This window comes from Bradyrhizobium canariense, assembly GCF_019402665.1.
In the GTDB taxonomy this organism is placed as follows: Bacteria; Pseudomonadota; Alphaproteobacteria; order Rhizobiales; family Xanthobacteraceae; genus Bradyrhizobium; species Bradyrhizobium canariense.
Map to the genome: position 1 here is coordinate 1 of NZ_VSST01000052.1, position 52578 is coordinate 52578.

The 52578-nt window shown below is 64.1% G+C and carries 68 protein-coding genes (1 of these 68 only partly in view); 36 read left to right on the plus strand and 32 right to left on the minus strand.

What is annotated here, in order from left to right; genetic code table 11:
- Positions 1–31: 31 nt before the first annotated feature.
- On the minus strand, positions 32–565 hold the full coding sequence (locus tag FXB41_RS26915) for an REP-associated tyrosine transposase (RefSeq protein ID WP_219683892.1): 534 nt from the start codon (positions 563–565) through the stop codon (positions 32–34).
- 132 nt (positions 566–697) lie between these two features.
- On the opposite strand from FXB41_RS26915, the gene FXB41_RS26920 reads away from it, so the two are divergent.
- On the plus strand, positions 698–1573 hold the full coding sequence (locus FXB41_RS26920) for an MBL fold metallo-hydrolase (RefSeq protein WP_219683893.1): 876 nt from the start codon (positions 698–700) through the stop codon (positions 1571–1573).
- Between the two features lie 21 nt (positions 1574–1594).
- On the opposite strand, the gene FXB41_RS26925 is transcribed toward FXB41_RS26920, so the two are convergent.
- Positions 1595–2686 (minus strand): type II asparaginase, encoded by a 1092-nt coding sequence (locus tag FXB41_RS26925; protein ID WP_219683894.1) that lies wholly within the window; start codon positions 2684–2686, stop codon positions 1595–1597.
- 219 nt (positions 2687–2905) lie between these two features.
- Complete coding sequence (locus FXB41_RS26930; protein WP_007591786.1) at positions 2906–3154, minus strand: hypothetical protein; 249 nt, start codon at positions 3152–3154, stop codon at positions 2906–2908.
- 203 nt (positions 3155–3357) lie between these two features.
- On the opposite strand from FXB41_RS26930, the gene FXB41_RS26935 reads away from it, so the two are divergent.
- Positions 3358–3828, plus strand: coding sequence for a cupin domain-containing protein (locus FXB41_RS26935; RefSeq protein ID WP_007591784.1), 471 nt, complete (start codon positions 3358–3360; stop codon positions 3826–3828).
- Positions 3829–3843: 15 nt separating this feature from the next.
- On the opposite strand, the gene FXB41_RS26940 is transcribed toward FXB41_RS26935, so the two are convergent.
- Positions 3844–4407: a TetR/AcrR family transcriptional regulator gene (locus tag FXB41_RS26940; protein WP_007591783.1), complete on the minus strand. Its 564-nt coding sequence runs from the start codon at positions 4405–4407 to the stop codon at positions 3844–3846.
- 102 nt (positions 4408–4509) lie between these two features.
- Here FXB41_RS26940 and FXB41_RS26945 point away from each other — a divergent pair, with 102 nt between their 5' ends.
- Entirely contained in the window at positions 4510–4881 is a 372-nt protein-coding gene (locus FXB41_RS26945; protein ID WP_219683895.1) for a nuclear transport factor 2 family protein, read from the plus strand.
- A gap of 46 nt (positions 4882–4927) precedes the next feature.
- Here FXB41_RS26945 and FXB41_RS26950 read toward each other — a convergent pair whose 3' ends face one another.
- A complete protein-coding gene (locus tag FXB41_RS26950; RefSeq protein WP_219683896.1) occupies positions 4928–5890 on the minus strand; it encodes an alpha/beta hydrolase in 963 nt (320 codons plus the stop codon).
- Positions 5891–6023: 133 nt separating this feature from the next.
- Here FXB41_RS26950 and FXB41_RS26955 point away from each other — a divergent pair, with 133 nt between their 5' ends.
- Together FXB41_RS26955 and FXB41_RS26960 are read left to right on the plus strand one after the other, a co-directional pair.
- Entirely contained in the window at positions 6024–6701 is a 678-nt protein-coding gene (locus FXB41_RS26955) for a nitroreductase (protein ID WP_219683897.1), read from the plus strand.
- A gap of 133 nt (positions 6702–6834) precedes the next feature.
- Positions 6835–7038 carry a hypothetical protein gene (locus tag FXB41_RS26960; protein WP_007591770.1) on the plus strand — a complete coding sequence of 68 codons (204 nt, stop codon included), beginning with the start codon at positions 6835–6837 and terminating at the stop codon, positions 7036–7038.
- A gap of 26 nt (positions 7039–7064) precedes the next feature.
- Here FXB41_RS26960 and FXB41_RS26965 read toward each other — a convergent pair whose 3' ends face one another.
- From FXB41_RS26965 to FXB41_RS26975, 3 genes are read right to left on the minus strand one after another with little or no spacing between them, the layout of a single operon-like run.
- A complete protein-coding gene (locus FXB41_RS26965) occupies positions 7065–8186 on the minus strand; it encodes an HD-GYP domain-containing protein (RefSeq protein WP_219683898.1) in 1122 nt (373 codons plus the stop codon).
- Positions 8187–8234: 48 nt separating this feature from the next.
- Positions 8235–8555: a PilZ domain-containing protein gene (locus tag FXB41_RS26970; protein ID WP_007591767.1), complete on the minus strand. Its 321-nt coding sequence runs from the start codon at positions 8553–8555 to the stop codon at positions 8235–8237.
- Positions 8552–9658 (minus strand): DUF2336 domain-containing protein, encoded by a 1107-nt coding sequence (locus tag FXB41_RS26975; protein ID WP_007591766.1) that lies wholly within the window; start codon positions 9656–9658, stop codon positions 8552–8554. The genes FXB41_RS26970 and FXB41_RS26975 overlap by 4 nt, the downstream gene beginning before the upstream one ends.
- Before the next feature lie 302 nt (positions 9659–9960).
- Between FXB41_RS26975 and FXB41_RS26980 the strand changes: the two genes are divergently transcribed.
- Both FXB41_RS26980 and FXB41_RS26985 read left to right on the plus strand, forming a co-directional pair.
- Positions 9961–10908: an AraC family transcriptional regulator gene (locus FXB41_RS26980; RefSeq protein ID WP_219683899.1), complete on the plus strand. Its 948-nt coding sequence runs from the start codon at positions 9961–9963 to the stop codon at positions 10906–10908.
- A 50-nt stretch (positions 10909–10958) separates the two neighbouring features.
- Entirely contained in the window at positions 10959–11549 is a 591-nt protein-coding gene (locus tag FXB41_RS26985; RefSeq protein ID WP_007591764.1) for an NADPH-dependent FMN reductase, read from the plus strand.
- A gap of 103 nt (positions 11550–11652) precedes the next feature.
- Here FXB41_RS26985 and FXB41_RS26990 read toward each other — a convergent pair whose 3' ends face one another.
- Together FXB41_RS26990 and FXB41_RS26995 are read right to left on the minus strand one after the other, a co-directional pair.
- Entirely contained in the window at positions 11653–13734 is a 2082-nt protein-coding gene (locus FXB41_RS26990) for a methyl-accepting chemotaxis protein (RefSeq protein ID WP_219683900.1), read from the minus strand.
- A gap of 87 nt (positions 13735–13821) precedes the next feature.
- The gene (locus FXB41_RS26995; protein WP_007591762.1) at positions 13822–14262 is read right to left on the minus strand and encodes a DUF1810 domain-containing protein; all 441 of its coding nucleotides are present in this window, start codon (positions 14260–14262) and stop codon (positions 13822–13824) included.
- A gap of 222 nt (positions 14263–14484) precedes the next feature.
- Between FXB41_RS26995 and FXB41_RS27000 the strand changes: the two genes are divergently transcribed.
- From FXB41_RS27000 to FXB41_RS27010, 3 genes are all read left to right on the plus strand, one after another.
- Complete coding sequence (locus FXB41_RS27000; RefSeq protein ID WP_219683901.1) at positions 14485–15435, plus strand: DUF2778 domain-containing protein; 951 nt, start codon at positions 14485–14487, stop codon at positions 15433–15435.
- A gap of 95 nt (positions 15436–15530) precedes the next feature.
- Positions 15531–15788 (plus strand): hypothetical protein, encoded by a 258-nt coding sequence (locus FXB41_RS27005; protein ID WP_007609546.1) that lies wholly within the window; start codon positions 15531–15533, stop codon positions 15786–15788.
- A 154-nt stretch (positions 15789–15942) separates the two neighbouring features.
- Positions 15943–17034 carry a TRAP transporter substrate-binding protein gene (locus tag FXB41_RS27010; RefSeq protein WP_219683902.1) on the plus strand — a complete coding sequence of 364 codons (1092 nt, stop codon included), beginning with the start codon at positions 15943–15945 and terminating at the stop codon, positions 17032–17034.
- 122 nt (positions 17035–17156) lie between these two features.
- Here the strand turns inward: FXB41_RS27010 and FXB41_RS27015 are convergent, their stop codons facing one another.
- From FXB41_RS27015 to FXB41_RS27040, 6 genes are all read right to left on the minus strand, one after another.
- Complete coding sequence (locus FXB41_RS27015) at positions 17157–17939, minus strand: ABC transporter ATP-binding protein (RefSeq protein ID WP_219683903.1); 783 nt, start codon at positions 17937–17939, stop codon at positions 17157–17159.
- Entirely contained in the window at positions 17927–18982 is a 1056-nt protein-coding gene (locus FXB41_RS27020; RefSeq protein ID WP_219683904.1) for a dihydrodipicolinate synthase family protein, read from the minus strand. The genes FXB41_RS27015 and FXB41_RS27020 overlap by 13 nt, the downstream gene beginning before the upstream one ends.
- A 6-nt stretch (positions 18983–18988) precedes the next feature.
- On the minus strand, positions 18989–19810 hold the full coding sequence (locus tag FXB41_RS27025) for a GNAT family N-acetyltransferase (RefSeq protein ID WP_007591748.1): 822 nt from the start codon (positions 19808–19810) through the stop codon (positions 18989–18991).
- On the minus strand, positions 19797–20834 hold the full coding sequence (locus FXB41_RS27030) for an NAD-dependent epimerase/dehydratase family protein (protein ID WP_007591746.1): 1038 nt from the start codon (positions 20832–20834) through the stop codon (positions 19797–19799). The genes FXB41_RS27025 and FXB41_RS27030 overlap by 14 nt, the downstream gene beginning before the upstream one ends.
- 31 nt (positions 20835–20865) lie before the next feature.
- A complete protein-coding gene (locus FXB41_RS27035) occupies positions 20866–21636 on the minus strand; it encodes an ABC transporter permease (RefSeq protein ID WP_035994923.1) in 771 nt (256 codons plus the stop codon).
- 84 nt (positions 21637–21720) lie between these two features.
- Positions 21721–22368, minus strand: a complete 648-nt coding sequence (locus FXB41_RS27040; RefSeq protein ID WP_007591743.1) for a TetR/AcrR family transcriptional regulator — start codon at positions 22366–22368, stop codon at positions 21721–21723.
- A 101-nt stretch (positions 22369–22469) separates the two neighbouring features.
- Here FXB41_RS27040 and FXB41_RS27045 point away from each other — a divergent pair, with 101 nt between their 5' ends.
- The 5 genes from FXB41_RS27045 (at position 22470) to FXB41_RS27065 (ending at position 25893) form a co-directional block, all read left to right on the plus strand.
- Complete coding sequence (locus tag FXB41_RS27045) at positions 22470–23486, plus strand: ABC transporter substrate-binding protein (RefSeq protein ID WP_007591742.1); 1017 nt, start codon at positions 22470–22472, stop codon at positions 23484–23486.
- Positions 23487–23721: 235 nt separating this feature from the next.
- On the plus strand, positions 23722–24420 hold the full coding sequence (gene minC, locus FXB41_RS27050) for a septum site-determining protein MinC (RefSeq protein ID WP_007591741.1): 699 nt from the start codon (positions 23722–23724) through the stop codon (positions 24418–24420).
- A gap of 19 nt (positions 24421–24439) precedes the next feature.
- A complete protein-coding gene (minD, locus tag FXB41_RS27055) occupies positions 24440–25255 on the plus strand; it encodes a septum site-determining protein MinD (RefSeq protein WP_007591740.1) in 816 nt (271 codons plus the stop codon).
- Positions 25252–25533: a cell division topological specificity factor MinE gene (gene minE, locus FXB41_RS27060; RefSeq protein ID WP_007591739.1), complete on the plus strand. Its 282-nt coding sequence runs from the start codon at positions 25252–25254 to the stop codon at positions 25531–25533. The genes minD and minE overlap by 4 nt, the downstream gene beginning before the upstream one ends.
- 174 nt (positions 25534–25707) lie before the next feature.
- Positions 25708–25893 (plus strand): hypothetical protein, encoded by a 186-nt coding sequence (locus tag FXB41_RS27065; RefSeq protein ID WP_219683905.1) that lies wholly within the window; start codon positions 25708–25710, stop codon positions 25891–25893.
- A gap of 28 nt (positions 25894–25921) precedes the next feature.
- Here the strand turns inward: FXB41_RS27065 and FXB41_RS27070 are convergent, their stop codons facing one another.
- The 4 genes from FXB41_RS27070 to FXB41_RS27085 all read right to left on the minus strand — a co-directional run bounded on the left by FXB41_RS27070 (position 25922) and on the right by FXB41_RS27085 (position 28395).
- Positions 25922–26173 (minus strand): hypothetical protein, encoded by a 252-nt coding sequence (locus tag FXB41_RS27070; RefSeq protein WP_007591737.1) that lies wholly within the window; start codon positions 26171–26173, stop codon positions 25922–25924.
- A 110-nt stretch (positions 26174–26283) separates the two neighbouring features.
- Positions 26284–26673 carry a hypothetical protein gene (locus tag FXB41_RS27075; RefSeq protein WP_007591729.1) on the minus strand — a complete coding sequence of 130 codons (390 nt, stop codon included), beginning with the start codon at positions 26671–26673 and terminating at the stop codon, positions 26284–26286.
- A 92-nt stretch (positions 26674–26765) separates the two neighbouring features.
- Positions 26766–26996, minus strand: a complete 231-nt coding sequence (locus FXB41_RS27080; RefSeq protein WP_007591727.1) for a DUF6894 family protein — start codon at positions 26994–26996, stop codon at positions 26766–26768.
- 373 nt (positions 26997–27369) lie between these two features.
- Positions 27370–28395 (minus strand): hypothetical protein, encoded by a 1026-nt coding sequence (locus FXB41_RS27085; protein ID WP_007591726.1) that lies wholly within the window; start codon positions 28393–28395, stop codon positions 27370–27372.
- 355 nt (positions 28396–28750) lie between these two features.
- On the opposite strand from FXB41_RS27085, the gene FXB41_RS27090 reads away from it, so the two are divergent.
- The gene (locus FXB41_RS27090) at positions 28751–29368 is read left to right on the plus strand and encodes a L,D-transpeptidase (RefSeq protein ID WP_198288227.1); all 618 of its coding nucleotides are present in this window, start codon (positions 28751–28753) and stop codon (positions 29366–29368) included.
- 6 nt (positions 29369–29374) lie between these two features.
- Here FXB41_RS27090 and FXB41_RS27095 read toward each other — a convergent pair whose 3' ends face one another.
- Positions 29375–29803 carry a COG4315 family predicted lipoprotein gene (locus tag FXB41_RS27095; protein ID WP_007591722.1) on the minus strand — a complete coding sequence of 143 codons (429 nt, stop codon included), beginning with the start codon at positions 29801–29803 and terminating at the stop codon, positions 29375–29377.
- Between the two features lie 121 nt (positions 29804–29924).
- Entirely contained in the window at positions 29925–30389 is a 465-nt protein-coding gene (locus FXB41_RS27100; protein WP_007591720.1) for a MarR family winged helix-turn-helix transcriptional regulator, read from the minus strand.
- Between the two features lie 103 nt (positions 30390–30492).
- Here FXB41_RS27100 and FXB41_RS27105 point away from each other — a divergent pair, with 103 nt between their 5' ends.
- From FXB41_RS27105 to FXB41_RS27115, 3 genes are all read left to right on the plus strand, one after another.
- Complete coding sequence (locus FXB41_RS27105) at positions 30493–32415, plus strand: FAD-binding monooxygenase (RefSeq protein WP_219683906.1); 1923 nt, start codon at positions 30493–30495, stop codon at positions 32413–32415.
- 162 nt (positions 32416–32577) lie between these two features.
- On the plus strand, positions 32578–33588 hold the full coding sequence (locus tag FXB41_RS27110; RefSeq protein WP_219683907.1) for an SH3 domain-containing protein: 1011 nt from the start codon (positions 32578–32580) through the stop codon (positions 33586–33588).
- A gap of 174 nt (positions 33589–33762) precedes the next feature.
- Positions 33763–34041, plus strand: a complete 279-nt coding sequence (locus FXB41_RS27115) for a hypothetical protein (RefSeq protein WP_007591715.1) — start codon at positions 33763–33765, stop codon at positions 34039–34041.
- Between the two features lie 19 nt (positions 34042–34060).
- On the opposite strand, the gene FXB41_RS27120 is transcribed toward FXB41_RS27115, so the two are convergent.
- Positions 34061–34339, minus strand: coding sequence for a DUF3551 domain-containing protein (locus FXB41_RS27120; RefSeq protein WP_007591714.1), 279 nt, complete (start codon positions 34337–34339; stop codon positions 34061–34063).
- 139 nt (positions 34340–34478) lie between these two features.
- On the opposite strand from FXB41_RS27120, the gene FXB41_RS27125 reads away from it, so the two are divergent.
- Both FXB41_RS27125 and FXB41_RS27130 read left to right on the plus strand, forming a co-directional pair.
- Positions 34479–34658, plus strand: a complete 180-nt coding sequence (locus tag FXB41_RS27125) for a hypothetical protein (protein ID WP_035992796.1) — start codon at positions 34479–34481, stop codon at positions 34656–34658.
- A 25-nt stretch (positions 34659–34683) separates the two neighbouring features.
- Positions 34684–35043: a hypothetical protein gene (locus FXB41_RS27130; protein ID WP_245285862.1), complete on the plus strand. Its 360-nt coding sequence runs from the start codon at positions 34684–34686 to the stop codon at positions 35041–35043.
- 66 nt (positions 35044–35109) lie between these two features.
- Here the strand turns inward: FXB41_RS27130 and FXB41_RS27135 are convergent, their stop codons facing one another.
- The gene (locus tag FXB41_RS27135; protein WP_007591712.1) at positions 35110–35454 is read right to left on the minus strand and encodes a DMT family transporter; all 345 of its coding nucleotides are present in this window, start codon (positions 35452–35454) and stop codon (positions 35110–35112) included.
- A 183-nt stretch (positions 35455–35637) separates the two neighbouring features.
- Positions 35638–36303: an O-methyltransferase gene (locus tag FXB41_RS27140; RefSeq protein ID WP_219683908.1), complete on the minus strand. Its 666-nt coding sequence runs from the start codon at positions 36301–36303 to the stop codon at positions 35638–35640.
- Positions 36304–36400: 97 nt separating this feature from the next.
- On the opposite strand from FXB41_RS27140, the gene FXB41_RS27145 reads away from it, so the two are divergent.
- From FXB41_RS27145 to pdxY, 3 genes are all read left to right on the plus strand, one after another.
- Entirely contained in the window at positions 36401–37045 is a 645-nt protein-coding gene (locus FXB41_RS27145) for a TetR/AcrR family transcriptional regulator (RefSeq protein ID WP_219683934.1), read from the plus strand.
- 92 nt (positions 37046–37137) lie between these two features.
- Positions 37138–37779: an FMN-binding negative transcriptional regulator gene (locus FXB41_RS27150; RefSeq protein WP_219683909.1), complete on the plus strand. Its 642-nt coding sequence runs from the start codon at positions 37138–37140 to the stop codon at positions 37777–37779.
- A gap of 49 nt (positions 37780–37828) precedes the next feature.
- Positions 37829–38641 (plus strand): pyridoxal kinase, encoded by an 813-nt coding sequence (gene pdxY / locus FXB41_RS27155; protein WP_219683910.1) that lies wholly within the window; start codon positions 37829–37831, stop codon positions 38639–38641.
- Between the two features lie 10 nt (positions 38642–38651).
- Here pdxY and FXB41_RS27160 read toward each other — a convergent pair whose 3' ends face one another.
- The gene (locus FXB41_RS27160) at positions 38652–39962 is read right to left on the minus strand and encodes a M15 family metallopeptidase domain-containing protein (protein ID WP_219683911.1); all 1311 of its coding nucleotides are present in this window, start codon (positions 39960–39962) and stop codon (positions 38652–38654) included.
- A 330-nt stretch (positions 39963–40292) separates the two neighbouring features.
- On the opposite strand from FXB41_RS27160, the gene FXB41_RS27165 reads away from it, so the two are divergent.
- From FXB41_RS27165 to FXB41_RS27175, 3 genes are all read left to right on the plus strand, one after another.
- Positions 40293–40496, plus strand: coding sequence for a hypothetical protein (locus tag FXB41_RS27165; protein ID WP_219683912.1), 204 nt, complete (start codon positions 40293–40295; stop codon positions 40494–40496).
- A 151-nt stretch (positions 40497–40647) separates the two neighbouring features.
- The gene (locus tag FXB41_RS27170) at positions 40648–40902 is read left to right on the plus strand and encodes a hypothetical protein (protein ID WP_219683913.1); all 255 of its coding nucleotides are present in this window, start codon (positions 40648–40650) and stop codon (positions 40900–40902) included.
- A gap of 248 nt (positions 40903–41150) precedes the next feature.
- The gene (locus tag FXB41_RS27175; protein WP_167552239.1) at positions 41151–41297 is read left to right on the plus strand and encodes a hypothetical protein; all 147 of its coding nucleotides are present in this window, start codon (positions 41151–41153) and stop codon (positions 41295–41297) included.
- 4 nt (positions 41298–41301) lie between these two features.
- Here FXB41_RS27175 and FXB41_RS27180 read toward each other — a convergent pair whose 3' ends face one another.
- On the minus strand, positions 41302–41883 hold the full coding sequence (locus FXB41_RS27180; RefSeq protein WP_246649236.1) for a bifunctional transcriptional activator/DNA repair enzyme AdaA: 582 nt from the start codon (positions 41881–41883) through the stop codon (positions 41302–41304).
- Between the two features lie 124 nt (positions 41884–42007).
- Here FXB41_RS27180 and FXB41_RS27185 point away from each other — a divergent pair, with 124 nt between their 5' ends.
- Positions 42008–42427: a nuclear transport factor 2 family protein gene (locus FXB41_RS27185; protein WP_311985914.1), complete on the plus strand. Its 420-nt coding sequence runs from the start codon at positions 42008–42010 to the stop codon at positions 42425–42427.
- Between the two features lie 80 nt (positions 42428–42507).
- Positions 42508–43425, plus strand: a complete 918-nt coding sequence (locus FXB41_RS27190) for a DMT family transporter (protein WP_219683915.1) — start codon at positions 42508–42510, stop codon at positions 43423–43425.
- Between the two features lie 127 nt (positions 43426–43552).
- On the opposite strand, the gene FXB41_RS27195 is transcribed toward FXB41_RS27190, so the two are convergent.
- Positions 43553–43903 (minus strand): zinc ribbon domain-containing protein YjdM, encoded by a 351-nt coding sequence (locus tag FXB41_RS27195; protein ID WP_007591698.1) that lies wholly within the window; start codon positions 43901–43903, stop codon positions 43553–43555.
- Between the two features lie 214 nt (positions 43904–44117).
- On the opposite strand from FXB41_RS27195, the gene FXB41_RS27200 reads away from it, so the two are divergent.
- The 3 genes from FXB41_RS27200 to FXB41_RS27210 all read left to right on the plus strand — a co-directional run bounded on the left by FXB41_RS27200 (position 44118) and on the right by FXB41_RS27210 (position 46118).
- Positions 44118–44654, plus strand: a complete 537-nt coding sequence (locus FXB41_RS27200) for a helix-turn-helix domain-containing protein (RefSeq protein WP_219683916.1) — start codon at positions 44118–44120, stop codon at positions 44652–44654.
- A gap of 300 nt (positions 44655–44954) precedes the next feature.
- Positions 44955–45602, plus strand: coding sequence for a cell envelope biogenesis protein TolA (locus FXB41_RS27205; RefSeq protein ID WP_219683917.1), 648 nt, complete (start codon positions 44955–44957; stop codon positions 45600–45602).
- Between the two features lie 240 nt (positions 45603–45842).
- Positions 45843–46118, plus strand: coding sequence for a hypothetical protein (locus FXB41_RS27210; protein ID WP_083869795.1), 276 nt, complete (start codon positions 45843–45845; stop codon positions 46116–46118).
- Between the two features lie 107 nt (positions 46119–46225).
- Here FXB41_RS27210 and FXB41_RS27215 read toward each other — a convergent pair whose 3' ends face one another.
- Positions 46226–46957 (minus strand): transglycosylase SLT domain-containing protein, encoded by a 732-nt coding sequence (locus FXB41_RS27215; protein WP_376707513.1) that lies wholly within the window; start codon positions 46955–46957, stop codon positions 46226–46228.
- Between the two features lie 267 nt (positions 46958–47224).
- On the opposite strand from FXB41_RS27215, the gene FXB41_RS27220 reads away from it, so the two are divergent.
- Both FXB41_RS27220 and FXB41_RS27225 read left to right on the plus strand, forming a co-directional pair.
- Positions 47225–48232, plus strand: a complete 1008-nt coding sequence (locus tag FXB41_RS27220) for an acyl-CoA desaturase (protein WP_219683919.1) — start codon at positions 47225–47227, stop codon at positions 48230–48232.
- Between the two features lie 187 nt (positions 48233–48419).
- Positions 48420–48890 carry an SMI1/KNR4 family protein gene (locus FXB41_RS27225; protein WP_007591679.1) on the plus strand — a complete coding sequence of 157 codons (471 nt, stop codon included), beginning with the start codon at positions 48420–48422 and terminating at the stop codon, positions 48888–48890.
- Positions 48891–48992: 102 nt separating this feature from the next.
- Here FXB41_RS27225 and FXB41_RS27230 read toward each other — a convergent pair whose 3' ends face one another.
- The gene (locus tag FXB41_RS27230; RefSeq protein ID WP_219683920.1) at positions 48993–50039 is read right to left on the minus strand and encodes a hypothetical protein; all 1047 of its coding nucleotides are present in this window, start codon (positions 50037–50039) and stop codon (positions 48993–48995) included.
- A 345-nt stretch (positions 50040–50384) separates the two neighbouring features.
- Here FXB41_RS27230 and FXB41_RS27235 point away from each other — a divergent pair, with 345 nt between their 5' ends.
- Both FXB41_RS27235 and FXB41_RS27240 read left to right on the plus strand, forming a co-directional pair.
- Positions 50385–50675: a hypothetical protein gene (locus FXB41_RS27235; RefSeq protein ID WP_219683921.1), complete on the plus strand. Its 291-nt coding sequence runs from the start codon at positions 50385–50387 to the stop codon at positions 50673–50675.
- 365 nt (positions 50676–51040) lie between these two features.
- Positions 51041–51562 (plus strand): hypothetical protein, encoded by a 522-nt coding sequence (locus FXB41_RS27240; protein WP_088940854.1) that lies wholly within the window; start codon positions 51041–51043, stop codon positions 51560–51562.
- Between the two features lie 135 nt (positions 51563–51697).
- Here FXB41_RS27240 and FXB41_RS27245 read toward each other — a convergent pair whose 3' ends face one another.
- Together FXB41_RS27245 and FXB41_RS27250 are read right to left on the minus strand one after the other, a co-directional pair.
- A complete protein-coding gene (locus FXB41_RS27245; protein ID WP_219683922.1) occupies positions 51698–52213 on the minus strand; it encodes a ParB N-terminal domain-containing protein in 516 nt (171 codons plus the stop codon).
- Positions 52214–52505: 292 nt separating this feature from the next.
- Positions 52506–52578, minus strand: the 3' portion of a protein-coding gene (locus tag FXB41_RS27250; RefSeq protein ID WP_007591670.1) for a DUF2442 domain-containing protein. Its footprint extends 176 nt past the window's final position; the window shows 73 of its 249 coding nt (coding positions 177–249); its start codon lies beyond the right edge, outside the window; it ends in the stop codon at positions 52506–52508.

Below are 52578 nucleotides of genomic sequence, written 5' to 3' on the forward strand. Positions count from 1 at the left end.
GTAGCCCGGATGGAGCGAAGCGCAATCCGGGTCAGTCTTCGCGTTCGCCGAAGGTACCAACAACCCCTCCAGATCCTCCCCAATCGAGCGGAAGCAGGCCTTCGCGGACGTAGCGGTGGAGCGATGAATGCGGCCAGTCTGCCGGCGAAGAGACGTACCCGTGCTTGACTGGATTGTAGTGAATGTAATTCGTGCATCGTTCAAAATCCGCGTCATCGCGAATGGTGTGCTCCCAAAACCGCCGTTGCCACAGAGAGAACTCGCCACGACGATTGCGGGAGATGGCGGCACCTGAAGTGGCGAGTTGATGCGTGAAGACACTCTTGATGCGCCGCCACCGGCCGGAGAAGTCGGAGTCTGCGTCGGGCATCGTCATGATGACATGCAGGTGGTCCGGCAAGACCACGATTGCATCGATCGTGAACGGCCTGTCGGCGCGCGTCATACGAAATGCGTCGCGCAGTTTGTCAACATGATCGACCAACGCGGATGATCTTCGATCATCCCGCGCCACCGTGAAGAAGAAGGTCCCGCCAGGGACGAAGTTGCGCCGGTAGCGAACCACGCGGGCACCTTCCCGGATTACGCTTCGCTCCATCCGGGCTACAACCAGATCGAGAGATTTGCAATCCATTCGCTTGCTTGCGCGTTTCAGGGGCTCTCGCTACGCTCTTTCAAAAAAGGGAGCGAAACGCGCGTGAAGCAGGTCAGGTTCGGCGACATCACCATCGACGCGGTGATCGAGCGGGAGGGCCCGTGGCGGCGGCCGCAGGATTTTTTCCCGGCCTATGACGAGGGCGTATTCAAGCGGCATTTGCCGACGATGGAGCCGGAGGTGTTCGACGCCGCGCGCGGCATGATGGTGATCACCTATCAGACCTTCGTGGTGCGCACGCCGCGCTATACCATCCTGGTCGATACCTGCACCGGCGAGGACAAGGGCCATCCGCCGCCGTTCGATTTTCCGGGCAAGGCGCGCTGGCGCAACGAGCTGTTCGCGCTCGGCATCGGCTTTGAGCAGATCGACTACGTGTTCTGCACGCACCTTCACATCGACCACACCGGCTGGAATACGAGCTTGCGCGACGGTCGTTGGGTGCCGACGTTCCCGAATGCGAAATACGTCTTCCACAAGGGTGAATATGCGGCCTGGGAGGCCGAGCATGCCAAGGGCTGCAACCCGCCCGGCACCGTGTTTCGCGACAATTGCCTGCCGATCGTCGAGGCAGGCCAGGCGCTCCTGGTGGATGACGATTACGCGCTCGACGACACCGTCACGCTGACGCCGACGCCGGGGCATTCGCCCTGCCATTGCTGCGTGAACATCTTCTCGAAGGGGCGCCGCGCGGTGGTCGCCGGCGACCTCATGCATCATCAGATCCAGTGCCGCGAGCCGGACTGGTCGGCCAGACCGGATTGGGATCCGAAGCAGTCGGCGGTGTCGCGGCGAAAGTTCTTTGCTTCCGTCGCGGACACCGACACGCTGATCCTGCCTGTCCATTTTCCGGCGCCGACCGTCGGCCTGATCAAGCCGCGCGGCGCCGCCTTTGACTACCGGTTCAAGCGGGAGTAGAGCGACCGCAGGTCGGACGCCCTAATAAGTGTAGAACATCCGCTGGATTTCCTTCGTGTCGGTCGTCTTTGTCAGCGCCAGCATCAGCAGAATGCGCGCCTTTTGAGGGTTGAGCGTATCCGAAACGACGAAGTCGTGTTCGTCGTCCTTGGCCTCGCCATTGCGTGCGACGATGCCGTTCCCGACACGGCTGCTGCGAACGATCACGACACCCTTCTTGCGGGCCTCGTCGAGAGCTGGCTCGACCGCGGGCCTGGCCAGGCTGCCGTCGCCGACGCCGGCATGCACGATCCCCTTGGCTCCGGCGCCGACAAAAGCGTCGATCGCGACCCGGTTCATGTTGGCATAGCCGTAGACGATATCGACTTGCGGCAGGACATCGAGGCTGGAGACGTCAAATTCGGAGTCCGCCGTGTGGCGGCGCGTCGATTGACGATAGAAGTACGGCTTGTTGCCCTGCATGTAGCCGAGAAAGCCGAGTTCCGGTGTACGGAAGGTGTCTGCCGTCGAGGTGTTGTTCTTGGTGACATCGCGAGCCGCGTTGATCTGATCGTTAAGAGCAACCAGCACGCCCTTGCCGACGGCCTCGTCACTGCCCGCGAGGATCACCGCATTAAAGAGGTTGATCGGCCCATCCGCGCTGATCGCCGTCGACGGTCGCATTGCGCCGACGACGACGACGGGCTTCTTGCTCTTGACGACGAGGTCCAGAAAATAGCTGGTTTCCTCGATCGTGTCGGTCCCGTGCGTGATCACGATGCCGTCGACGTCGTCCTGCGCGAGCAGCGTGTTGACGCGCTTGGCAAGCTTCAGCCAGTAGTCATTGTTCATGTTCTCGCTGGCGATCTGGAAAACCTGCTCGCCCTTGACGTTGGCCACCGTTTTCAGTTCGGGGACGGCATTCAGGAGGGTCTCTATGCCCACCGTGGCTGCGGTGTAACCGACCACGGTGGTGCTGCTCGCCCCGCTGCCGGCGATCGTGCCGCCGGTTGCGAGCACCATGACGTTGGGCAGTCCCGGGCCCCGCGCGTTCGCGGCTTCAAGTCCGATGAGCAGCGCGAAGAGCATGCTCATTGCCGCGATGAAGTGATGACGCACTCGAGGTTGCCACATCTTGACGTCCCTTTCCTAGAAAGCCTTGTCGATGCGCCCCGCTTCGCTCAGCACCACATGATCGGTCAGTCGAGAGCTCCTGTCTAGGGCGACGCTTTCGGATGATTTGGTCTGGAAGCCGGCACACGCAAACACACACGCGAATGGCCGGGACAAGCCCGGCCATGTGGCAGTTCGTCTGGCGATTGCTCGCTAAAGCAGCAGCGAATTCGCGGCGCCTTACGCGCCCATCTCGCACTTCTTCATAAAGCTGTTCTTGGCGGCGCCGGCGAGCGGCTTGCCCTCGGCGCTGACGGCCTTGGGCGCGCAGGCTTCGGCTTTGCACTTCTTCATGAACGAGGTCTTGGCGGCGCCAGCCAGGGCCTTGCCGTCCTTGCCGACGGCCTTGCTTTCGCAGGTGTCCTCCGCGAAGGCCGAACCCGCTGCAAACGTGGCAACGATCGCAGCCAGGAAAATCCGCTTCATCATGATTGTCTCCCTAAACCAGAAATGGCACGCGGATTGGAGCCGGGAATCGTGGCGCAATCAAGCTGGATGAGCGCCTGCCGTCCGGTCTTCCTGGCGATTTTTCGAACGCGGGTTCGACGGGGCCCACGGTCTGCTGCACTGCTCGCTGACCGGGACGGGCGATCCTGCTAGCTTCGGGCGAGTTTAGCCGAAGGGAGATCGTGATGGAGACCCTGATTGCGAACATGCCGGATGCCGCTTCTGACCGGCATTCTCACCTGGTTCGGCCACAAGACATGGAATGGCAGAAGACGCGCTTTCCCGGCTGCGAGGCCAAGACGCTGCTGTTCGATCGCAGCAGCGGTCTGATGACGGCCTTGATGCGCTTTGCGCCGGGATCGGTGCTGCCCGATCACGAGCATGTCGGCGTCGAGCAGAGTTATGTCATAGAGGGCGCTCTCGTCGACAACCAGGGACCGGCCAAGGGGATTGCCTGCAAGGCCGGCGAATTCATCTGGCGCGAGGCGGGCAGCCGGCATGCGGCCTGGTGCCCGGAGGGCGCCCTGATCCTGGCGATCTTCCAGGTGCCGAACAAGTTCTTCGAAGCCGACGGCCGCGTCGTCGATGCCGCCGGTCAAGATTGGGACCAAACGTGGGGGCACACCAACGCGCAACGGGCGGGGAGGCCGCGATAGGCGGCTCTTCGCAGCTCAACTGCCGTCATCGATGCTTCTGACGAGCATGGTGACCTGAACGGCGATCAGCCGCCGCATCTCCTTGCCGTTCCTGGCGGTTTCGCGCAGTCCCCGCATGCCGAACACCAGGCATCGCGCCAGCACCTCCGGCTCGATCGCTATCCCGGCGGCCTTCACCTGATCGCGGATGAGGTCGGCGACCAGACACTGGAAGTTGTCGTAGACCTTCCGAACTGCGGGGAAACGGAGGTCGAACAGATCTGCCGAATCGGGATGCGCCTCGATCAGGTCGAAGCCATGCGATCCCCAGGATTTGCAGGCGTGGAGCAGCTTGGCGTGAAGGCCGTCGAGGCGCGCGATTGCGGCCCTGATCTCCCGATGCTTCTGCTCGTCCATTCGCTGGATCACCGCCGCGAACACGGCATCCTTGTCGGGGAAGAGCAAATAGAGCGCCGGCCGCGACATTCCCGCCTTGGCGGCGACGTCGCCCATCGTCGTGCGGGCATGGCCGTAGCGGGAGAACACCTCCGTTGCAGCCTCGACGGCAAGCGCCTCTTTCGAAATGCTGGAACGAGCCATGAGCCTTACAAGCGTTGGAATTGAACGTCGGGTCATATTGACAAGATATTAATAATTGTCAATTTGACGGAAGCGGCATGAGGCCACGAGAGGTTCTGCGAGATGAGCGATGAAGCGCGACTGAAGATCTGGAACACCTATCAGGCGGCGTGGGGACCCATCGATGACGACGAGCGGCGTCGGCTGCTTGAGCAAAGCGTGGCCGCGGACTGCGTGTATACCGATCCGGGCTCGCAGATTGAGGGACGCGACGCCTTGATGGCGCGCATCGGTCAAACCCAGCTCAAGTTTCCCGGCGCGCATTTCAGGAATGACAGCTTCCTCGAGCACCATGATCAGGGGCTTTTTCGCTGGACGATGTACGACGGCGCCGGTCGCGTGTTCGTCACGGGCGAGAGTTTTGGCCGCTTCGGCGACGATGGCCGCCTCGTTCAGGCGACGGGCTTCTTCGAGGTGCCCGCAGCCAAAGCCTGAGCGCTGGCCGGCGCGGCAGCCGATCCTGCCGCTCCGGGCGTCGCCCTCAGGCGCCGCGCGCGAGAAGCGCCTTGAAGTCCGCGCGTGCGCGCTGTGCTTCGGCTCGCGCCACTGCGGAGGCGTCGCCGAGGCCGAAATAGCCGTGGATCAGGCCGGGGCCTTCATGATGCTTCACCGGCACACCGGCGGCTTCCAGCGCGCGTGCATAGGCTGTGCCCTCGTCGCGGAGGGGATCGAACCAGGCGGTGGTCACGATCGCGGGCGCGACGCCGGCGAGCGAAGCCGCGCGCAGCGGTGATACGCGCCAGTCGGTCGCATGCAAGGGATCGGCGAGATAATGGCCGCAGAACCACTCCATCACGGCGCGTGAGAGGAAGTAGCCTTCGGCATTCTCGGCGCGCGAAGGGAAGTGTGCGTTCTCGCGCGCGTCCGCATAACTCCCGAGGACGTCGGTTACTGGGTAGACCAGGAGTTGTGCGGCGAGCTTGATGCCGGCGTCGCGGCAGGCGATCGCGGTGGTGGCGGCGAGATTGCCGCCGGCGCTGTCGCCGGCAACGCCGAGGCGTTTTGCATCGGCGCCAAATTCCGCGACGCGGCCAAACACGTCGCTGACCGCGGCAAAGGCGTCCTCGAACGCGCCGGGAAAGCGCGTTTCGGGCGGGCGACGGTAGTCGACGGAGACGACGACCGCGCCGGTCTCGATCGTAAGGTTGCGTGCCTGCCGGTCGTGAGTCTCGAGGTCGCCCGCGACCCAGCCGCCGCCATGGAAAAACACCACGGTCGGCGCCGGCGTGGTGCCGACCCGGTAGATACGTGCATCGAGCGGTCCGGCGCCGCCTTTCACCTTGATATCCGCGACGATGTCCACCGGCGGCGGCGCTATGGCCGCGCGTGAGGCAGCCAGTGCGCGCAAGGAATCGCGTGCGCTCTGTGGCGTCATCGTCTTGGCATCGCGCATCGGCAGCAGCGGAATGATCTGGGCGATGACGGGATCGAGCGGTGCGGCCATGTTGGGATCCTCACAGGGTTCTTGGTCTTGCTTGCGGGTTAGCATAGATATGGCGCGCCGCATCGGCAACGGCTCGCAGTTGCCATGCCAGGGTTTGCGATGCCATGGGATGAACGGGCAGGGAGGTCTTGAGGTGGAATTCGAAACGCTGGTCCAGTCGCGCCGCAGCGTGCGCGGCTTCAGGAACGAGCCGGTGCCGCGCGCGGTGATCGAGGCGATCATCGACAGTGCCAAACGTGCGCCGTCGTCGATGAACACCCAGCCTTGGCATGTCCACGTGCTCACAGGCGGGCCGCTGGAACAGCTGCGCCGACGCAACATGGAGGAAATGGTTGGCGGCGCCAAAGTCAAGCGCGACATCGTCAGCCATGGCGAATACCAGGGCGTGCACCGGACGCGGCAAGTCGACGTCGCCAAGAAACTGTTCGGCGCGATGGGGATCGCGCGCGACGACAAGCCGATGCGGCAGGACTGGGTGCTGCGCGGCTTCCGCCAGTTCGACGCGCCGGTCTCGCTGGTCTTGACCTATGACCGCGTGCTCGATCCCGGCGCGGTCTGCCATTTCGATCTGGGCGCGCTCTGCTACGGCATCGTGCTCGCGGCCTGGGACCGCGGTCTCGGTTCGGTGATTAACGGGCAGGGCATCATGCGTTCCGACATCGTGCGCGAGGTCGCGAACATTCCGGAGGACGAGGTGATCATGACCTGCGTCGCGATGGGCTATCCCGACGACAACTTTGCCGCGAACGCCGTTCGCTCCGATCGCGAGGGCAACGACGATTTCGTGCGTTACGTCGGATTCGCCGAGTAGCGCAGGCAGAGGAGATTATTCTCTCGCCGAATTTTTTTTGGTGCGGACCGCTTGGCGGCCTCTTGCATTCTCGATCGTGCGGGAGGAACAATGTGCGGACTGAAAGGTTTGATGCTGGCGCGAGGGAATTGACATGCGGCGGCTCGCTAGCCTGGTTCGACGGTTCTTCGGCCCGCGAGTGCGGCGTCCGATCGATGATGATCCAAGTCTTCCTTTCACCCCCGAAGAGTTCGGCCGGATGATCCGCAGCGGCCGGCACGAGGACATGAAGCTGCTGGCCGAAGGGCTGGCCTGCCGGACCGTTCCGCGCCGCACCAGACACCGCGCCGCGCACTAGGCTGGAGTCGAGACGGGTTGCTGCGCTCATCTCGTGAGTGCGACCTGTCTGAACGCGGTCAGCAGTGCCTTTTCCAGCTTTCCACTCATTCCGCAGAGAATGTTATAAGCCTCTGCCCGCGGCATCGTTGGCTTGTAGTGCCGGTGCTCGATCAGGGCAGCGTAGATGTCCGAGATCGTCAGGATGCGCACGATATCGCCGATGTTCCCGGCGCAGAGCGCATCCGGGTAGCCGCTGCCGTCGAGAAATTCGTGATGATGCCGCACGGCATCGAGGATCTCCGGCGAGATATTGTCGTGGTCTTTCAGAAAATCGTAGCCCGCCACCGGGTGCGTCTCGATCATGGCACGTTCCTCCGGATCGAGACGGCCGGGCTTGTCGAGGATGGCAAGCGGGATCCGGGCCTTGCCGATGTCGTGGAACATGGCCGCCGTGTATAGCCGCTCCAGATCTGACCTGCCGACGCCAAGGCTCAGGCCGAAATCGATGGCGACGCCGGTGACGAGGAGGCAATGCTGATAGGTCCCCTCGTGATGGCGCCGCACCGTCGTGAGCCATTCCGACAGGCCATGCTGGGTGATGCGATCGGCGATCTGGCGGCCGGCTTCCCTGGCGCCGCTGACGTCAATCGGCTGCCCCGATGTCACCGAGGCAAACATCGACGCGATGGCAATCGCCGCGGTCTCGACGGCGTTGTCCGGCTGCGGCGCGTGACCTGAGGAAGCAGGCGCCTCTTCGGCGGGATCAACCAGCGCTGCCAGCAGCTTGATCTTGTCGATCGTCCCGGGAAGGACGAGCGTGGCTCCGAGCGCGTAGGCCTGCGAGATACTCATGTGAGAGGAGTGCTCGACCAGGAAGATGCGCTTGGTTGCCTTCGCGAGCTTTACGCCTCGTTTCTTGATGGCCGCAATGGTGTGGACATCATGCAATTCCGCACGGATGACGATCGCGAACGGCACCTGGGACAGCTTGGCTTCCGCGTCGAGCCGTTCGCCTGCGACGGCAAACTGCTGCTCGAGCATCGAACAGACGCTCGACAATTTGTCTGAAGAATCAGCCAGCACATGCACGAACGGGCGTGCCGCTTCCTTCTCTCGGATGCCGCCGTCGCCCTTGACGCGGCGGGATATAATTCGCGCGTTCTGCACGGTTGACCTGAATTATGCTGAGTGGATGGGCTGATGAATCCTTGGGGCCTATTTGCTCTGAGCGGCAGTCTGCGCGGCGGCTGCCGGTTTCCTCTTGCCGTCTGCGGTGACGAAGTGCACGCCGGCGGTGGTGCCGTCGATCCAGACCAATTCGCAGCGCCGGTAGGCGAGCCCCGTCGACGACAGCAGCAGGAAGAATTCCTTGGCCCGCAGAACGTCGAGCGTGCCCTCGACTTCGATCTTCGCACCGCTTTGCGATATGTCGAGCAGAACGCAGCTGCGCCGCCACGTGCCGTCCGAGCCCATCAGATTGACCGGCTGCTTGTGATCCATTTTCACGCGCTGCGCTTTGCGACCGTCGAACTTCATCGGCTAACCCCCATCTTCGCGCCGCGATTTGCCGGATCGCTCGTGTTGGCGCTTGCCGCTATTTCCCCCCATCGCACTGTCCATTGGCTGGTGGACAGAAGCAGCGTCTCGAAGATCCGTTGCGCGCGCTCGCGCCCGGCATAGGAGAGCCTTTTCCCGCTGCGGTTGCTCAGGATGGTAAGGGTGGTCTGCCAGTTCAGCCGCGAGGCCCGGCACGCCATGACCAGCCCCTCGCAATCGTCGTCGCTCACGACACGCTCGATGATTTCGAGCGGCGCCCCTGAAAGCACCGACAGCGCCGTGAATAGGTTGGCCGTCTCGCCGCGGATCGCAAAACGGTTCACCGTGGAATCGTTGAGCTTGCCGATGCGGTTGAGGACGACAATCTCCGGCCTCGCGCTGGCGTAGTCGGCCCTGCAAGGCCGCTTTGGCGGAGCCGGCTCCGTTTCCGGCACCGGCGACGCGGCGAGCGGGTTGGGCGTGGCCGGCGCCTTCCGGGCTGGTGGGGCGGAGAGCAGCTTGCGCACGACCAGGTCGGGCGTGCCGGGCCGGAGCACCAGCGCCTTCGCGATCTCGCCGTCCTGGTCGGCCATGGCAATCAGCGCTGCATAGGCTGCGTCGGAGAATTTCGTTCCCGGGTTCTTGATCAGGGCAAGGCAGATCGGGCCGCCGTGCTTGATCAACGCTTCGGTCACGGTCGGCGCGATGTCGCTGCGGGCGGCGATCGCGCGTCGATGCCACTCGCCACGGGAGTCAATGACAGCCTCGAGATCTGCCGCGGAAAGTGCGCGCGACTTGAGCAACACAGGACATGCCACGTCCGGATTATCGTGCGAGGCGAGACGCCACAATGTTTCGGGAGGCGCGATGTCAAGCTCGGCGAGCGCCATGCTGAGCTGAACCAGTGCGCTGGTCTCGACCCGTTCCGTCAATCGCAGCAGAACACCGTCGACCACGTTGACGAGCAATTCCCGGCACTGGCCGCGGCTACCAGTGAGCAACTGCACCATGCCGGAGAGAATGCGTGCGCAACGCTCCGCCGGGCACGTTGCGACCGTCTCTTCCAATTCAGCGAGAATATCAGCAGGCGAATTTGCCATCATGGCAGGGGCCTGACCTAAAATTAATTTGGACTATCGAACTGCTTCTATTCCGCTCGACAAACGTTAATTTGAAATTTTGATTTTGCTCGTCTAGGTATATGTGCACCGCTGGCCACACGGGAAACGCTATCGAAAATTGGCGAGATTTGATGCGCCGGCTTGTCCTTGGACTTCGACGCTCGCCAACTGGTCAACATAGTTCGAAGTGATTCTTTCAGACTTAAGGGACACCGGAACGGGGAAGTTGGGCCGGCATCGTCGCCGGACGCGCGTGTGTTGCGACGCGAAGTTTCACATTTGCCATGAACAGAACTGATGATGCGCCGACGCTAGCGCCGAAGGTGTTTCGTTTCACCGACGTCGATGAATTTCGAAGTGCCATACGAGGCCTGAACTTCGAGTTCACGCCTTTCGTACGGAGGATTTCGGCCGAGCAGACCATTCTGTCGCTGCCCGGCTGCGACGTGAATTTGACGCGGGCATTTCCGCGGGTCGTCGACGCACAGCTCGTCGAGAATTGTACCGCGATCGGATTCACGATGGACGATTTGGACGTGCCGGTTCGATTCAACGGCACGCAGCGCACACGACCCGTCATCGTCATCGGCAGCGGCGGCGCAACCTACACCACCATCGAGGAAGTGCCGCGGCAAATCGGCTCGGTGGTGTTCAGGCCGGAGGTGACGGATCGCGGCTGGCCACAAGCAGCCCTCTGCTTCAACATCTTCGAAACGACCGCCGCGGGCTTGAACCGGCTCCGCGGTGTGGTTCGGGAGGTGCTGGCAGCCGCTTCGGAGCCGGTCGATGCGCCCGACGTGCCGCTGAAGGCGGCCGCCATGAAGGAGACCCTGCTGGGGACTGTGGACGCAATTTTCCAAAGTATGGGTCCCGCGCGATGGACCCTGCGCCCCAATGACGAGCGCAACTTCAAGGTCTTTCAGGACATCCGCGCGCTGCTTTCCGACGACCTCTCCCAGCCCATCTACAGCGACGAGATCGCGCGCAAGCTCGGCTTGTCCGTTCGCACCATGCACGACGTCGTCCGCCGCTATCGCGGCATGAGCCTGCACCGCTATCTACGTCTGCGGCGGCTGTGGCTGGTGCGTCAGCGGTTGCTCGCCGGTGCCGACAGCGTCAAGGCCGTCGCGCTGGCGTTCGGCTTCTGGCATCTCGGCGACTTCTCCAGAAGCTATCGTGACAGGTTCGGCGAGACACCGTCGCAAACTCTCGAGCACGGACGGCGAACCTAGCGCGTCAAAACGTTGAGGCCGGCCTGCTGATCCGTGCTATACTACCGGCCATGAGCAATCGCATCCTCGTCCTCTACGGTTCCTACCGTTCCGACCGCATGGGCATACGCCTTGCGAATTTCGTCATCGATCGCCTGCGCGGTCGCGGCGACGACGTCGTGTTCATCGACGCCAAGGCGATCGGCCTGCCGATGCTCGATCGTATGTACAAGGAATATCCCAAGGGCTCCGCACCTGAGGCGCTGGAGAAGCTGGCCGGAGAGATCCGCGGCGCCGATGGCTTTGTCTTCGTCACCGGCGAGTACAATTGGGGCATCCAGCCGGGCCTGAAAAATCTCACCGACCACTTTCTCGAGGAGTGGTTCTGGCGTCCGGCCGCGATCGTGAGCTACTCGGCCGGCCGCCTGTCCGGCGCGCGTGCCTCGACCGCCTGGCACGGCACGCTGTCGGAGATGGGTATGGTGGTGGTGTCGAGCACCATCGGCGTCGGCCCGATCGCACAGACGCTGTCGGAGGCGGGCGAACCGATCGGCGAAGGCGGCAAGGCGTTGGAACGCTCGTTCCCGCGCTTCGCCGACGATCTCGCGTGGTGGATCGAGGCCGCCAAGGCGCAGCGGGCGCGCAAGGCGCCGCCTTATTGATGTCCCGTAGCCCTGATGGAGCGCAGCGCAATCCGGTGCCGTCGGTGTTTGCGGCACGATTCCCGGATTACGCTTCGCTCCATCCGGGCTACGAATTTGGTTGCTACGCCGACCTGACCTCGCCGAGGAAGCGGTCGAACTGTCCGGCGAGATCGCGCGACTGGGTCGAGAGCTGCTCGGCTGCGCCCAGCACCTCTCTTGCGGCCGTGCCGGTATCGTCGGCGGCGCGCTGCACGCCTGAAATGTTGGTGTTGACCTCCTGGGTGCCGCGCGCGGCCTCCTGGACGCTGCGGGCGATCTCCTTGGTCGCCGAGCCCTGTTCCTCGATCGCGGCCGCAATCGCGGTGCCGATCTGGTCGATTTCGCCGATGACGTCAGCGACGTTGCGGATCGCGGTGACGGTCTCGTCGCTCGCGGCCTGGATCGCCGAAATCTGCTCGGAGATTTCGGTGGTGGCCTTGGCGGTCTGGCCCGCGAGCGATTTCACCTCGGCAGCAACCACCGCAAAGCCGCGGCCGGCGTCGCCGGCGCGGGCAGCCTCGATGGTCGCGTTGAGCGCCAGCAAGTTGGTCTGCTCGGCGATGCTCTGGATCAGCGTGACGACGTCGCCGATCTTCTGCGCGCCCTCGGCCAGCGCACGGGCGGTGTCGCCGGTGCGGCGGGCGTTGTCGACGGCGCGGGCGGCGATCTCGGTGGATTGGGCCACTTGACGGCCGATCTCCGAGATCGAAGAGGTCAGCTCTTCGGTGGCGCTCGCGACGGTCTGCACGTTGCTCGATGTCTGCTGTGAGGCGGCGGCGACGACCGCGGCCTGGCTGTTGGTCTGGGCCGCCGTCGAGGTCATCGACTGCGCCGTGCTTTCCATGGTGGAGGACGCGCGCGACAGGCCGCCGACGAGCTCGGTGACCTTGGCTTCGAACGCGCGGGTGATCCCGTCGAGCGCCTGTGCGCGGCGCATCTTGCCGTCGTTTTCGGCCTGCTTCTCCGCCGCAAGGCTGTCAGCCCGGATCATGTTGTCCTTGAAGACCCGGACGGCCGCAGCCATCGCGCCGATTTCATCGGAACGTTCGGCGCCGGGAATCTCTTCCGCGACCTCGCCATCGGCAAGCCGCGACATCCGCGTTGTCAGATTGACGATCGGGGCGCAGACGCGGCGGCGGACCGTGACGATGAGGCCGGCGCTGGCGATCAGCACGGCGAGAAGGCCCGCGAGAGCGATGGTGAAGCTGGTGTGGGCCGCAGTGGAGGCACCGGCGAGAATGTGCTCGGCGTTGTCGTAGAAGGCGTCGCGGACCTCGATGATGGTGCCGAGGCCGCGCTGCGTGGCGGTGTAATAGGTGTCCATGTCGTGTTCGTACTTGCCGCTGACCGCACCCTCCTTCACCAGCTTGAGCTCGCGGCCGAACTCTTCGATGTAGATCGCGTTGAATTTCTCCAGTGCGGCGGCGATGTTCGCCGGCGTTGCGGGATTGCCGCGCAGCTCCAGCAGCGACATCACGATCTGATCGTTGCGGCCCTGCGAGCGGCTGATCTCGGCCTTCTCGGTATCGGTCGCTGGTTTCTTGCCCCCGACGAGGTTCTTGTGCAGGCTGGAGTTGAAGCCGCCGACGTCGCGCAACGTCATCGCGATGTTGGCGTAGCTGGCCTGCCGGTAGGCGTCGCCGTTGAGGATCGCCATGCGGCGGACCTGCTCGTTGAGCAGCGCAGTCACGCTGGCGTTGAGCACGGCGTTGTCGGCGACGATCTTCTTGGCGGCGTCCTTGCGCGCCTCAGGCGGGCCCGACATCGCCTTGTCGATGGCCTCGCGCAGCGACGTGAATTTCGAATTGATGGCGTCGATGTTGCCGCCGGTGGTGTTGCCGTCGTCGAACGGGCCCGGCAGGTCCTTGCGCAGCGCGTTCATCATGTCGCGGGCGGCATCGGTCTGCTTGCGCAGCTTGTCCTGTTCGGCCAGCAGCGCCGGGTCGACGGCGGGAGGGCCATAGAGGATGTTGGTGGAAAAGCCGCGCTCGGGATTGAGGTAGCGCGGGATGTCGCTAACGGCGCGGACGGTCGCCAGCCGCCCCTGGGCTTCGGTGATTCGCTCCATCGTCTGGTATTTCGTTACGGCGACGTAGACGGCGAGGCCGCCGCCCACGGTCGAGAGCGAGACGATCGCGGTGGTCAGGAGCGTACCGATTTTCATGAGTCTGTCCGGCAACTGGCGCGGGAAATAATTTGCACGGACAATAGGCAGGCGATGTTAATCCCGGGTTTACGCTGGTGGCCGCGGTCACTTGGGCTGTCGGTCGAGGACCGCGAGGATATCGAGCGTTGCCTGATCGCGCTTGCCCGAAAAATACCGGGCGAGCGCCTGGTCGAAAACGGGTTCGTCGGACACCGCGTCGAACAGCGTCATCGACGAGCGGAATTTGGCATCATCGGGCGCGCCGAGGATCGCGTTGATGGTCCGGCCTTCGACGGCAAGCACGAGGCGGGTGCATTCGATCAGGCGCGGACCGAGGATGGGGTGGGCGAGATAGGCCTTGGCCTCCGCGCGGGAGGCGATGGCGTAGCGCTGCGACATGGCGCTGAAGCCGAGGCCGGCGACCTGCGGGAAGACGAACCACATCCAGTGGCTCTGCTTTCGGCCCCGGGTCAGCTCCCCCTGAACGTCGCCATAGACCGGGTCCTGGGCCCGGACAAAGCGTTCTAGATCGAACGGATCGGTCATAAGATACCTTGGGATACCCCGGAATGGCTTGCCGGAGCCTTGCCAGACGCCTGCCGGCCCCGATTATGCCTAACTTTTGGCTCCCAATGTGGTAGCTGGTATAGAGTCTCCGGGTGGGGGTGGGTCCCCCCGGGGGTCGATTTTGGGGAGCTGATGGTTTCCGACCGGGCACAAGCCGAGAGGCTATTGTCGCGCCGCCGTATTGGGCGAGCCGAGACGATATTGCTGTCTCTGGCCGCCGTCGCGCTGGCACTAGGCGCTGCCGCCTGGGTCGCGGATATCGGCGCTCCGGCCTCGCTGGTCACCGCCGCACTGCCGCCGGCCAATGCGCCTTCGTTCGATGATCGTTTCGCTTCGGCGTCCGGCAATCCGCCCGCCCGCGAGCTTGGGCTGCGGACGCTGGAGCGCTCCGCGGTGAGTGCAGTCCAGCTCAAATTGCGCGACGCCAAGGCGATGCTCGCCCAGAAGCTCCAGGGCGATGACTGGCGCTCCACTCTGACCGACGACGACCGGCATATGTCCGAGGAGACGAGACAATCGCAGCGTGCTGACGCCATCCCGATGCCGCGCTCGCGCCCGCCCCAGGCCGACATCTCCGCCCAGATCGCCTCGAGCCAGGCTTATGCGGAGACCAACCCCCGGGTCGACAACCGCAACTTCTTCGAAAAATTCACCGACAAGATCAGGCTGGCCTCGCTGACGCCCGACAGCGGCCTGTTCGGCAAGGCGCCGGATCTCGCCGCGCTCGGTTACGATTCGCGCACCGCGGTCTACGACATCTCGGCCAAGGCGCTTTACCTGCCGAGCGGCCTCGCGCTGGAAGCGCATTCAGGCATGGGCGCGCTGATGGACGACCCGGAGCACGTCGACCAGCGCATGGTTGGCGCGACCCCGCCCGCGACCTACGACCTGAAGCCCCGCGAAAAACTGTTTCACGGCGTCCGCGCGCTGCGCTTGACCCCCACCGAGGGCACCAGCGCGCTCGGCCGCGTCGGCCTGCTCACCCACAATTACATGCTCGGGCCCCGTGGCGACTCCAACGGCTGCGTGTCGATCAAGGACTACGATCGTTTTATGAAGGCCTATGACAACGGTGAGTTCAACCGTCTGGTCGTGGTGCCGAAGTTGAGCCCATCGGCGACCGCCTCGCAGCGCGCGAGCACCGAGTCCTGATATCTGCTCCTGATATTTGCCTGCCACGGCGGGGCTGCCGTTTTCCCTTCGTTAAGCCGTCATCGTGCAGAAGCAGCCCATGAGTGATCCGCAAAGTGAGTGATCCGCAAAGTTCCGAGACCCCGCTGCGCACGACGTTCAAGATCAAGCTGAACGGCGACACGCTGGCGATTGCGACCGTCGGCCAGGCCTATCAATTCCTCACCAATTTCAAATCGGTCGAGTGGATGGAATTCCGCTCCTTGCATGAAGATGCGGTCGCAGCGCTCGAAGGCGCCGCCGAGAACGCCATGCTCGTGGTGCAGGCGACCAACGCCGTGCGCGCGCTGTTCGTGAGCGCCAAGCTGCTCTGAGAGTGACGCGGTAGATATTTGGGGGATCCCGGGATTGCGCTGCGCTCCATCCGGGCTACCGCTCACAACTTGAACTCCGCTATAGGAACGGCAATAGCTCGCGAAGATCGCGCTCAAGCCGAGACGTTGAAACATAGTTCAGGGAGAGACCATCATGAAACGCCGTACGTTCCTCAAGGGCGGCGCCATGGCCGGCGCGACGACGCTGGTTGCCGCACCTGCGATCGCGCAAGGCGCGCCCGAGATCAAATGGCGCCTGACCTCCAGCTTCCCGAAGTCGCTGGACACCATCTACGGCACTGCGCAGACCTTTGCGAAATATGTTGCCGAGGCCACCGACAACAAATTCCAGATCCAGACCTTTGCGGCCGGCGAGCTCGTCCCGGGCCTGCAGGCGCTCGATGCCGTCAGCACAGCCTCTGTCGACATGGCGCAGACCCCGCTCTATTTCTACATCGGCAAGGAGCCGGCGCTGGCCTATGCGACCGGCGCGCCGTTCGGCATGAACCATCGCCATCAGGAATCCTGGTGGCACTTCGGCGGCGGCGCCGACCTCACCAACGAGGCGCTGAAGCCGTTCAAGGCGCATGCGATCCTCTGCGGCAATTCCGGCACCCAGATGGGCGGCTGGTTCCGCAAGGAGATCAAGACCGTCGACGATCTCAAGGGCCTGAAATTCCGCATCGCCGGCATGGGCGGCCATGTGCTGGCGCGGCTCGGCGTGGTCCCGCAACAGATCGCGGGCGGCGACATCTATCCGGCGCTGGAGAAGGGCACGATCGATGCGGTCGAATTCGTCGGCCCCTATGACGACGAAAAGCTCGGCTTCCAGAAGGTCGCAAAATACTACTACTTCCCGGGCTGGTGGGAGGGCGGCGCCATGTTGCACATGATCGTCAACGACGAAAAGTGGGCGTCGCTGCCGAAGCAGTACCAGGCGATCGTCAACCAGGCCGCGTCGGCCGCGGGCGCCTGGATGCTCGAGAAATACGACAGCGTGAATCCGGCGGCGCTGAAGCGGCTGATCGCCAATGGCGCGGAGCTGAAGGCGTTTCCGCAGCCGGTGCTGGAGGCCTGCTACGCCGCGACCCAGGAGCATCTGAACGAGCTCGCCACCAAGAGCGACCTGTTCAAGCGCACCAAGGAAAGCCACGACGCCTATATGAAGGAGCTGCTGTTCTACACGCAGATCGCGGAGAATTTTTACGATAATTATCTGCTCGGCAAGATGCGCAACAAGACCTGATCGCGCAAACTCCCGTAGGGTGGGCAAAGGCGCACTTGCGCCGTGCCCACCACTGCTTGCATGACTCGCCATGGTGGGCACGCTTCGCTTTGCCCACCCTACAGCATCTATCGTGCGGTGAATTAAGCCGCGCCCAAACCCAGCTTCTCGTAAATGCGCCGTGCATAGGCGCCGAACGCGTCCGTGGTCTTGAGCGGAAGATCACGCGGGAAGGGCAGGTCGATCGGAAAATAATCGGCCATCTTCGCCGGGCCGGCGGTCAGCACGGCGCAGTGCGAGGACAGGAACACGGCTTCCTGAATCGAGTGCGTGATGAAGATGATGGTCTTGCCGCTCTCGCGCCAGATCCGCAGCATCTCCAGGTTCATCTGCTCGCGCGTCAAGGCGTCGAGCGCGCCGAACGGCTCGTCCATCAGGATCAGTTTCGGGTCGTGAATGAAGGCGCGCGCGATCGCGGTACGCTGCTGCATGCCGCCGGACAGCTCTCGCGGATATTTCTGCTCGTAACCGGCAAGACCCACCAGATTGAGCAGATCGCGCGCCCGCTCGCGCGCGGCCCTCATGGGAAGGCCGACGATCTCCGCCGGCAGCAACACATTGTCCAGGATCGTCCGCCATTTCAGCAGCAGCGCCTGCTGGAATACCATGCCGATGTCGCGGGTCGGATCGAACGGGCTTTTGGCATTGCCGATCTTCACCGTGCCGCCGTCGGCGCCGTGCAGGCCGGCCAAGATCTTCATCACTGTGGTCTTGCCGCAGCCGGACGGGCCGACCAGCGAGACAAGCTCACCCTCCTGCACGTCCATGGTGACGTCGGACACCGCCAGGAATTCGGCGCCGCCGCTACGATAGACCTTGCGGACGCCTTGCAGGCTGATGAAGGGGTTTGAGCTCATGCCAGCCATTTATTCAAGTTTGCGGCCACGAAGGCGTCGTCGCTGAGATCTGAATGCTCGCGAGCGACGCGGTCGATCTCGTCCTTCTGGCCGGGGCTCAGGCCCTCGTTAGGATCGAGGCACCACAGGCCCTGCATCAGGCCCTGCCGTCGCAGCACCTCATGGCAGCCGGCGATGCAGCCGTGAAAATCGTTGGCGACGTCGAAGAAGGCGCTGTTGCAATCGGTGACGCGGGCATCGAGCGCGAGCAGTTCGGCCGGGACGCTGTCCTTGTGCCGTGCCGCTTTGCAGCGCTCGAATTGCTTGATCGCGCTCGCCGTCCAGACCGACCAATGGCCGAGCAGACCCCCCTTGAAGTAGGTCCGCGTGGTGATGCCGTTGTCGCGGAGGTCGAACGGCAGCATCAAATCGAGCAGGATGTGGTCGTCATTGCCGGTATAGAGCGCAACGCGGTCGAGCGCGCCAGCCGCCGCGACGCCGCGCAGAACATCAAGGGTCCTGTAGCGGTTGAACGGCGCGATCTTGATCGCGATGACATTGTCGATCGCGGCAAAGCGCTGCCAGAACCGGCTCGACAGGACCACGCCGCCGACGGCCGGCTGGAGATAGAAGCCGACCAGCGGAATCTCGGCCGCGACCGCTGTGCAATGCGCGATGATCTCGTCTTCGGACGCGCTCTTCATCGCAGCGAGACTGAGGAGCCCTGCGTGGTAGCCGATGTCGCGCGCGGTGCGGGCTTCAGCGGTGGCCTGCTGGGTCGGGCCGGCAAGGCCCGCGACCAGCGCCAGCGGACGCTTGGTCCAGTTCGCCGCGGTCTCGGCGGCGAGCTCGAGCACGGGACGATAGAGGCCGACATTGCGGATCGCGAACTGCGTGGTGTGCACGCCGACAGCAAGGCCGCCGGAGCCGGCGTCGATGTAATAGCGCGTCAGCGCGCGCTGATGCGTTTTGTCGAGCTGGCGTTCGGCGGTGAGCGCGAGGGGATGCGCTGGCAGCACGGTGCCGTCGGCGATCAGCTTGCGGATATCGCTGTTGATCTGACTGTGGTGCATGATGTCCTATCCGAATTCAGGGCCGGCGACGGCGAATGGCATGTCCTCACCCGCGGCTGTGGCGGGGCCGAACCGCATGCGCTGGAACGGCCGTTCGATGCTCCAGCCCGACGCGGTCAATCCGTCAGGGAACGCGGCTTGCGACGCGACGGCGTCGAGCAGCAGCGGCCCGGTTTCCGATCGTGCGATGGCATCCACCAGGGTCAGCGCTGCTGCCGTGTTGTCGGCAAATAGCGGGCCGATATGGCGCGCGGTGCGTCCGTCGCGAACCAGCGCGATGGCTCCGTTCGCGGAGACGATGCGTGAGCCGGGACGCCGAGCGAAGTTGGAGAGCAGGGCGGTTCGATCGAAACCAGTGGCGCGCCGGTCACGCATGCGGAGCGCGTCGAGCGTCGCGGATGAAGGTGCCTGCCCGGACGTTGACGCGGGTTTCACCAGTTTGAGGCGGCGCAATTGCAGGGTCGGCGTGAACCCGAGCGGCCCATAGACGGCAGCACCATCCGGCGTTGCGTCGAGCCAGCTCGTCAGGCCGTTCCTGCGGGCGGTTTCCAGGCAGGCATCGACGAGGCGCGTTGCAAGGCCGCGGCGGCGATGGGTGCCTGATACCAGCACCATGCTGATCCAGGCATTTTTGCTGGAGTAGGGCAGCAGGGCCGCGGTTGCCACCAGCCGTCTGCCGTCACGGATGCCGAACACGATTCCATCGTGCAGGAAGATGCGCCAGTCCTCCTCGGTCTGGTTCCAGCGTGCTTCCGTCGACAGCACGAGCCCGGCGATCGCATCGTCGACGCCGAGCTTGATGATGGCCGGCTCGTCAGTAGCGTCCATCGCGCACCTCGTATTTGGTGGGCTTGCCGAGGCTCGGCATGGCGCGGGACACCCAATCCGCGGTCCAGGCGATCAGCTGCTCGGTGTCGACGACCGGCAGGCCGAACAGCTCGACGGCCTTGGACGTGTCCGTCAGCCACGCCGTCGGCTGTTCGTTTCCTGTCAGCACCGGCGCGCGGCCGAACCTGGCGCCGAATCGTGCTGCGAGGTCGCGTACCGCCAAGATCTCGTGGCCGCTGACATTGATCGGCGAGGTCGGCGTCGTGCAATGCGCGAGACAGCGCAGCGCCTGGGACGAGGCATCGCCCTGCCAGATGAAATTGACATGACCGATGCTGACGTCGATCGGCGTGCCCGTGAGCACCTTCGATGCGATGTCGTGGAGCACGCCATAGCGCATGTCGATCGCGTAATTGAGGCGGAACAGCCGCCCGGGCGTTCCGAATTTGCGCGAAAAAAACTCGAACATGCGCTCGCGGCCGACGCAGGATTGGGCGTATTCGCCGGGCGGGTTCGGCGCCATGTCCTCGCGCGAGCCTTTGCCGTCGACGGGGACGAAGGGATAGATGCAGCCGGTCGAGAACGCCACGATCCGCGACGAGGGGAAGGCCTGCGCGACCAGCGCCGGCACGTGCGCATTCATCGCCCAGGTCAGCGACAGATCGCCCTCCGCGCCGAATTTGCGGCCGGCCATGAAGACGATATTGGGCGCCTTCGGCAGCGTCTGAATCGCGGTCTCGTCCATCAGGTCGCAATTGATGGTCTCGACGCCACGCCCGTGCAGCCAGTCCTTGACGCCGGCGTCGCTGAAGCGGGCGACGCCAATGACGCGGCGATCGGGCGCTGCGGCTTTGGCAAGCCCCGCCAGCGTCGGCCCCATCTTGCCGGCGACGCCAAGGATCATGATGTCGCCCTCGACCCTGGCGAGGTCGTCGATCAATGCCTGGGTCGGCCGGCACAGGAGATCGTCGAGCGCAGCGATATCAGGGATGGTCTTCGGCAGTGTCTGGCGGGTCAGGAGCATGGTTGTGGTCCCTGGTCTTGGCTTTGACGTTTCAGGTCGGTGTTGCGTCACCGACCACGAATATGCGTTCGAGGGCGAGCACGAAGCCGTAAAGCGCGACGCCGAGCAGCGTCAGCAGCACGACGGCCATCACCATCGCGGGCGTGTCGAGCGATGACTGCACCTGGATCATGAGGTAGCCGAGCCCGCGCTCGGAGGCGATGAACTCGCCGACGATGGCGCCGGCGACCGCGAGGATGGCGCCGACTTTCATGCCGGAGAAGATGTAAGGCAGCGATCCCGGCAGCTGGATCTTGCGGAACAGCGTCCAGCGCGAGCCGCGCAGCGATTTGACCAGGTCGAGCAGATCCGGCTCGACCTCGCGCAAGCCCCGCGCGGTGGTGAGCAGGATCGGGAAGAAGCAGATGCTGAAGGCGATCAGGATGTTCGGCACGATGCCGTAGGAGAACCAGACGATGAGGAGCGGGCCGAGCGCGACCTTCGGGATCATGTTCAGCGTCACGAACAGCGGCAGCAGCACGAGGCTGATCAGCGGCGCCCAGCTGAAGATGACGGCCAGCGCCACGCCGACGAATGCGCCGAGCGCAAAGCCGCCGAGGATCTCGATTGCCGTCACCAGCGTATTGGCGCCCCAGGCGTAGCTCGCGGTTCCCAGCGTCTGGATTGTCGCGAGCGGCGAGGGCAGGATGAACTTCGGCACGTGGAAGGCATCGACCAGGACCTGCCAGAGCACGAGCACGGCAAGGTGCACGATCAGGACGATCGCAAAGCTGCGCGTATTGCGGGCGCCGTCTCCTGCCACCAGTTGCTCCCTGTTGCCAGCGGCCACCTTGCCGCTGGTCGCGAGCCTAACCGTCCCTGAGGGAAGTTTCAACCAGTTGGTTGATTATGGCCGGAGCGAATGCAGCACGAGATCGGCGACGTGCCGACGGCGGGCGCGGCGCGCGGCCCGGCTCGACAGGTCCTTGCCGAAGATCGCCGAGAGCGTCGGTGTGTTGGAGAGATAAAAATAGCTGAGGCCCGCGATGGAGATATAGAGCTGGATCGGGTCGATTCCCTTGCGGAACATTCCGGCGCGGACGCCCTCGTGAAGGATGTGGGACACGCTCTTCACCAGCGGCGAATGCATCGCCTCCAGCCGCGTCGAGCCGCGGACGTGGCGGGCACCGCCACGGTTCTCGTCGTTCAGAAGCACGATGAAATCGGGGTTCGTCGCCAGATAATCGAACGAGGCTTCGATCAGTTTCCGGATCGCCTTTTCCGGCGGCAGGCCTTCGAGATTGAGCTGGCGTTCCTGCTCGCGGATATCGGCGTAAACCCATTCGAGCACGGCGAGATAGAGCGCGTCCTTGTCGCCGAAATAATGGTAGACGAGCTGCTTGTTGACGCCGGCGCGCTCCGCGATCTCGTCGACGCGGGCGCCGGCAAAGCCGTGCCGGGCGAACTCCTCGCGCGCCGCGGTGAGCAGCTTCTTGCGTGTGGCGACCGGGTCGCGCCGCTGCGGCACGGTGTCGCCTGAACGTTTTGCGGGCATTTCCAACCAAACAGTTGACAAGTTGAGGGCGGCCTTGTTGCATTGGTATCCTCACAGGGGGAGAGCGACAAGCCGGGTCGCGGGCAACGAGGAGAGATGCGATGAAGCGTTTGCAGGCGGCGGGCTCGGCCCTGGCTGTGGCCCTGATGCTCGGATCACCAGTCGTGCCCGCGACCGCGGGCGAAGCGGTCAATCTGATCCTGAACTGGGCGCCGACGGCCGATCACTCGCCCTATTATTACGCCAAGGCGCAAGGCTGGTACGAGAAGGCGGGCATCGATCTGACCATCGAGGTCGGCAAGGGCTCCGGCGTCTCCGCCGCAAAGGTCGGCTCCGGTGGCTCGCCCTTCGGCGTCGCCGATCTCGCCACCATGCTGGTGGCGAAGAGCAAGGGCGCTGACGCTGTTGCCGTAATGAGCGTCTACGCCAACACCGGCCAGACCTTCTACTGGCTGAAGAGCTACGGCGTGAACGGGGTGAAGGATTTTGCCGGCCACAAGATCGGCAATCCGCCCGGGGACGCCTCGCGCGTGATGTGGCCGGCTTTCGCCAAGGCTGCAGGGCTTGCACCCGACTCTGTCGGCTTCGTCAATGTCGGGCCGACCGCGAAGATCGCCGCGCTGAAGAGCCATACCGTCGACATCATCAGCGACTTCTACAACGAGCACGATTTGAAGGTGATCGAGTTCGGAAGCGATCTCGGCTACGTCAACTGGAAGGACATCGGGCTCAACCCTTACGGCAATTCGCTGATCGTCAACGGCGGCTATCTGCAGAAGAATCCCAAGCTGGTCGAGGAGTTCGTGCGCGTCACGCAAAAGGCCTTTGCGACCTGCGTCGCCGACGCCGCACCCTGCCTGAAGGCGTTGCTCGACCAGGTCTCCGGTCTCGACAAGGAGAACCAGGAGCGCCAGTGGGAGCGCATCAAGTTTTTGATGACGGATGAGTTCACCACGACGAAGGCGCTCGGCTGGATCGACGGCGAGCGGATGAAGAAGGACTACGAACTGGTCCAGACCTATCTCGGCATGGAAAAGCCGTTCGACGTCACGACGGCGTTCACGACCAAGATGCTCGATCCCGCCGTCAAGATGGATGCGAGCAAGGTGAAGAAGTAGGGGGCGAAGAGCCGTCGCGCCGCCCCACACACCGGTGTCATGCCCCGCGAAAGCGGGGCATCCAGTACGCCGCGCCCTGTCGATTGACCCACAACCGTCTCGGAGTACTGGATCGCCCGCTTTCGCGGGCGATGACAGTTGGGACGGGCACGTAACCCCACGGAGAAATTAACCGGCCATTAACCATATCGGCGGCATCGTTAACCATTCAATAACAGGGAACGAGTCGGCCGCTATGGAGGCTGCAGTAAAACCTCAACGCCAAATGGTTCGCCTGCGCGGGCGCTCCTATGTGGCCTTCGTGTTCGTGCCGACGGTTCCCATCCAGGACTGGCTGCAGGAGATCGACACCACCATCGCGCGCTCGCCGGGCTTCTTTGCCGGTCGCCCCGTGGTGATCGACCTGTCCTCGGTCGATCTCAGCCAGTCCGGCATCGGGCATCTGCTCACCAGCCTTCAGGACCGCAACATTCGCGTGCTCGGGATCGAGGGCGTGGAGGAGGGCCGGTTGACCCCCATGATGCCGCCGCTGCTTTCGGGCGGGCGGAGCTGCGTCATCGAACCGAGCGCTCCCAAGAAGGTTGAGGCGAAGGTCGAGACCAAGCCGACCTCCTTGCTGCTCGAAAGCCCCGTTCGGTCGGGCCAGACTGTGATCTTCCCCGAAGGCGACGTCACCATTCTCGGCTCGGTCGGCTCCGGCGCCGAAGTCGTCGCCGGCGGCTCCATCCACATCTACGGCGCGCTACGCGGCCGCGCCATGGCGGGCGTGAACGGTCACACGAGCGCACGCATCTATTGTCAGAAGATCGAGGCCGAACTGCTTGCAATCGATGGCTTTTACCAGACCGCCGACGATATCGACGCGGCCCTGCGCGGCAAGCCGGCTCAGGCCTGGCTCCAGGGCAACACCATGCGAATTACTGCGCTGAACTGACCAGAAGGAGATTTCAGAGATGGCCAAGGTACTGGTCGTGACGTCAGGCAAGGGGGGCGTCGGCAAGACCACGACGACCGCCGCACTGGGGGCTGCGCTCGCGCAACGCGGCGAAAAGGTCGTGGTCGTCGATTTCGACGTCGGCTTGCGCAACCTTGACCTCGTGATGGGAGCCGAACGCCGCGTCGTGTTCGATCTCATCAACGTGGTGCAGGGCGTCGCAAAGCTGCCGCAGGCCCTGATCAAGGACAAGCGGTTGGAGAACCTCTGGCTGCTGCCGGCCTCGCAAACCCGCGACAAGGACGCGCTGACCGAAGAGGGCGTGGGCAAGGTCATCGATGATCTGCGCAGCCGTTTCGACTGGGTGATCTGCGACAGCCCGGCCGGCATCGAACGCGGCGCCTCCATGGCGATGCGCTTTGCCGACGAAGCCGTGATCGTCACCAATCCCGAAGTCTCCTCGGTGCGCGATTCCGATCGCATCATCGGCATGCTCGATTCGAAGACGGTGCGGGCCGAGAAGGGCGAGCGGGTCGAGAAGCACATTCTCATTACCCGCTATGATCCCTCGCGCGCGGCGCGCGGCGAGATGCTGACCATCGAGGACATTCTCGAAATTCTTGCAACACCGTTGCTCGGCATCATCCCGGAGAGCCAGGACGTGCTGCGCGCCTCCAACGTCGGCACGCCCGTGACGCTGTCGAACGCGGAAGGCGCACCGGCGCGGGCCTATATCGACGCCGCCCGCCGGCTGTGCGGCGACACCGTGCCGATGCAGGTGCCGACCGAGCGCAAGGGCTTCATGGACCGCCTGCTGCGACGGAGGGCCGCATGAGCATGGGTCTGCTTCGGCTTCTCCGCGGCAACAAGGCCTCTGCACCCGTCGCACGCGAACGGTTGCAGATCCTGCTTGCCCATGAACGCGGACTGCGCGGCCAGCCCGACCTGCTCGGTGTGCTGCGTGAGGAAATCCTCGCGGTCGTTTCCAGGCACGTCACGCTGGACCCGACCAAGGTCATCGTCCGGCTCGATCGCGGCGACGAGGTCTCGACCCTCGAGGTCGATATCGAGGTGCCCAACGATTTCGAGCGCAAGCGCGCGGCGGCCGGCTAGGGACCTCGGCCGCGACGCTTCAAATTTGGGGTGGGTGAAAAGGCGGTCCGCTGGGCATAGCGGGCCGCCTTTTGCGCGCCGACGGGAACGCTGCGGAACGAGGTCAGGGCTCAATCGTTGTGAAAACCCGCGGCGGCGCGATGCACCGCGGTTTCGTCAAACGGGAGAACGCCCATGATGACCGAGGTCCAGGTCCACACCGTCGCGCGCCAGATGCTGGAACAGCATGGTTTTGCTGCGATCGCGAAGGCCGCCGAACAGGCCAGGGCTTGTGAGGGCCGCGGCGAGGGCGATGAGGCCAAAGAGTGGCGTCACATCGCCGACGCGATGAAGATCATCCGCGGTCCGCACCAGAGCTGACACCCTCGCGCGTCAAGGTTCCCCGCCTTCAACGCTCCCCGCGGTCGGCGCCCTGCGGCGACGTGCGATGCTGCGTCTGCGGCTGTGAGCGCTCGCCGGTCTCCTTGCAGGGGAGCGGCTCCCACGAGCCGTCCGGCGCCTGCTGATAGGCGCTACACGATGAGGACGAGGTCGATTTGTCCTCGCCCTTCTGGGCGTCGGAATTCTTCGCCAGCACGGGCGCGGTCGTCACCGTTGCGAGGGCAAACGCGACGGTAAGGAGGACATGGTTGATCCGCATGGGGCTCCCCTGTTCGAATTCGAAGAGAGCCGCATGCTGGCGAGGATTGTGACGATTATTGGCCGAAGCAAAAGTTCCGGCACAGCGTGCTTAACGCCGCGCGATGAGCGCTAACCGCCCTTGCTGCGGATCAGGCCGGCGAGGTTGGTCTTCTGGGCCTCGCACCAGCTGGGCATGCCGAGGCGGCGTTGGTTGAGGTCGGTCGCCTGGGTGGCCACCGCGACCTCGGCCATCAGATCGTCGTCCTGCTTCTCGCCCAACTTGCCGCCGGTGTGCATCCAGGCGATCGCCTTGCGGACCTTCTCGGTGGTGCCTTCGGGCAGCTGCATCTGCTCCGCCTTCTGCACCAGATCCTGGTAGACGATATCGGTGCCCGGACATTCGACCTTGGCGGCGAAGGCCTGCAAGACCAAGGTGACATAGGTCGAACGTGGATGGTCGGCCGCCTGGGCCGGCGCCGCCAGCAGCAACAGGGCCGTCATCAGAAAACCAGTCCGCATCCTTGGTACCTCCCCGAATTTTCGGGAAGGCTAGCGGCTGCCGCGCCGCTCCGCAATGGGGATAGCGTGCGGCCGCGAAGACGGCCGGCGAGCTAGCGCCGCCAGGCCGGCACCGGATCAAGCGGCGTGCGATAGACCTCTTTGTGATCGCGGTCGGTGACGCGCACAGCGCAACCCTTGCTTTGCAACTCGGGCTTCACCTGCGACAGCTCGGTGGCCAGTTGGACGGCGCGATCGGAGGCGACCTCGATGTCTTCGAGGATGATACCGCCCTGGTTCTTGAACTCTTCACCAACCACGAGATCGAAGGAATAGTAAGGCATCCGAATTCCCCGGTGTGACGAATTGAGCTTCGGCTTTCAACACATGACTGATGGTACCACTGAGTCGATGTTTATCGAATGAAAGGCGCGCGCAATCTCTGTGCTTATGGCGCAGAAATGATGTGCAGCATTCAAGCGTGTTAAGATTTTATTAAATATGTCGGCGTGATCATCAGGCATGGAATTGCAGCAGAACCGGGCTCCGGGAACCGGCAGCTGCAAGAGAAGGCCGCCGGCATAGATCCCGACGGCCTTTTCTCTTGATGGAAAACTATGGAAGCATCGCTTCCCGTAGTCACCCGGACTCAACGCATCACATCGACTCGGACAGCGTCCCTGGCGCGACGCTTTCGCGTCGTCGCGTGACGATGGTTCAGCGCAGCGGCATTGGCGGGCGCACGACAGGTCCATCGTCGTCGGCAACGGCTTGCGTCGTCGTCACAGGTGCAGCTGGCGGTGGGACCGCGGCAGCCTGCGACGGCGGCGGCGGAGCGAGCGGCGCGGGCGAATAAGCCGGCATGTAGGTGTGCGACACGACCGGCTTCGGTTTGCGAACCGGCGCCGTCGCAGGCCGCGGCGGCAGCACGGACATTTGCGCGCGCGGATCGACGCGCGGCTTCGCATCGGCCACCGGCTTCGGCGCGGGCGGCTTCGTCATCTCGCGTGCCATCTGCTCCTGCCCGGCCTTCAACTCGGCGATGTTAGCCTTGAGCTGCTCGATCTGTTGCGCCATCGCGGCGAGATCGCGCGTCATCGACTGCACCGATTGTGCAGGATCGGATTGTGTTGCCGTGGGCACCGCTGCTGCAACCTGGGTTGCGGGCGGAGCCGCAGATTGATCTGTCGGTTGATCCGTTGCGGCCTGATCCGTTGCGGCCTGGTCCGCAGGTGGCGCGGCCTGCGCGGCGGCGACCGGTGCCGTCTGCGAGGTCGAAGGCAGCAGCGACGCCAATACCGGCGTCCATTCGGCGAGCATCTGTCTTGCGGTGTCGCCGTGTTTCTCCCAAGCGATAGTGGCGGCCGCACTTCCGCCCGCAAACAGCATCGTGACGAACGCGCCGCGCAGCCATTTGCCAGCCGAGGAGCGCTTCTGCCGGCTGAGACCATCACCGGCCGCGACGCGCACGGCAGTGTCGACCGAGGGCGCTGCCGCCTGCGGCTCCGCGACGGGACTGAACTTCGGCTCCGGATTCATTCTGGACTTCAGCGTGAACGCCGGATCTATTTTGGGTTCCGGGCGGGCCGTGATCTCAGGCGCGAGCGCGGGCGCGACGCTGAGAGGGCGCGAGGCCAGCACAATGTCAGGCGAAATCTGCACCGCGTCGTGCGGGTCGTTGTTCGTGACCGTGTCCTTCACGATCTCATCGACGATTTGCCGAGAGTTCAGCGTCGCGAGCATCGCAGCTCCTTTGAAGCCCGGGTGTTTTGAAGCCCGGGCGTTGAGTAGTTGAAGTGTTGGCCGTCCGCATTCGCGCGAGCAGATCCGTTGAGGTGAGCCCGTCCAATTCCCCGAGGCCCAAGCCATGACGCACGAGTCCAGCCGGGTTTGACCAAAGCAAGGCGAGGGGATGGAGACTGTGCGACGCTCTTGCGCCCTTTGTGGTGATGGAACCCGCCTCAGAAAACACGCGTACGTGTTCCACAATGCCTTGTTTTCAGCACGATTTTGGCAGCATCTGGTGTTGCTGGGGGTGCTGCTATCGCTATCGGGGCCGGCGGTGCCAAGATCCTTATTCGTTCTATTCGTTGTTGCCATGCTTCCATTGGGCGGCTGCATGCAGACAACGCTTTCGCCATCGACGGACGCGAGCATGACGCCGCGCGACCGGCAGTTACTCGCGCATACGCCGTACGCGCAAGCGAACGTGCCCGAGCAATATCTTCGTCATATCGTCGATTATCCGCGCAAGGAGCAGCCGGGCACGATTCTGGTCGATACCGATGCGCGCTATCTCTATTTCGTGCTGCCCGACGGCAAGGCGATTCGCTACGGCGTTGCGGTCGGCGAGGAAGCCATGGCGTTCTCCGGTGTCGCGCGGGTCGGTCGTCTAGCGGAGTGGCCGGACTGGGTTCCGACGGCGGACATCCAGGCGCGGCTCGGACCCTATCCGGCGCGCGTGCCCGGCGGTCCCGCCAATCCCCTGGGTGCGCGCGGCATCTATCTCTATGCCGGCAACAAGGACACGCTCTACCGCATCCACGGCACCAACCAGCCGGAATATATCGGGCAGGCGATCTCGTCCGGATGCATCCGGATGCGCAACGAGGACGTGATCGATCTCTATGACCGGGTGAAGCTCAATTCAACGGTCGTGGTGCTGCCGCCCGGACAGAACGCGCAAGTCGAAGCGCAGCCCAGCTGGCGCGGGTAGGTCGCCCTAATTCTCGGGACGGGCAATGCGCCATTGCAGCGTCGTGGCATTGCCATTGGCCTCGCCCGGCGCCTTGTCGGCCGGCGAGGTGTAGAGCGGGCGATAGCGATATGCCCACATCTTGCTGCCGTCGTTACGGTTGATCACGGTGAAGTCGCCGACCGCCTTGGCATCGGCCGTTGCGGGCAGCGGCACCCAGCTCTCGACACATTTGCCGTTGCAGTTCGACGTCTTGCCGGTGGTATCGCGCTCGTAATAGTAGAGCGTCATGCCGTTGAGGTCGACGAGCGTGGGGCCCTGCTTGGTCAGGATGACTTTCGCCGGTGAGGTCGCGGGCTTCGGCGGAGGAGGGGCATCGCCGCCGCCATGGCCATTCGCGAGCGCCGGAGCGGTCGAGAGCGCGATGGCCGCCGCCGCAATGAGGAACCTGAACATCCGAAACTCCAGACCGGCAAAGTTAATCGCGCGTTAAACGCCGAATGCGGCGGACCCTAACAGCCGAAGGTTAGTTCCAGGTTTCGCGACATTGCGACAACGACCGGTACAATTACGGGGGTTAGGCCTGCGCTTCGCGCAGCGGGGCGCGGCTGAGCTCGTTGCCGGCGGCGATGGCCTTGTGCAACAGCCGCATCAGATCCTCACTTTCTTTCGCGCTGAGGCCGCGCAGCATGATGCGTTGCGCGGATTCGACGGCCGGCGTGATCTTGCGCAGCGTGCGGCGGCCTTCGTCGGTGATCTCGAGCTCGCGGGCACGACGGTCGCGGCGCGAGGCGCGGCGCTCCGCGAGCCCCTTCTGCACGAGGCGGTCGATCACGCCGGTGATGGTGGTGCGGTCGTAGGCGATCAATCCTGCGAGCGTCACCTGGTCGAGGCCCGGGTTGGCCTTGATGGTCGCGAGCGCGGCGTATTGCACCGGCGTGAGGTCGAATCCGGCATCGCCGACCTCGGCCAAAAACACCGCCACCGCGATCTGCTGGAACCGGCGCGCCAGATGTCCGGGCATGTCGTTGTTGTCTTTCACCGAATTTCTCCGTTGGGGCAGGACGGCCGGGATCGTTGACAAGTATACTGATAGTCAGCATACTGAACAATATCCAAACAGAACGTTTCCGGGAGAGGTGCTCATGCAATTCCATCTCAATGGATTTCAGCCGGGCGACCCTGAAATCGCCGATCCCGCCGCGCGCATTCAGGCTTCGGGCGCAACGGGGGGCGTTCCTGACGAGGTCGATGTCCTCATCGTCGGCTGTGGCCCTGCGGGCCTGACGCTCGCTGCCCAGCTTGCGCAGTTTGCTGACATCAAGACCTGCATCGTCGAGCAGAAGCCGGATCGCTTGCTGGTCGGGCAGGCCGATGGCATCGCATGCCGCACCATGGAGATGTTCCACGCCTTCGGATTCAGCGAGCGCGTCCTGAAGGAAGCTTGTTGGGTGAACGAGACCACGTTCTGGAAGCCGGACGAGCGGATGCCGGAAAACATCGTCCGCAGCGGCCGGGTGCAGGACGTCGAGGACGGTTTGTCGGAATTCCCGCACGTCATTCTCAACCAGGCGCGCATCCATGACGGTTTTCTCGACGTCATGCGCAAAGCGCCGGCAAGGCTCGAGCCCCATTACAGCCGGCGCCTGCTGGACCTTCAGGTCCATCCCTCCGCGGGGCCCACCGACCATGCCGTGACGGCGCGGCTCGAACGGGTCGACCCCGAGAACGAGGGCAAGATAGAGACGATCAAGGCGCGCTACGTCGTCGGCTGCGACGGCGCCCGCAGCATGGTGCGCAAATCGATCGGTCGCGAGTTGCTCGGCGATTCCGCCAATCATGCCTGGGGCGTCATGGACGTGCTGGCGGTGACCGATTTTCCCGACATCCGCTTCAAGGCCCTGATCCAGTCGGCGAAGGACGGCAGCCTGCTGATCATTCCGCGCGAGGGCGGCTATATGGTCCGCCTCTATGTCGAGCTCGCCAAGCTCGACGTCGGCGAGCGCGTCGCCAATCGCAACATCACCGCCGATGACGTGATCGCGAAGGCGCAGCGGATCCTGAAGCCGCATATGCTCGATGTGAAGGAGATCGCGTGGTGGTCGGTCTACGAGATCGGCCAGCGCCTGACCGACAAGTTCGACGACGTGCCGGAGACCGAGATCGCAGCGCGTCTGCCGCGGATCTTCATCGCCGGAGATGCCTGCCACACCCACAGCCCGAAGGCGGGGCAGGGCATGAACGTCTCGATGCAGGACGCCTTCAATCTCGGCTGGAAGCTCGCTGCCGTTTTGCGGAAGCAGTCTGCGCCGAGCCTGCTGCATTCCTATTCGGCCGAGCGCCAGGCGATTGCGAAAGAGCTGATCGATTTCGACCGCGAATGGGCGGGAATTCTCGCGTCCGCCGCCAAGGCCGGCGGCGCCGATGCCGCCAGGACGCAGGACTATTTCGTGAGGCACGGTCGCTACACCGCGGGCACGGCGACGCATTACCGCCCGTCGGTTCTGACCGGAGCGACGTCCCACCAGCATCTCGCGCAAGGCTTCGTCATCGGCACGCGCTTTCATTCCGCACCGGTGATCCGGCTTGCGGATGCCAAGCCGGTGCATCTCGGTCACGCCGCGCCGGCGGATGGCCGCTTCCGCATCTACGCTTTCTCCGGCGCTGAGGATCCGGCAGCAGCCGGCTCGGCCATTCGCGCCTTGTGCAGTTTTCTCTCCGACGCCCGGGAGTCGCCGGTCCGGCGTTACACGCCAGCGGCCGCCGACATCGACAGCGTGATCGACCTGCGGGCGGTCTTCCAGCAGGATCATCGCGAGCTCGCCATGGAGGCGATGCCCGCGCTGCTGCTTCCGCGCAAGGGCCGGTACGGCCTGATCGACTACGAGAAGATGTTCTGTCCGGACCTCAAGAATGGTCAAGACGTTTTCACCATGCGCGGTATCGATCGCAAGGCCGGCTGCATGGTCGTGGTGCGGCCGGATCAGTATGTCGCGACCGTGCTGCCGCTCGATGATTTTGCTGCGCTTGCTGCGTACTTCGACGGTTTTATGCAGCAAGTGAACTGACGGGACGGCAGCGCACACCCTCTCTGCGCGCGGTGTCGATGAACAGCCAATGAATATTGAACCGCGCGCGGCATCGGTCTCGATCTTTCGACGAATGAGACCTTCGTACGCGGAACGCCCGTTCCGCTGGCGCGTTCCGACTCGAAAGAGGAGGACTACGCCATGAAATTCCGAAGCGTGTTGTTAGCCGCATTGCTGCTTGCCCCGACGGCCGCGCTGGCCGCACCGGGCATGGTCACCGTCTCGACCGGCCTGCGCGCCGGGCCGGGTCCGGGCTTTCCGCTGGTCGATCGCATCCCCGAGGGCGCCCGCGTCGACATCCATGGTTGCCTGCGCGGCAACGCTTGGTGCGACGTGAGCTTCTCGGATGACCGCGGCTGGGTGTCGTCGCAATATCTCGAATATCTCTACCGCAATCACTACGTCTATCTCCCAGACTATGTCGACGAGATCGACGTGCCGATCGTCCCCTTCGTGCTGACCTCGTACTGGTCGAGCTATTATCAGGGGCGGCCCTGGTATCGGCGGCATGCCCACTGGAATAGCTACTGGACTTCGCATCAGCGCGACGCGATGCGGATGACGATCGATCCGCGCGCGGCTCGCATCGGCCGCGCGGCAACGCGCGATGCGGCAGTCGCACTCGGGCACAACGGTGCGAATGCCAAGCAAAGTGCAAGGGAAAATGCGAAGGAAAGCCTTAGAGGCGCGGCCGCGGTCTCGGGCCGTGATGCCGCGACTCCACGGCACGACGCCGCGATCGCCAGGCGCGAGACTGCGGTGACGACGGACCGGGCCCGCGCGGGACGAAGCGACCGCATCGCGCATGAGCGGACCAATCTGCAGAGCCGCAATCCGCGCGATGCACAGGCCCGCGTCATGCACGAGCAGGCCGCGAGCCGCGCAGCGGTGCGTGCGCAACCGATGGCACGCGCACACGAGGCGCCGCGTGTCTCAGCCGCTCCCGCAAGCCGGCCTGCGATGCCGCATGTGGCCCAGCCCAATGTGAGCCACGGCTCCCCGATGAACGCTCATGCCCAGATGCCGGCGCCGCGCGCGGCTGCGCCTGCGATGCCTCATGGCGGTGGCGGCGGCGCTCCTCACATCAACGCCGCGCCGCACGGCGGCGGTGCGCCGGCCGGCGGTCCCGGTGGCGGGCACCAAAAGCACTAGAGTTGCCAAAGAAAGCCCGGCCCTCGCGCCGGGCTTTCTGCTCGGGGCGGACCGGGTTCCGTGCGCGTACAATTTAAGAAGCTTCTTCGCGGGCAGATTTCATCGATCGTAATATGTCTACTCAAAGCTGTAAGCATTCCACTCGGGGCAGCGGGGCACGGGAGGATGACGACGATGAGACAGAACCAAGCGGAGGCGCGCCGCCATAATGTCGCGAAGCGGTCGATGACCAAGGAAGCCAAGCAGCTGTCCGGCCTGATTGCCGGATTGCGCCAATCTCTCGAGGTGATTCACAAGGAGCGATCGAGCACCAAACTCTCCGGCGCCGAGATGGGCCTTCTCGACGAACGCCGCAACAATTTGTTGCTGACCATCGCAGCCCTCGATGACCGCCTCTCGGCGGTGCAGGGGCTGATTGATCTCGGCCGTCCCCATATCATTCGCGTCCACTGATCGGAGCGCAGACCTGATGCTATCGGCTTCGTCGCGGCGGCGACGGAACCGGGCTCAGCTGCCGGCTCGGCGTGGCATAAGGATTGGCGTAGCACTGGGCGGACTGCCCGGAGGCGGTCGCGGCGCACTGCGCGATTGTCGCAAAACTGCAATCGATGCTGCGGCCGTCGATCGTGTAGATCTCGATGCAGACGGGATGGCGCGGATCATAGGTCTGCGCGGCTGTCGGCGTCACGCCGAGCAAGCCCGCACCAGGCCAGCCCGCTACAAGCAGAATCGCATTCATGATGCGGCGCACGATCCATCTCCATCGTTCGGCCGGAACCAGGCACAATGCTGCCTTGGATGGCATCAAATTGCCACGCTCCCGGCGAATTGCCGCCAAAGCCCGCTGCCACGACGAGAGCGGGTGCAGGGGCAACGCAAGGGGATGCGCATTGGCCTACAAGATGGTCGCAGAACGCGACAACGAGAAGTGCAGTTTTGCCCGCGAGAGCCGTTTGCTCATCGTGGCGAAGGCGAAGGTTTGGGCAAGCGAGGGGTGGAAGGTCGTCATCACCGACCAGGACGGCAAGGCCTACGCGCCGCCCGAATTCGATCAGCTATTGGCGGCCTGACCGCAAGACGGGGCAGGGGACGACATTGATTTCGCACTTTCGACCGGGGCGCGACCTGATCACGCCCCTAGTGACTCTTGCAGCCGCGGCCGTCCTGACGACGACATTTTCCGCCGCGCAAAATCTCGATGCCGGCAAGTCGCCGCAAAAGCTTTTCGCCGATGGTTGCGCGACCTGCCATCGCAGCCCCCGCGGCCTTGCCAAGGGGCGCTTCAACCTGACGCTGTCCTGGTTCCTGAAGGACCATTACGCAACCAGTTCGGACACAGCCAGGGCGCTTGCCGCCTATCTGGAATCCGTCGATACGGCGTCCCCGCGAGCTGCGGCCAAGCCTGGCACAAAGCGATCCGGGCCGCGTGCTCCCAAGCCGTCGCAAAGCCAGTAGGCGGGAGCCGGCTGCTGCAGGGCGTCGCGAAGCAAGGCCTGCCGGTGAACACCGTGCTTGCCGGCATCAATGCACCGTGCTCGCCGAGAACAGGTTGATGACCACGACTCCGGACACGATCAGCGCGATGCCGACGAAGGCCGCAGCGTCGAGCATCTGGCGAAACAGCACGAAGGAGACCGTTGCAGTCAGGATGATGCCGACCCCGCCCCAGATCGCATAGGCGATGCTCAGGGGGATGACCCGGATCGCGACCGACAGCGCGTAGAACGACGCGACATAGAACAGCACCATCGCCAGTGTCGGCCACAGCCGCGTGAATTGCACGGATTGCTGGAGGAAGGCGGACGCCGTGACCTCGAGGACGATAGCGAGGGCAAGCGCTGCGTAGGCATTGAAGGCGGAAGTCATCACGGGCTCGGGCGTGTTGTGCAAAGAAAGATACCGCGCGGTGCGGGGAATATGACGTTTGCCCGGGTCCAGCTATCACGTGTCAGTGACGAGCCTGCGACACGGCGGAGCGCGGCACGACACCGCCGCGCGATGGTTGCGCGGCGGCCCATTGGGGTCGCGCTTGCTCGATGTGGCGGGGCGTCAGTTGATCCGCACCGAGAGTTCGACGTCCTCGGCCAAGGCCGTGGACATGTAGCCGTTTCCGGGCATGCGCATGCGCGCCAGATAGTCGGGGCTGTCGTCGGCGTTGTCGGCGACGATGATCGCGCCCGGCCGGAGATGGCCTTTGACCAGATCCAGGATATCGGGGTAGAGCGCCTTGGCGCCGTCGAGCAGCACGAGATCGATCGTATCAGGCAGATCGACTTGAAGCATCTCCAGCGCGTCGCCTTCGCGGATTTCGACGAGGTCCAGCAGCCCGCCGGCCGCGAGGTTCTCGCGCGCCCGGGCCGCCTTGGACGGTTCGAATTCGGTGGTGATGAGGCGGCCGCCGCCATTGTCGCGCAAGCCCGCGGCAAGGTGCAGGGTCGAGATGCCGAACGAGGTGCCGAACTCGACGATCGCTTTGGCGCGGGAGCTGCGTGCGAGCATGTAAAGCAGGTGACCGGTCTCGCGGGAGACCGCGAGCGGTGCGTCCTTCAGCCGCCCGTAGAGGTCGCGGTAAGCGGTCTTGCTCCGCATCATCCGTGCGCGGTCGGCGTCGGTCACATCGGCGAAGGCGGCTCGCATCGCGCCGCGCGCCGCTTCGTCCTGGTCGAAAAGACGATCGAGCAGTGGCGCAAGTGATGTGATGGTCGGGATGCTCATGTGTCGTCTCCAGATGTCGCCGCGAGGCGAGTGCTTGCGTGACAATGGAAATACGACTAATTCGTCGCATTCGCTATTCGCATTGCTCGAGGGCGCCATGGCCGATCGCCGAAGCCGTTCAGTTTCCACACGAAAACAGCCGCAGCAGGCCCGCTCGAACGACCTGGTGGCGGCCATTCTGGACGCGGCTGTTCAGGTCCTGGCCAAGGAGGGGGCGCAGCGTTTCACGACGGCGCGGGTGGCCGAGCGGGCCGGGGTGAGCGTCGGGTCGCTCTATCAATATTTTCCGAACAAGGCGGCGATCCTGTTCCGCCTCCAGAGCGAGGAGTGGCGGCGCACGAGCGAACTCTTGCGCGGCATCCTGGCGGACCAGGCGAAACCGCCACTGGTGCGACTGCGCGCGCTGGTCCGCGCCTTCATCCGCTCCGAGTGCGAGGAGGCTGCGATCCGCACGGCGCTCAGCGACGCCGCGCCGCTCTATCGCGATGCGCCCGAAGCACACGACGCGCGGGCCGCCGGTAAGGGCATCGTCGCGGCCTTCATGCGGGAGGCCTTGCCCGAGGCGCCGGATGCGACGCGGGAGCTTGCCGGCGAGCTGATCAAGACGACGCTGAGCGAGGTTGGCAAGCAGTTCTCGGAGACACCGCGCAACGAGGCGGAGATCGCGCGTCATGCGAACGCAATGGCCGACATGTTTTGCGCCTATATCGATGAGCTTGCGCGGCGGCGAAGTCATTCCTGACATCCGCGTTTGCGGGCCAATATCGTTTCCGACTTGACTGGATCATGAGTTAGCCTCGGTTTGTCCTCCAGCCAGTCGACGAGCGCCCCGCCATGCATGTCCTCCGCCCCCAATTCCGCATCGAGGAGCAGCAAGCGCTGGAATTCGCAAGCCAGCGCGGCTTCGGCATGATCGTCGCGGCGGATGAGCGCGGCCCTCGCGCCTCGCATGTGCCGTTCGTGCTGGAGCAGCGCGAGGGGCGTGCGATCGTCCAGATCCATCTCACCGCCAGGAATCCGCTCGTCCCGCTCGCGGATAGCGCACGGCGCTTTCTGCTGATCGTTGCCGGCGACGACGCCTATATCTCCAACGACTGGTATTCTTCGCGCGACAACGTCTCGACCTGGCTTTACGAGGCCGTGCATTTGTCGGGCGTGGCGCATCTGCGCGGGCTCGACGTGAACCGCAGGCACGGCGATGCACTACTCGCGGTCTCGGAAGCGCGCTTGCCAAAAGCACCTTGGGACCTCGCACAGATGGAGCCCGGCAAGCGCGAGAGCATGCTGGCTGCGATCCGCGTCATCGATCTCGTGGTGGATACCGTCGAGGGGCAGGCCAAGCTCAACCAGCACAAAAGTGATGTGGATCATGTCGCGGTCGTGGACCGGCTGGCGCGGTCGGAGGAGAACGGGCATCGGCGGCTGGCGCGGAAGATGCAGGCTTTGCGGCCCGGGCTTGGGTATCACGGTTCGTGATCCGGGCTACTCTTGCGCCCTTCGGCATTTGACCCTACGGACCTCTTTCATGCTCGTTATCTCCATTCAAAGCCAGGTGGTCCACGGCCATGTCGGCAACAGCGCCGCCGCCTATGCCATGCAGGCGGAGGGCGTGAATGTCGCGGCGGTGCCGACAACGCTGCTGTCGAACCATCCGCGCTATCCGACCCTGCGCGGGCGGGTGCTGGAGACCGAGCTCGTTGCAGATCTGCTGAGAGGTGTCGAGGAGCGCGGTCTCGTCGACGAGGCCGCGGTCCTCGTCACCGGCTATCTCGGTTCGTCCGGCAATGCCGCTGTCGTTGCCGATTTCGTCGAGCGGGCGCTGACCCGCAATTCAAAGTTGGTTTATCTCTGCGACCCCGTGATCGGCGATGATGGCCGGGTCTATGTCGCGGACGGCATCCTGGATGTGGTCCGGCACCGGCTGCTGCCGGCCGCCAATCTGACCACGCCGAACCAGTTCGAGTTCGGGCTGCTCGCAGGCCTCGACATCGCAGATGCGCAGGGCCTGCGCGCTGCGTGCGCGACGCTGGCCGGGACCGGCCGCATTGACGTGGTCGCCACCGGTTGCACGCTCACTGATACGGCGGAAGGGCAGGTGGAAACGATTCTGTGCGCCGACGGTCAGTTGTCGCGCTTTGCGACGCCGCGCCTGCCGATCCGCCCCTCAGGCACCGGCGATCTCCTCACCGGCCTGATCGCGGCGCATCTGGCCAAGGGCACTGCGACCGAGGCGGCGGTGCGGCTCGCAGTCGAAACCATCTTTGCAGTGCTGGTGCGCACGCAGGAGGCCGGCGCCGCCGAGATGCGGCTCGTGCCGCTGCCGACGCCGGGACGGTAAGCCGTCATACTCAGGTCGCGCGCTTCGCGGCCGATTGCGCTGATTTCTGCGGCTTCGCGGGGACCTTCTGCTCGCGCGTCGCCTGTGCCTTCGCCTTTGGCAGCTTTGCGCTTGCCACGGCCCGCGCTTTCCTCGGCTTGACGTTGGCTTCCTTGCGGTCCGACGTGCCTCGGCGCGAGACATATTCCGTACCGTCGACCGGGCCGACATGCGGGGGATCGCGGCCGAGATAGGGTCGGCCGATGCCGAGCGCCTTGCCATTGGCATCGACCCACTTCCACAGCACCTCGGTCGAGACCCAGCGCTGCGCGCGGTTGTCGCCCTTGGTGCTGACGATGTCGGCCGCCATGCCGTGCCCGTAGCCGCCGCGCGTGCTGCCGCCGTGATAGGAGCGGTCGGAGGCGGCCTTCAAGCCGCTCGCGATCGACTGGCGATAGTCGTCGCGGAACGCGCTGGTGATACCCGGCGAAAGCCCGGCAGCCTCAGCCGCGAGCAACGTGCGAAACAGCTTTTTCTTGAAACTCTTGTCCATGCCGCCGATGACGTATTCCATCATCGACATGCCGGCGCGGTCGGCCGCCTTCGGATCCTTCCAGCCAAAGTCCTCGTCGACCAGTTTCGTGAAGCTGCGCATCACGGTCACCATCTTGCCCTTGCGCTTGACGGTGACGGCGCGGCGATCCTCGACCTTGATCGAGTCTTCCTTGGGCGTGCGCTGGTAGAGCGCCCAGAGATAGCGGTCGATGCAGGCTTCCATGACGTAGCATTCGTCGAGCACCGCGGTCGTGTCCGCAGACGGCGAGGCCTTGCTCGCCGCGGGCGCGGGGCCGGTCGCGATCGTCGCGGGCGACAGCGCCTCGGTCGTCACGATCTCGGTGGGATCGGCGGATGCGAGCTTTACCACGGGCTCCGGCGCCGGAGCCGGAGCAACCTCGCTGGCGATTGGTGTCGGATCAGGCGAAATCTGCGGCGCGAGTGGCGCTTCGGTCGGCAAGATCAGCACTGGGTCGGCCGAGGCGAGCTTGATGGCCGGAACTGGCGCCTCGGGCGCTGCCGCTTCAGCGGTGACCGCGCTTGGTGTCGCAGCGACCGCGGCGGCGATATCCGCGGTCAGGGCGACGCCGTCCTCGATGGCCGCAGCGTGCGGGATGTCGGCGAGGTCGAGCCGACCAAGATCTTTTGCGCGCGAGACGGCAGAAGCATTGGCGCCGCTGTTTTCGATCAGGGCAGGGGCGTAGGCGGACAAAGAGAGCGCCAGCCAGCCGGCGAGAACCGCCGAGGGGCAGGAGACCGCCACCAGAAGAGACCGCCGATCATTCATGATCCCTGCCTCCAAACGGTTCTATTGAACCTCGTCTTCTCCGAACAGTCTGACCAGACAGTCTTGGCCAAACAGTCTTGCACGAAAAGGCACGCCGCGCGCCGATTGTTCGGAGGACGGTGTGGCAGCGCAATGGCGCAATTCGGCGAAAGCGGGCTTTTCGACCAGGTGTTGCGCGGCGGCAACGCGGGTTCCCATCGCAGTTCCACCGGCGCTTGCGCGCGGGCGGTGTAGAAAATTCGATAAAGGCGAATATTTTGGCACCGGCCGGCGTAAGGTGTTTCGCCCACACGTTGCGCAACCTTGTCACGGTCGGCGCGTTAGGCGCCCATGACGCACTCCTCGCTTCGTCCGATGGACGCCTTCGACCCCACCGAGCCCGCCATCCTGCACGACCAGCTCTCCGATACGATCATCACCTGGACCGCTGAGCAGGCCGATGATTTCAGGCGGGCCAGCCGGCCAGGCGGTGACGGAACCGTGATCTGGAAGGACTACGTTTTCGACGGCTGGGGCCATGTGCTCGGCGGCTGACCGCCGCTCATAACAGCGTCATGTCGCGCCGGGGCGCGCATTAAACATATTGCCATGCACTCGGCGCGTTGTTGCGTTGCAGCAGTGCATGTCGCAATGCAGCAAAATGCGCTTAGATGTGCTCCGAACGTTTCATTCAGGAGCATCACCCATGAACAAGAAGACTCTGTCGATCGCCGCCGCCATCCTGACGATCGCTGGCAGCACCGTGGCTTTCGCCGCCGAGCTGCCGACTTACGAGGCCAACGGTTTTCCGGTGTCCCCGATGCAGGTGCGCGTGCTCGGTGCCGCGCATGTCGAGCAGCAGGCCTCGGCGCCCACCACGATCGCTTCGGTCCACCAGACCCGCGTTCTGTCGCCGCGCAAGATGAAGACCGCTGATGTCACGGCGGGCAGCGCCCGCTAACCCGGGGGCGCCACTAGCCAACATCAAGTCAACGTGATGCAGGCTCGTTTTCTCCGAGCCTGCCCGGACCGCGTTCCCTCTCGGGAGCGCGGTCTTTTTTTTGGTGCAGCGAGTCGTGATCACCTGCCACTTGTGTATGGCCGTTCAAAGCGAGTGTGATCTCTTTAATAGTTGCTTTGCAGATCGCGGCGCTTGATGCGGGCGCCGCTTATTGAGCAGCCAAGAATCATTTTCATAATGGAGTAGTCATGCCCGTTGCACAGAAGGCCGTTGTTGCAAGCGTCTCGCCGCGCGCGTTCATTCTCAGGCATCTCGCCTTGTTCGCAGCCGCCGCGCTGTTCGTGTTCGTGCTCAGCCTGACATACGGGCTCGATCTCAGCCCCGGGTTTTTCTGACGGGCTACGCATGCTTCGATAAGCGCAGGCTCGACGGCGAGCGGCCGTAGAGCTCTGCGAAGGCGGCGTTGAAACGGCGTAGGCTGCCGAAGCCGGCCTGGAATGCGATGTCAGTCATCGTGTGATCGCCGGCATCGAGCAGGCGTTTTGCGCGCTGAACGCGCAGCGTCTTCGCAAGCTGCTGCGGCGTGGTGCCGACGTGACGCTCGAACAATCGCGCCAGATGACGCGAGGAGATGCCGAGCCGCATCGCGAAAGACACCACCGAATCCTCGTCGAGCGCGCCCTCATTGATGAGCTTCACCGCGCGTGCGACCGTCGAGCGCGTGCCGTTCCAGGCCGGGCAGAACGGTGCGGTCTCGGGACGGCATCGCAGGCAAGGGCGGAAGCCTGCGGCTTCGGCCGCGGCGGCTGACGGATAGTAGGAGACGTTGCGCGTCAGCGGCTGCTTGGCCGGACAGACCGGGCGGCAATAGATGCCCGTGGTCTTCACCGCCGTGAAGAAGCGGCCGTCATAGCGGGGATCGCGGCGCAGGCGCGCTGCATTGCAGACATCAAAGCTCAGCATGGCCTGATGATAGCGCATGGCCGCGCAGGCGAAAGGGCCGCGGGATGACCGAGTCCGATTGCGGCGAGCCGCGATGGGCAGGGCGGCTTAGAAAGCCGCCCTCGACGCAAGCCCCCCTGCGATGCCAGTCTTGGAGCCCGCCGTGACCAGCCCGAAAGACATCGTCCTCAACGCCTGGAAGATTGTTTCAGTATGCGACTCGATGCGCATCGCCGCGCTGTTCACCGACGACGCTGAGTGGATCGCGCCGAAGGGCAACGCCACCGCGGTCGCGCTCGATTACACCGACCACATGATCGGCGCGCAAGCGATCGCGCGCTTCATCGCGCAGGAGATGCACAGGATGTTCTCCGGGATCGATATCGGCTTTCGCGGCGTCTATGCCGACGACGATGTCGTGATCGTGGAGGAGCGGATGCGCGCTACACTTGCCGGGGGAGCGCGTTACGAGAATGACTATAGCTTCGTGTTCACGGTGGCCGGCGACAAGATCCGCGAGGTGCGGGAATACGTGGACACGCGCAAGAGATGGCGGATGGTGTTCGGCGAGGAGGCTCGATGAGCAGGCATATTTTCCGCCGCGTGCCAGCCCTGCAACCGCATGGGTTGAGCCTCGTCGCTTGCTGACATAAGGCATGCTCCATGGATCAGCGAACGAGCGCCGACGCTCTCATTCGGAGGAACGATCAGGCGCCGGCCCTTGTCGGCGTGCTCTGCGGCCTCGCCGCGGCGGTGTTCTGGGCGCTTGGCTTCGCCGGCACGCGGCACGGCCTCAAGGTCGGCTTCACGCCGGTCGATCTGCTCGTGCATCGCTATGTCTGGTCCGGCATCGCATTCCTGCCGTTGGTGGTACGCGGCGGAATCTCCGATCTCTGCGGCATCGGTTGGGGCAGGGGCCTTGTGCTGATGGTGCTCGGCGGCCCGGTGATGTCGCTGATCTCCTACACTGGTTTTCTGTTCGTGCCGCTCGGCCATGGCAGCGTGATCCAGCCCTCCTGTGCGACGCTCGGCGGCCTGCTGCTCGCGGCCCTGTTCCTGAAGGAGCATGTTTCCGCGTCGCGCATCGCCGGCGCTGTCGTCATCGTCGGCGGGCTTGGTGTGATCGGCGCGGAATCGATCGGCCATATCGGCGTCGACGGCGTGCTCGGCGATCTGACCTTCGTGCTGACCGGATTGATGTTCGCAGGTTTCGGCGCGCTGCTGCGCCACTGGCGTGTCTCCGCCGTGTCGGCTGCGCTCGTCATCAACGTGCTGTCGCTGCTGCTGTTGCCGATCTACCTCATGACCGGCGGGCTCGCGCGGATCGCGGCGATCGGTATCGGTGAGAACGCCATTCAGGCGCTGGCGCAGGGCGTGCTTGCAGGTCCCGCTGCGCTTTATCTGTTCGCCGTCTCGGTCCAACGCCTCGGCGTGGCCCGCGCCGCCGTTGTCCCCGCCTGCGTGCCGGCGCTGACGGTGCTCACCGGCTGGCTCCTGCTCGGCGAGCCACCGACACTATTGCAGACGGCGGGATTGGTGACGGTGCTGTGCGGATTCTATCTGGCGCAGCGGCAGCGATAGATTGCGGCCTCCGCACGGCGCTTACCATTCGATGGCGGTAAACTTGACGCCGCGACAGGTCAGCTCCCGCCCGAGCCGCTCGGCGCGTTCGCTAGCGGATTTGCCCTGGCGAGTCCGGGGGCTCGGCTTACGCCTTCCTCACGAACTCCGATTTCAGATTCATCGCGCCGATGCCGTCGATCTTGCAGGCGATGTTGTGGCCGTCGGTGGCGTCCTGCAGGCGGATGTTGCGGACCTTGGTGCCGCCCTTGACGACGGAGGACGAGCCCTTGACCTTGAGATCTTTCATCACGATGACGCTGTCTCCATCGGCGAGCGCATTGCCGTTGGCATCGCGCACGCCGGCCTCCTGCGCGGCATCCGCGGCGGCCTCCGCCGTGCCGCTCCATTCATGGCCGCATTCCGGGCAGACCCAGAGGCCGCGATCCTGATAGGCGTGCTCGGAGTTGCAGGTCGGGCATTTCATCGCGTCGGTCATCGTTCGCCTCGTCGCCCGTCACGGGCGCGCCGCACGCTTTCCGCCGGAAAAAGATGGATTGGGAGCAAATCCTTTACCATGGCTTTCAGTCCTTGGGGAACCCTTGGAAATTTAGGAGTTCAGGAAAAAATCTGCGGTATCGAGGTCCGGGATTTTTGCGGCTGCGTCGGTTCGACGTCGCTGCGCAAGGAGCGTCCAGGAGCCACGTCCCGTCATGAGCGAGCACCGCGCCGCAGTCAGACATCACATTTTGCGGACCGGCATTGTCGAGTTCGACAACGGCACCGGCAAGACCATCAGCGCACCCTGCACGATTCGCGATGTCTCCGGCACCGGCGCGCGCCTCGGCCTCAACGCCTCGCTCTGGGTGGCCGAGCAGTTCACGCTGGTCTTCAGCAGCGGACTGCGCAAGGACTGCCGGGTCGCCTGGCGCAAGGGCAGGCTGATCGGCAGCGCGTTCGTGGACGGCTATGCAAGCGCGGATGAGCAGGCCGTGATGATGACCGCGGACGAGCAGTCCCGGCACCGGCTCGGGATCGGTGCGCGCCTCAAGGCTGCGCGCGAAAAGCGCGGCTACACGCAAGGCCAGCTCGCCGAGCTCATCGGCGCCACGCCCGCCTTCGTGTCGCTGGCCGAGCAGGGCCAGGCGGACATTCCGCTCTATCAGCTGATGCACATCGCTGATCTGCTGATGGTCGGCCTCGACGGGCTCGTCGCGGGACCGGCGCCTGAGGATGTCAACGCGGCGTAGGTGACGACCTGTCAAAACAAAACGTCGAAAACAACCCCATGCACAGTAGAAATCCCGAGGGATTTCAGAATGTTGCAAATCCGAAAAATCATTGACGATGGGCCGTAGCCCGGATGGAACGAAGCGCAATCCGGGAATCCTGCGGGGGCACCGGTCCCGGATTACGCTGCGCTCCATCCGGGCTACGGCCTCAAATCCACTTCGGCGATACCGAATCGAATTTGACTCGTCGGGCAAAACAGGAGCAGTATGGCATGATGGCGCCGCTGGAAGCTGGTGGCTCGCCAGCTGCGGAGCGACATGCCGAAAAAAGCAAAACCAAAAAGAAAACTGAAGACCTTCCAGACCTCGCTCGGCTTCTACGACCAGGCGATCGCCGCGCCCTCGATGAAGGCAGCGCTGGACGCCTGGGGCGCCAGGTCCAATCTGTTTCATCAGGGCGCCGCGAAGGAGACTGACGACCCCGACATCGTCGCGGCGACCATGGAGAAGCCGGGCGTGGTGCTCAGGCGTCCGGTCGGATCGGATGGGGCGTTCACCGAGCATTCCGAGTTGCCGACCGATCTCGCTGACGACGCGGCCAAGACGAAGCGCAGGCCGAAATCCAAGCCGAAAAAGAGTCCTTCAAAGGCTGCAAAGCAACCATCCCGCAAGATCGACGATCAACAGGCGCGCAAGGCCGCCGCGGCGTTCGCGAAGGAAGAGCGCCGGCGGGAAGCCGAGCGCCGCAAGGAGGAGATCGCTCGCGCCAAGGAGCGCGCGCGCCGCGAGAAAGCGGTCGCGAGTGCACAGGCGGCGCTGGACGAGGCGAGGCGGGAGCACGAGGAGCGGGCGGAGGCGATCGACGCGGAGCGCGCTGCGCTCGATCAGCGTGCCGAGGCAGAGCAGAGCCGGTGGGACAAGCAGCGGATGAAGCTTCAGGAGGCGGTGCGACGTGCGCGGGAGTAGGGGCGCGGGGGCCGGGCGGGGCGCACAGATTAAGTGGTGCTGCAGCGGGGAACTGTAGCCCGGATGGAGCGAAGCGCAATCCGGGAATCGGGCAGCTTGTGGCAAGACACCCTGGATTTCGCTGCGCTCCATCCAGGCTACGCTCGCTCCGTCGCTCTTCGCGCGCCAAGCAACCCGACAGCGAATTGGGCTTGCCTTGCTTGGCGTCCTTTTGCACTCTTGGGGCAAGGAGACCAACGCATGAAGATCATGACTGTCGCGTGTGCACTCGGAACCGCCCTGGTGCTGTGCAATCTCGGAATATCGGATGCCGACGCCCGGACGCGGAAGGCTCGCGTGGTGGATGAACAACGGCTGAGGGTGGATGTCCCCGTGCTCAGGCCGACGCCGTGGGATTACAATATTGTTCCGCGTTATCGTTATCGCCCGGAAGATGACCGGGTCGATCCGTACGGACCGCCTTTGGTGTCGTCGTGGGTGCGGTATGAGGGTTGGCGGTGGCCGTATTGGTGGTGATCCCGTAGCCCGGATGGAGCGAAAGCGTAATCCGGACCATCCGCATCGCACGATCGCCCGCATGGCACGAATCCCGGATTTCGCTTGCGCTCATCCGGGCTACGTCCTTAATCGTCGTCGGCCGCAAGCCGCTGAAACTGCCGCTTCATCGCGTTGACCCTGGCGATATAGCTCGTGACGAGGTGATCGCCGCAACGCTCGTCGGCGATCATCGCAAACTTGCGGCGTGCGTAGGCCGTGGCGGGGCCGGCGCCGCAGAGATGGATGAAGGCGGCCAGATCCTGCCGCTCGCGCGCGCTCGCCTTCACATCACCCGCACGGGCGAGAACATCGGCGACATTGCGATCGAGATACACCGATGCGAGCTCGATGGCGTGGCTCGGAATCGCGCGGACATAGAGGAAGGGAGAGCCGCAGCCGGCTTCCGTGACCGCGTTACTGCGAATACAGAACCGCGCGGCGTCGGCATAGGCTGCGTCCAGCATCTGGAAGAGGCCGACGGCGCTGGAGGCGGGCCGGTAGATCGCGAGCGGATTGAGGCTCCATTGCCAACGCCAGTAGGTGCGCGCGAGCGGATTGCCTGAACTCTCGACCTGCGCCAGTGCGGCCAGCAATTCGGGCGTGATCGTCGCGGTGGCATGCTTGCGGAACAGCGGCCCGTATTGCCGCCAGGTCTCCGATGGCTCCTTGTCGAGCGCGTGGCCGACAAGGACGAACAGCTCGGTCGGCTTGCGCATCGTTTGATAGGCGATGTTCACGAGCGCGACGGCCGCAAGCAGCATCGCCACGGCGCCCCCGATCTGAACCATCCGCGGTGCGCGCGCGAAAGTCTTTCGCATCCATCGCGCGCTACGCCGGAGCTTGCGAAGGCGAGAGAGGAGGGGCTTGCTTCGTGCTGGCATCGGTCTTTTGGGAGTGCATTGCGGAGGCTTTGTAGCTGGTTAACGCGGTCACCAGCTCTTGAAATCCGGCTTCTTTTCTCTCTGGTCGCGTCTTTTCAAGTCGCCGCTCCGTACTCCCACGGCAGCTCGTATCCTTGATGGAAATAACCCGAGGTTGTACTGTGCGCCGCAACAGGGTTAATTTTGTGTGAATGGATCGTTGGAATGACCGTCATTGAAAGCGTGGTGTCGGCGGAAGCTGCGGAGCGGAAGATGCCGCCGGGCGTGCTGGTCGAAGGGCCGGTGGTCGACGCCAAGTTTCGCGATTCCTACATCTCCTTCGTCATCATGATCGGCGGTTCGATCGCGGCGCTGGTCTGGGCGTTCTGGCAAGGCATCGGCTGGGTGGAGGTTTCGGTCTTCGCCGGCACGTTCGCGCTGTCCACGGTCGGGATCGGCTTCATGCATCGCTACTTCGTCCACCGCAGCTTCCGCTGCGGTCCGGTGATGCGGACGTTGTTCGCGGCCATCGCCACCATGGCGGTGCAGGGCTCGATCCTGAAATGGGTGAGCAATCATCGCCGGCACCATCTTCACTCCGACAAGCCGGGCGACGTCCACAGCCCTTACTATGACGGCGACGGCAATCCCTATGTCACCTTCGCCAAGGGGATGATGCATGCGCAAGGCGGCTGGGTGTGGGATCAGGCCACCACCGATGCCGGATACTACGCCAAGGATATCCTGGCCGATCCGATCGCCATGTTCTTCACCAGGACGCGCTGGTACTGGTACGCGCTCTCGGCGGTGATCATTCCGGGCGCGATCGGCTACGCCTTTGGCGGCGTGCACACGATGACCGGCTGCATCCTGTTCTCCGGCCTGTTCCGCAGCTACCTCATGACCATGGCGACATCGCTGGTCAACTCGGTCTGCCACAGCGACGGCCGCTACGGCTACCGCCGCTTCGATCTCGACGACGGCACCACCAACGAGTTCGTGACCACGATCCTCACCTTCGGTGAAGGCCTGCACAACAACCATCACCGGTTTCCGCGCGACGCCTACATTTCGCACGCCTGGTACGAGATCGACATCAACGGCCTGATCATTCTCGGGCTCGGGAAGCTTGGCCTCGTGCACGACATTTTCGCGGCTGGGAGCAGAACGCGTCCTTCTGGCGGTTCAGACGGCGGAGAACGTTCAGTGGCAGATACCGAAGCGATCGTCTAAAGGCTGTAGGATGGGTAGAGCGGAAGCGACCCACCAATCGCCGTCATCGCACGATGGGTTTCGCAAGTGCTCTACCCATCCTTCGGGCTCGGTGCTCGACTACGCCATGGATTTGGCCACACCGATCTAGTGGTGTGCTCACTAGCGCGGGCGCTTTGATGGCCCACGGGGCACGAAGTTTAGGCCGATGAACTATCTGGATCTCATGGACGACCGACGGACACCGGCGCCCTCCAACGCCATCCGCGCGTTGGAGCAACACATCGGTGCGCCGTTGCCCGCGCCCTACAAGGAGCTGCTGGCGCAATCGGACGGCGGCGGCTTCGACCGCTGCGGCGTCGAGCTGCCTTGGCGCAACGACCGCACCGTTTTGGACGTGCTATTCACGACGCATCCGACCGACAGCTACGGCGTCATCGACAATTACGATGTGTATCGGAGCATGAATCGAATCCCCCGGCTGAGCTGCCCCTTCGCACCCGATCCCGGCGGCGATCTGTTCCTGCTGAGTCTGGAGGAGGACAGTTATGGGCAGGTCTTCTACTGGGATCACGAGCATGAACCGGTGGACGGTGGCGACATGTTCGCCGATTTCCCGAACACAAACGAACTCGCGCCCGATCTTGAAACCTTCATCCTCGGCTTGGGAGAGGGGTGAATGGATATGCAGCTAGTAGGATGGGTTGAGCCCTTGCGAAACCCATCGCTTCTGTCGATTAGCTAGCGATGGGTATCCCTTCGCTCCACCCATCCCGCGGGCTCACCAATCCGGATCGCCGTAGTAGGGATCGACCATATAAGGCGGGGGCATCCAGGGCCCGCGCGACGGCGGCCTGGGCCGCCGGGGTGCGGCCGCCTGCGCGTGCGGCCGGGCAGGCGCAGCGGTATCGTTGTTGATTGCGCTCCGCACGGCGGGTTTCGCGGGTGCGGGTGCGGATGAAGATGCGGATGACGTCGTCGGCTCCTTTTGCAGCGCCTGGACCTGTGCGGCGAGGCGTGCGTTAGCCGCCGCATCCTTCTCCTGCGCCGCCTTGAGCTGTTGAATGGTGTCGGCCTGCTCGCGCAGCGTCTGCTCGTTGCGGCTCTTCAGTTGCTCGAGCTTTCCGTTCATGCTCGCAAGCTCGCTGGTGATGGTCTTGAGCGATTGCGCGAGATCGGACGACGAGGGGGCAGGTGCTGTGGCGCCAGTTCTTGAAGCGTCGGGCCTTGGAGCGTCAAACCCTGCATTGCTCTCAGTGTCCTTGCCGACCGGCGGCGCGGGCACCGTGCCGGGCTCATCCGCGGCAGCCAGCTGCACGGCCGCCGGTTGCGCCGGACTTTCAACCGCGGACGCTTGCGGAGGCCGAGTGGCGGCCGGTGGAGCCCATCGCGCCATGATCGATTTGGTCATCGACCTGGCCTGATCGCTATATTGCGAAGCGAAGGCTGCACCGAGAATGCCGATCGCCAGCACGAGACCGACCAGAGCACGCAGCATGGGCCGATCTCCCTTCAGGCCTTGGTTGCGAACCTCGCTATCTGGCGCCGGCGCCGCGGCCTTGGGAGTCTTGTCCTCGGGAATCTTGTCCTTGGGAGCCTGGATAGTCTCCGCACCGGCGCTTGCTCGCGAGACCCGCGGGCCTTCGCTGCCGCGTTCCATTCCGGAAACCAGCCGGTCCAGCCGCGCAAGGTCTTGCTCTGCGCTCTTGATCCGGTCGTAAGCCCGCGCCAGCCCGCCATCGGCGCGCACCTCGTCCGGCTTGGGAGCGTCCGGCTTAGGGGCATCAGGCTTGTGGTCGTCAGGTTTGGGGTCGTTCGTCTCGGGCACCGATGCGCTCTCGATCCAGTCGGGCGTCAATGGGAGTGCGGCAGTCCGATCGGAACGATAGGACTCGCCGCCGTCCAACACAACGCGCGTGCGAAGGAGAAATTATGGCGGGCTCGGGGGCGGGCGTGGGCATTGCCGAACCGGCATGCGTCGGGAGCGTCAGGTACATGAGCGAAATCGGTGTGGCTCCCGCTGATGCCCTATGTAGGTCAGCGTGACAGTTTCGCTGTCTCGTTATGAACTCGGCCGCCAGATCGCAACGGCCCGCATTGTTCTAAATCAACAAAACCCGCTGATTGGAGAATTACGCTGACGCACCGTTCCAATCCAGGAAGGAGAGTGGACATGTCGCGCCGAACCATCGTTTCACTTACCGCATCCGCAATCATTGGCATCGCCTGCATCGCGACTGTTTCGACCGACGCCTTCGCGTATCGAAGAGGCGTCGGGGTTGGTCGAGTTGGTGTTCATCACGGCGGTGTCTATCGCGGTGGCGTCTATCGTGGTGCAGTCGTGCGCCGCGGAGTTGCCGTGGGCGTCGGAGCTGCTGCGGTTGGTGCGGCAGCTTACGGTGCCTACGGAGCCTACGGCGGCTATCGCCGCTGCGGCTACGAACCTTACCCGCCTTGCTACTAGCCGGTCTTGTAGCCGGTCTTGGCGCAGCGGCCAGAGCACCGATGGGTCGGCTGTGCGCGGAGCACCTCTCTCCGAGCGGGGAGAGGTGATCCGAGTTCCGGGCCCGCACACACGCGATCCGAGCTGTGCTCGCTTCACCGTGCGTATTGGCGCGTCTGTTGCTCGACAGGTCGACTTCTAGCGAGGCGTGCGTGCCATCTTCGCCGGCCGCCACCGTGAGAGGTTGAACGCCGAAAAGTCAATCGCTGCGTGCATTCGCGGCGACCAGGAAAAAGCGGCAAAGCTGCGGCTGTCAAGGATACATCAGGGTAGAACGGAGCTTATCCCCGTAATAAACCCAATGCCGTTAGGGGTTCTGGGTGCGTATGGGAGGATCAATAATGGCAAACGTCGAACAATTGCGCAGGCGGGACGGAGTAAACCTGGTCCAGCTCGAGGAGGACATTGCATCGATACGCTCGGGAAGCTCTCTTGCTTCCATTGCGCTGCCTGATTACGTCGAGCACACCGCGGGCGTGACGCGCGTCGGCGCGCTCAGTGCAGAGGCGGTCGTTCGGGACTATGAGTCCGCTGCAAAAGAGATCGAGGCCATGGGCACCGAGTTGATCGACGCCGCGCAAAAATGCGAGGCGCTGACAGCCCAGGTCCATGATGCGATCGCCTTCATGCGAGAAACGGCGGCGGAGTATCGTGAAGAGGGTCGGAAGATCTTCAGGCGCATCGAAGAATGTGCGCTGTTCACCGAAGACGTCCGCAAGACATGCGAACAGGTCAAGCGCAGAATGGTCGACGTCTCGCTAGGCTCATCGTCCAACGAGGAGTTCGCATCGCAACAGCCCGAGTTGAACGGGATCGCCGCCAAGGTGTCGATGAGCGAGATACGGTGAGGCGGGCGTAGATAGCGCGTAGGGTGGGTTGAGCTCAAGGTCGTAGGATGGGTTGAGCCCTTACGAGACCCATCATCTCTCGCCGATCGAGCGGTGATGGGTATCGCTTCGCTCCACCCGAGCTGGAGCCAACAATCAATAGCGGCCGCCGTGGCCCTTTTGCTGCGTGATCCAGTCCGACAATGTTGTCGGTGTCGATCCCACGGTCCGGCCCGGTGATGCCTTCGGATTGTCGCGAACGCCTTTCGTCGGACGGGTGCGCGGCGGTTCCGTTCCGTTGACGCTCTTCGAGCCAGCCATAGATGCTTCCGCAGCTTCCTTCTCGAGGCGCAGCTGTTTCAATCGCGCCATCTTGATGCGCTCTGCCTCGACTGCGGGTCCTTCGGAGAGCAGCGGCCTGTGTTGAGCGACCTCCGCCGGGACGATGACACCGAGTATCGTCGTCTCGCCGAGCGCCTTGCAGGCTTCGAGCCGATGCAGTCCCTCGACCAGAACGAGGCGGTCTCCGTCGAGCCGGACGGAAATGGGTTCCTGTTGTCCGATGTCCAGCATACTTTCAGCGATCTCTCCGACGGTCTCGGGCTTGATGGCTTTCTTCTGCTTCGTGGGAACGAAGATCTTCTCGATCGGGAAGCTTTCCGGTTTGGGCATTACTTGACTCCGCTTCTACCGGGCCCGTCGGAACCGATGCCGGCGGTGGTCGGAGTTTAGGAGGGAAGGGCTCGACCGCAAAGGTAATTTCGGCGGCAGGGTGTTGATGAGCTCGCAGGATGGGTTGAGCCCTTGCGAAACCCATCCCTTCTGTGGATTTGGCGGCGATGGGTATCGCTTCGCTCCACCCATCCTACGTGCTGTCGCCGCAATACCGAGCACATGTCGCTGTCGTAGACCTCGGGCTTGCCTGCAGCTTCCGGGCGACGCATCCGCAGGGCGGATCGGCCACTTAGGCGGCGTGTTCCGGGGAGCGCGTGACATCGCCGCGTCCCGCGAGAAGGCCGGCAACGGAGATATCTTCG

Bases quoted from the DNA above. Each gene is read 5' to 3' on its own strand.
- FXB41_RS26925 (WP_219683894.1), bottom strand. From the start codon at position 2,686: ATGTGGCAACCTCGAGTGCGTCATCACTTCATCGCGGCAATGAGCATG.
- FXB41_RS26930 (WP_007591786.1), bottom strand. From the start codon at position 3,154: ATGATGAAGCGGATTTTCCTGGCTGCGATCGTTGCCACGTTTGCAGCG.
- FXB41_RS26935 (WP_007591784.1), top strand. From the start codon at position 3,358: ATGGAGACCCTGATTGCGAACATGCCGGATGCCGCTTCTGACCGGCAT.
- FXB41_RS26940 (WP_007591783.1), bottom strand. From the start codon at position 4,407: ATGGCTCGTTCCAGCATTTCGAAAGAGGCGCTTGCCGTCGAGGCTGCA.
- FXB41_RS26945 (WP_219683895.1), top strand. From the start codon at position 4,510: ATGAGCGATGAAGCGCGACTGAAGATCTGGAACACCTATCAGGCGGCG.
- FXB41_RS26950 (WP_219683896.1), bottom strand. From the start codon at position 5,890: ATGGCCGCACCGCTCGATCCCGTCATCGCCCAGATCATTCCGCTGCTG.
- FXB41_RS26960 (WP_007591770.1), top strand. From the start codon at position 6,835: ATGCGGCGGCTCGCTAGCCTGGTTCGACGGTTCTTCGGCCCGCGAGTG.
- FXB41_RS26970 (WP_007591767.1), bottom strand. From the start codon at position 8,555: ATGAAGTTCGACGGTCGCAAAGCGCAGCGCGTGAAAATGGATCACAAG.
- FXB41_RS26975 (WP_007591766.1), bottom strand. From the start codon at position 9,658: ATGATGGCAAATTCGCCTGCTGATATTCTCGCTGAATTGGAAGAGACG.
- FXB41_RS26980 (WP_219683899.1), top strand. From the start codon at position 9,961: ATGAACAGAACTGATGATGCGCCGACGCTAGCGCCGAAGGTGTTTCGT.
- FXB41_RS26985 (WP_007591764.1), top strand. From the start codon at position 10,959: ATGAGCAATCGCATCCTCGTCCTCTACGGTTCCTACCGTTCCGACCGC.
- FXB41_RS26990 (WP_219683900.1), bottom strand. From the start codon at position 13,734: ATGAAAATCGGTACGCTCCTGACCACCGCGATCGTCTCGCTCTCGACC.
- FXB41_RS26995 (WP_007591762.1), bottom strand. From the start codon at position 14,262: ATGACCGATCCGTTCGATCTAGAACGCTTTGTCCGGGCCCAGGACCCG.
- FXB41_RS27010 (WP_219683902.1), top strand. From the start codon at position 15,943: ATGAAACGCCGTACGTTCCTCAAGGGCGGCGCCATGGCCGGCGCGACG.
- FXB41_RS27015 (WP_219683903.1), bottom strand. From the start codon at position 17,939: ATGGCTGGCATGAGCTCAAACCCCTTCATCAGCCTGCAAGGCGTCCGC.
- FXB41_RS27020 (WP_219683904.1), bottom strand. From the start codon at position 18,982: ATGCACCACAGTCAGATCAACAGCGATATCCGCAAGCTGATCGCCGAC.
- FXB41_RS27025 (WP_007591748.1), bottom strand. From the start codon at position 19,810: ATGGACGCTACTGACGAGCCGGCCATCATCAAGCTCGGCGTCGACGAT.
- FXB41_RS27030 (WP_007591746.1), bottom strand. From the start codon at position 20,834: ATGCTCCTGACCCGCCAGACACTGCCGAAGACCATCCCTGATATCGCT.
- FXB41_RS27040 (WP_007591743.1), bottom strand. From the start codon at position 22,368: ATGCCCGCAAAACGTTCAGGCGACACCGTGCCGCAGCGGCGCGACCCG.
- FXB41_RS27045 (WP_007591742.1), top strand. From the start codon at position 22,470: ATGAAGCGTTTGCAGGCGGCGGGCTCGGCCCTGGCTGTGGCCCTGATG.
- minC (WP_007591741.1), top strand. From the start codon at position 23,722: ATGGAGGCTGCAGTAAAACCTCAACGCCAAATGGTTCGCCTGCGCGGG.
- minD (WP_007591740.1), top strand. From the start codon at position 24,440: ATGGCCAAGGTACTGGTCGTGACGTCAGGCAAGGGGGGCGTCGGCAAG.
- minE (WP_007591739.1), top strand. From the start codon at position 25,252: ATGAGCATGGGTCTGCTTCGGCTTCTCCGCGGCAACAAGGCCTCTGCA.
- FXB41_RS27065 (WP_219683905.1), top strand. From the start codon at position 25,708: ATGATGACCGAGGTCCAGGTCCACACCGTCGCGCGCCAGATGCTGGAA.
- FXB41_RS27070 (WP_007591737.1), bottom strand. From the start codon at position 26,173: ATGCGGATCAACCATGTCCTCCTTACCGTCGCGTTTGCCCTCGCAACG.
- FXB41_RS27075 (WP_007591729.1), bottom strand. From the start codon at position 26,673: ATGCGGACTGGTTTTCTGATGACGGCCCTGTTGCTGCTGGCGGCGCCG.
- FXB41_RS27080 (WP_007591727.1), bottom strand. From the start codon at position 26,996: ATGCCTTACTATTCCTTCGATCTCGTGGTTGGTGAAGAGTTCAAGAAC.
- FXB41_RS27085 (WP_007591726.1), bottom strand. From the start codon at position 28,395: ATGCTCGCGACGCTGAACTCTCGGCAAATCGTCGATGAGATCGTGAAG.
- FXB41_RS27090 (WP_198288227.1), top strand. From the start codon at position 28,751: ATGCTTCCATTGGGCGGCTGCATGCAGACAACGCTTTCGCCATCGACG.
- FXB41_RS27095 (WP_007591722.1), bottom strand. From the start codon at position 29,803: ATGTTCAGGTTCCTCATTGCGGCGGCGGCCATCGCGCTCTCGACCGCT.
- FXB41_RS27105 (WP_219683906.1), top strand. From the start codon at position 30,493: ATGCAATTCCATCTCAATGGATTTCAGCCGGGCGACCCTGAAATCGCC.
- FXB41_RS27110 (WP_219683907.1), top strand. From the start codon at position 32,578: ATGAAATTCCGAAGCGTGTTGTTAGCCGCATTGCTGCTTGCCCCGACG.
- FXB41_RS27115 (WP_007591715.1), top strand. From the start codon at position 33,763: ATGAGACAGAACCAAGCGGAGGCGCGCCGCCATAATGTCGCGAAGCGG.
- FXB41_RS27135 (WP_007591712.1), bottom strand. From the start codon at position 35,454: ATGACTTCCGCCTTCAATGCCTACGCAGCGCTTGCCCTCGCTATCGTC.
- FXB41_RS27140 (WP_219683908.1), bottom strand. From the start codon at position 36,303: ATGAGCATCCCGACCATCACATCACTTGCGCCACTGCTCGATCGTCTT.
- FXB41_RS27145 (WP_219683934.1), top strand. From the start codon at position 36,401: ATGGCCGATCGCCGAAGCCGTTCAGTTTCCACACGAAAACAGCCGCAG.
- FXB41_RS27150 (WP_219683909.1), top strand. From the start codon at position 37,138: ATGCATGTCCTCCGCCCCCAATTCCGCATCGAGGAGCAGCAAGCGCTG.
- pdxY (WP_219683910.1), top strand. From the start codon at position 37,829: ATGCTCGTTATCTCCATTCAAAGCCAGGTGGTCCACGGCCATGTCGGC.
- FXB41_RS27160 (WP_219683911.1), bottom strand. From the start codon at position 39,962: ATGAATGATCGGCGGTCTCTTCTGGTGGCGGTCTCCTGCCCCTCGGCG.
- FXB41_RS27165 (WP_219683912.1), top strand. From the start codon at position 40,293: ATGACGCACTCCTCGCTTCGTCCGATGGACGCCTTCGACCCCACCGAG.
- FXB41_RS27170 (WP_219683913.1), top strand. From the start codon at position 40,648: ATGAACAAGAAGACTCTGTCGATCGCCGCCGCCATCCTGACGATCGCT.
- FXB41_RS27175 (WP_167552239.1), top strand. From the start codon at position 41,151: ATGCCCGTTGCACAGAAGGCCGTTGTTGCAAGCGTCTCGCCGCGCGCG.
- FXB41_RS27180 (WP_246649236.1), bottom strand. From the start codon at position 41,883: ATGCGCTATCATCAGGCCATGCTGAGCTTTGATGTCTGCAATGCAGCG.
- FXB41_RS27190 (WP_219683915.1), top strand. From the start codon at position 42,508: ATGGATCAGCGAACGAGCGCCGACGCTCTCATTCGGAGGAACGATCAG.
- FXB41_RS27195 (WP_007591698.1), bottom strand. From the start codon at position 43,903: ATGACCGACGCGATGAAATGCCCGACCTGCAACTCCGAGCACGCCTAT.
- FXB41_RS27200 (WP_219683916.1), top strand. From the start codon at position 44,118: ATGAGCGAGCACCGCGCCGCAGTCAGACATCACATTTTGCGGACCGGC.
- FXB41_RS27205 (WP_219683917.1), top strand. From the start codon at position 44,955: ATGCCGAAAAAAGCAAAACCAAAAAGAAAACTGAAGACCTTCCAGACC.
- FXB41_RS27210 (WP_083869795.1), top strand. From the start codon at position 45,843: ATGAAGATCATGACTGTCGCGTGTGCACTCGGAACCGCCCTGGTGCTG.
- FXB41_RS27215 (WP_376707513.1), bottom strand. From the start codon at position 46,957: ATGCGAAAGACTTTCGCGCGCGCACCGCGGATGGTTCAGATCGGGGGC.
- FXB41_RS27220 (WP_219683919.1), top strand. From the start codon at position 47,225: ATGACCGTCATTGAAAGCGTGGTGTCGGCGGAAGCTGCGGAGCGGAAG.
- FXB41_RS27225 (WP_007591679.1), top strand. From the start codon at position 48,420: ATGAACTATCTGGATCTCATGGACGACCGACGGACACCGGCGCCCTCC.
- FXB41_RS27235 (WP_219683921.1), top strand. From the start codon at position 50,385: ATGTCGCGCCGAACCATCGTTTCACTTACCGCATCCGCAATCATTGGC.
- FXB41_RS27240 (WP_088940854.1), top strand. From the start codon at position 51,041: ATGGGAGGATCAATAATGGCAAACGTCGAACAATTGCGCAGGCGGGAC.
- FXB41_RS27245 (WP_219683922.1), bottom strand. From the start codon at position 52,213: ATGCCCAAACCGGAAAGCTTCCCGATCGAGAAGATCTTCGTTCCCACG.